Annotated in this window: 52 protein-coding genes and 1 pseudogene (2 of these 53 running past the window's edge); 28 read left to right on the top strand and 25 right to left on the bottom strand. The window is 69.0% G+C overall.

What is annotated here, in order from left to right:
- Window positions 1-73, bottom strand: partial view of a hypothetical protein gene (locus DEU38_RS21070; protein ID WP_114723354.1) — the 5' end (the start) only. Its footprint begins 212 nt before the window's first position; only the first 73 of its 285 coding nucleotides appear in the window; its start codon is at window positions 71-73; its stop codon lies beyond the left edge, outside the window.
- Window positions 74-97: 24 nt separating this feature from the next.
- Complete coding sequence (locus tag DEU38_RS21065; protein ID WP_114723353.1) at window positions 98-511, bottom strand: ankyrin repeat domain-containing protein; 414 nt, start codon at window positions 509-511, stop codon at window positions 98-100.
- Window positions 512-687: 176 nt separating this feature from the next.
- On the opposite strand from DEU38_RS21065, the gene DEU38_RS21060 reads away from it, so the two are divergent.
- From DEU38_RS21060 to DEU38_RS21050, 4 genes are all read left to right on the top strand, one after another.
- Window positions 688-3,084 carry a glycoside hydrolase family 5 protein gene (locus DEU38_RS21060; RefSeq protein WP_147283556.1) on the top strand — a complete coding sequence of 799 codons (2,397 nt, stop codon included), beginning with the start codon at window positions 688-690 and terminating at the stop codon, window positions 3,082-3,084.
- Window positions 3,085-3,391: 307 nt separating this feature from the next.
- Entirely contained in the window at window positions 3,392-3,697 is a 306-nt protein-coding gene (locus DEU38_RS21055; protein ID WP_114723351.1) for a hypothetical protein, read from the top strand.
- A gap of 57 nt (window positions 3,698-3,754) precedes the next feature.
- Window positions 3,755-3,931: a hypothetical protein gene (locus DEU38_RS28625; protein ID WP_174913240.1), complete on the top strand. Its 177-nt coding sequence runs from the start codon at window positions 3,755-3,757 to the stop codon at window positions 3,929-3,931.
- A gap of 305 nt (window positions 3,932-4,236) precedes the next feature.
- A complete protein-coding gene (locus DEU38_RS21050) occupies window positions 4,237-5,643 on the top strand; it encodes a wax ester/triacylglycerol synthase family O-acyltransferase (RefSeq protein ID WP_114723350.1) in 1,407 nt (468 codons plus the stop codon).
- Between the two features lie 19 nt (window positions 5,644-5,662).
- Here DEU38_RS21050 and DEU38_RS21045 read toward each other — a convergent pair whose 3' ends face one another.
- Both DEU38_RS21045 and DEU38_RS21040 read right to left on the bottom strand, forming a co-directional pair.
- Window positions 5,663-5,902, bottom strand: a complete 240-nt coding sequence (locus DEU38_RS21045; protein WP_254622649.1) for a hypothetical protein — start codon at window positions 5,900-5,902, stop codon at window positions 5,663-5,665.
- Between the two features lie 20 nt (window positions 5,903-5,922).
- Window positions 5,923-6,627 (bottom strand): HNH endonuclease family protein, encoded by a 705-nt coding sequence (locus DEU38_RS21040; protein ID WP_114723371.1) that lies wholly within the window; start codon window positions 6,625-6,627, stop codon window positions 5,923-5,925.
- A 314-nt stretch (window positions 6,628-6,941) separates the two neighbouring features.
- Here DEU38_RS21040 and DEU38_RS21035 point away from each other — a divergent pair, with 314 nt between their 5' ends.
- Window positions 6,942-7,886: an aldo/keto reductase gene (locus DEU38_RS21035; protein ID WP_114723349.1), complete on the top strand. Its 945-nt coding sequence runs from the start codon at window positions 6,942-6,944 to the stop codon at window positions 7,884-7,886.
- A gap of 74 nt (window positions 7,887-7,960) precedes the next feature.
- Here DEU38_RS21035 and DEU38_RS21030 read toward each other — a convergent pair whose 3' ends face one another.
- Complete coding sequence (locus DEU38_RS21030) at window positions 7,961-8,977, bottom strand: beta-ketoacyl-ACP synthase III (protein WP_114723348.1); 1,017 nt, start codon at window positions 8,975-8,977, stop codon at window positions 7,961-7,963.
- A 414-nt stretch (window positions 8,978-9,391) separates the two neighbouring features.
- Between DEU38_RS21030 and DEU38_RS21025 the strand changes: the two genes are divergently transcribed.
- The 6 genes from DEU38_RS21025 (at window position 9,392) to DEU38_RS21000 (ending at window position 16,484) form a co-directional block, all read left to right on the top strand.
- Window positions 9,392-10,522 carry a DUF4185 domain-containing protein gene (locus DEU38_RS21025; RefSeq protein ID WP_114723347.1) on the top strand — a complete coding sequence of 377 codons (1,131 nt, stop codon included), beginning with the start codon at window positions 9,392-9,394 and terminating at the stop codon, window positions 10,520-10,522.
- 74 nt (window positions 10,523-10,596) lie between these two features.
- Entirely contained in the window at window positions 10,597-11,031 is a 435-nt protein-coding gene (locus tag DEU38_RS21020; RefSeq protein WP_114723346.1) for a nuclear transport factor 2 family protein, read from the top strand.
- Between the two features lie 133 nt (window positions 11,032-11,164).
- Window positions 11,165-11,770 carry a bifunctional 2-polyprenyl-6-hydroxyphenol methylase/3-demethylubiquinol 3-O-methyltransferase UbiG gene (locus DEU38_RS21015; RefSeq protein ID WP_114723345.1) on the top strand — a complete coding sequence of 202 codons (606 nt, stop codon included), beginning with the start codon at window positions 11,165-11,167 and terminating at the stop codon, window positions 11,768-11,770.
- 107 nt (window positions 11,771-11,877) lie between these two features.
- Window positions 11,878-13,713, top strand: coding sequence for an acyl-CoA dehydrogenase (locus DEU38_RS21010; RefSeq protein WP_114723344.1), 1,836 nt, complete (start codon window positions 11,878-11,880; stop codon window positions 13,711-13,713).
- 159 nt (window positions 13,714-13,872) lie between these two features.
- Window positions 13,873-14,589, top strand: coding sequence for a hypothetical protein (locus DEU38_RS21005; RefSeq protein ID WP_114723343.1), 717 nt, complete (start codon window positions 13,873-13,875; stop codon window positions 14,587-14,589).
- 2 nt (window positions 14,590-14,591) lie between these two features.
- The gene (locus tag DEU38_RS21000; protein ID WP_114723342.1) at window positions 14,592-16,484 is read left to right on the top strand and encodes a YhgE/Pip domain-containing protein; all 1,893 of its coding nucleotides are present in this window, start codon (window positions 14,592-14,594) and stop codon (window positions 16,482-16,484) included.
- Between the two features lie 76 nt (window positions 16,485-16,560).
- On the opposite strand, the gene DEU38_RS20995 is transcribed toward DEU38_RS21000, so the two are convergent.
- The gene (locus tag DEU38_RS20995; protein WP_114723341.1) at window positions 16,561-18,624 is read right to left on the bottom strand and encodes a VanW family protein; all 2,064 of its coding nucleotides are present in this window, start codon (window positions 18,622-18,624) and stop codon (window positions 16,561-16,563) included.
- A gap of 288 nt (window positions 18,625-18,912) precedes the next feature.
- Window positions 18,913-20,250 carry an acetyl-CoA C-acetyltransferase gene (locus DEU38_RS20990; protein ID WP_114723370.1) on the bottom strand — a complete coding sequence of 446 codons (1,338 nt, stop codon included), beginning with the start codon at window positions 20,248-20,250 and terminating at the stop codon, window positions 18,913-18,915.
- Window positions 20,251-20,423: 173 nt separating this feature from the next.
- On the opposite strand from DEU38_RS20990, the gene DEU38_RS20985 reads away from it, so the two are divergent.
- Together DEU38_RS20985 and DEU38_RS20980 are read left to right on the top strand one after the other, a co-directional pair.
- Window positions 20,424-21,770 (top strand): 3-oxoacyl-ACP reductase, encoded by a 1,347-nt coding sequence (locus DEU38_RS20985; protein ID WP_114723340.1) that lies wholly within the window; start codon window positions 20,424-20,426, stop codon window positions 21,768-21,770.
- Window positions 21,770-22,642, top strand: coding sequence for a MaoC/PaaZ C-terminal domain-containing protein (locus tag DEU38_RS20980; RefSeq protein ID WP_114723339.1), 873 nt, complete (start codon window positions 21,770-21,772; stop codon window positions 22,640-22,642). The genes DEU38_RS20985 and DEU38_RS20980 overlap by 1 nt, the downstream gene beginning before the upstream one ends.
- Before the next feature lie 75 nt (window positions 22,643-22,717).
- On the opposite strand, the gene DEU38_RS20975 is transcribed toward DEU38_RS20980, so the two are convergent.
- Window positions 22,718-23,044: a helix-turn-helix transcriptional regulator gene (locus DEU38_RS20975; RefSeq protein ID WP_114723338.1), complete on the bottom strand. Its 327-nt coding sequence runs from the start codon at window positions 23,042-23,044 to the stop codon at window positions 22,718-22,720.
- A gap of 459 nt (window positions 23,045-23,503) precedes the next feature.
- Between DEU38_RS20975 and DEU38_RS28620 the strand changes: the two genes are divergently transcribed.
- The 3 genes from DEU38_RS28620 (at window position 23,504) to DEU38_RS28615 (ending at window position 24,270) form a co-directional block, all read left to right on the top strand.
- A complete protein-coding gene (locus tag DEU38_RS28620) occupies window positions 23,504-23,647 on the top strand; it encodes a hypothetical protein (RefSeq protein WP_174913260.1) in 144 nt (47 codons plus the stop codon).
- 105 nt (window positions 23,648-23,752) lie between these two features.
- Entirely contained in the window at window positions 23,753-24,052 is a 300-nt protein-coding gene (locus tag DEU38_RS20970; protein ID WP_114723337.1) for a WhiB family transcriptional regulator, read from the top strand.
- Window positions 24,053-24,114: 62 nt separating this feature from the next.
- On the top strand, window positions 24,115-24,270 hold the full coding sequence (locus DEU38_RS28615) for a DUF6131 family protein (protein ID WP_174913263.1): 156 nt from the start codon (window positions 24,115-24,117) through the stop codon (window positions 24,268-24,270).
- Between the two features lie 64 nt (window positions 24,271-24,334).
- Here the strand turns inward: DEU38_RS28615 and DEU38_RS20965 are convergent, their stop codons facing one another.
- Both DEU38_RS20965 and DEU38_RS20960 read right to left on the bottom strand, forming a co-directional pair.
- A complete protein-coding gene (locus DEU38_RS20965; protein WP_114723336.1) occupies window positions 24,335-24,928 on the bottom strand; it encodes a TetR/AcrR family transcriptional regulator in 594 nt (197 codons plus the stop codon).
- Window positions 24,929-25,022: 94 nt separating this feature from the next.
- Window positions 25,023-26,210 carry a glycoside hydrolase family 3 N-terminal domain-containing protein gene (locus tag DEU38_RS20960; protein ID WP_114723369.1) on the bottom strand — a complete coding sequence of 396 codons (1,188 nt, stop codon included), beginning with the start codon at window positions 26,208-26,210 and terminating at the stop codon, window positions 25,023-25,025.
- A 131-nt stretch (window positions 26,211-26,341) separates the two neighbouring features.
- Here DEU38_RS20960 and DEU38_RS20955 point away from each other — a divergent pair, with 131 nt between their 5' ends.
- The 4 genes from DEU38_RS20955 (at window position 26,342) to DEU38_RS20940 (ending at window position 32,644) form a co-directional block, all read left to right on the top strand.
- Entirely contained in the window at window positions 26,342-26,809 is a 468-nt protein-coding gene (locus DEU38_RS20955) for a universal stress protein (RefSeq protein WP_114723335.1), read from the top strand.
- A gap of 55 nt (window positions 26,810-26,864) precedes the next feature.
- Entirely contained in the window at window positions 26,865-27,962 is a 1,098-nt protein-coding gene (locus DEU38_RS20950) for an isochorismate synthase MenF (RefSeq protein ID WP_114723334.1), read from the top strand.
- A 142-nt stretch (window positions 27,963-28,104) separates the two neighbouring features.
- The gene (locus tag DEU38_RS20945; protein ID WP_114723333.1) at window positions 28,105-28,278 is read left to right on the top strand and encodes a DUF2613 domain-containing protein; all 174 of its coding nucleotides are present in this window, start codon (window positions 28,105-28,107) and stop codon (window positions 28,276-28,278) included.
- Window positions 28,279-28,411: 133 nt separating this feature from the next.
- On the top strand, window positions 28,412-32,644 hold the full coding sequence (locus DEU38_RS20940) for an alpha-(1->3)-arabinofuranosyltransferase (protein WP_181818876.1): 4,233 nt from the start codon (window positions 28,412-28,414) through the stop codon (window positions 32,642-32,644).
- A gap of 71 nt (window positions 32,645-32,715) precedes the next feature.
- On the opposite strand, the pseudogene DEU38_RS20935 reads toward DEU38_RS20940, so the two are convergent.
- Window positions 32,716-33,642, bottom strand: a pseudogene (locus DEU38_RS20935) (acyltransferase family protein); the annotation flags it as partial.
- A gap of 288 nt (window positions 33,643-33,930) precedes the next feature.
- Here DEU38_RS20935 and DEU38_RS20930 point away from each other — a divergent pair.
- Window positions 33,931-35,079 (top strand): DUF3068 domain-containing protein, encoded by a 1,149-nt coding sequence (locus DEU38_RS20930; protein WP_114723331.1) that lies wholly within the window; start codon window positions 33,931-33,933, stop codon window positions 35,077-35,079.
- Window positions 35,080-35,165: 86 nt separating this feature from the next.
- Here the strand turns inward: DEU38_RS20930 and DEU38_RS20925 are convergent, their stop codons facing one another.
- Complete coding sequence (locus DEU38_RS20925) at window positions 35,166-36,179, bottom strand: alcohol dehydrogenase catalytic domain-containing protein (protein WP_114723368.1); 1,014 nt, start codon at window positions 36,177-36,179, stop codon at window positions 35,166-35,168.
- A gap of 83 nt (window positions 36,180-36,262) precedes the next feature.
- Window positions 36,263-37,465, bottom strand: coding sequence for a polysaccharide biosynthesis protein (locus tag DEU38_RS20920; RefSeq protein ID WP_114723330.1), 1,203 nt, complete (start codon window positions 37,463-37,465; stop codon window positions 36,263-36,265).
- Window positions 37,466-37,497: 32 nt separating this feature from the next.
- On the opposite strand from DEU38_RS20920, the gene DEU38_RS20915 reads away from it, so the two are divergent.
- Window positions 37,498-39,267 (top strand): hypothetical protein, encoded by a 1,770-nt coding sequence (locus tag DEU38_RS20915; protein ID WP_114723329.1) that lies wholly within the window; start codon window positions 37,498-37,500, stop codon window positions 39,265-39,267.
- Here the strand turns inward: DEU38_RS20915 and DEU38_RS20910 are convergent.
- A complete protein-coding gene (locus tag DEU38_RS20910) occupies window positions 39,169-40,422 on the bottom strand; it encodes a glycosyltransferase family 4 protein (protein WP_114723328.1) in 1,254 nt (417 codons plus the stop codon). The genes DEU38_RS20915 and DEU38_RS20910 overlap by 99 nt on opposite strands.
- 180 nt (window positions 40,423-40,602) lie before the next feature.
- Between DEU38_RS20910 and DEU38_RS20905 the strand changes: the two genes are divergently transcribed.
- The 3 genes from DEU38_RS20905 (at window position 40,603) to DEU38_RS20895 (ending at window position 43,870) form a co-directional block, all read left to right on the top strand.
- On the top strand, window positions 40,603-41,358 hold the full coding sequence (locus DEU38_RS20905) for a class I SAM-dependent methyltransferase (RefSeq protein ID WP_114723327.1): 756 nt from the start codon (window positions 40,603-40,605) through the stop codon (window positions 41,356-41,358).
- A gap of 89 nt (window positions 41,359-41,447) precedes the next feature.
- The gene (locus tag DEU38_RS20900; RefSeq protein ID WP_114723326.1) at window positions 41,448-42,335 is read left to right on the top strand and encodes an ROK family protein; all 888 of its coding nucleotides are present in this window, start codon (window positions 41,448-41,450) and stop codon (window positions 42,333-42,335) included.
- A gap of 86 nt (window positions 42,336-42,421) precedes the next feature.
- Window positions 42,422-43,870, top strand: a complete 1,449-nt coding sequence (locus tag DEU38_RS20895) for an aldehyde dehydrogenase (RefSeq protein ID WP_114723325.1) — start codon at window positions 42,422-42,424, stop codon at window positions 43,868-43,870.
- A gap of 73 nt (window positions 43,871-43,943) precedes the next feature.
- Here the strand turns inward: DEU38_RS20895 and DEU38_RS20890 are convergent, their stop codons facing one another.
- The 6 genes from DEU38_RS20890 to DEU38_RS20865 form a co-directional block, all read right to left on the bottom strand.
- Complete coding sequence (locus DEU38_RS20890; protein WP_114723324.1) at window positions 43,944-45,392, bottom strand: aldehyde dehydrogenase; 1,449 nt, start codon at window positions 45,390-45,392, stop codon at window positions 43,944-43,946.
- A 111-nt stretch (window positions 45,393-45,503) separates the two neighbouring features.
- Complete coding sequence (locus DEU38_RS20885) at window positions 45,504-46,025, bottom strand: flavin reductase family protein (protein WP_258558072.1); 522 nt, start codon at window positions 46,023-46,025, stop codon at window positions 45,504-45,506.
- A gap of 13 nt (window positions 46,026-46,038) precedes the next feature.
- Window positions 46,039-46,335 carry an EthD family reductase gene (locus tag DEU38_RS20880; protein ID WP_309473104.1) on the bottom strand — a complete coding sequence of 99 codons (297 nt, stop codon included), beginning with the start codon at window positions 46,333-46,335 and terminating at the stop codon, window positions 46,039-46,041.
- Between the two features lie 26 nt (window positions 46,336-46,361).
- The gene (locus DEU38_RS20875; protein ID WP_114723321.1) at window positions 46,362-47,600 is read right to left on the bottom strand and encodes a styrene monooxygenase/indole monooxygenase family protein; all 1,239 of its coding nucleotides are present in this window, start codon (window positions 47,598-47,600) and stop codon (window positions 46,362-46,364) included.
- 161 nt (window positions 47,601-47,761) lie between these two features.
- A complete protein-coding gene (locus DEU38_RS20870) occupies window positions 47,762-48,676 on the bottom strand; it encodes a helix-turn-helix domain-containing protein (RefSeq protein WP_258558071.1) in 915 nt (304 codons plus the stop codon).
- Window positions 48,677-48,741: 65 nt separating this feature from the next.
- Window positions 48,742-49,986, bottom strand: coding sequence for a styrene monooxygenase/indole monooxygenase family protein (locus DEU38_RS20865; protein WP_114723320.1), 1,245 nt, complete (start codon window positions 49,984-49,986; stop codon window positions 48,742-48,744).
- Between the two features lie 100 nt (window positions 49,987-50,086).
- Between DEU38_RS20865 and DEU38_RS20860 the strand changes: the two genes are divergently transcribed.
- From DEU38_RS20860 to DEU38_RS20850, 3 genes are all read left to right on the top strand, one after another.
- Complete coding sequence (locus DEU38_RS20860) at window positions 50,087-50,779, top strand: IclR family transcriptional regulator (protein WP_114723319.1); 693 nt, start codon at window positions 50,087-50,089, stop codon at window positions 50,777-50,779.
- A 33-nt stretch (window positions 50,780-50,812) separates the two neighbouring features.
- Window positions 50,813-51,772, top strand: coding sequence for a cation diffusion facilitator family transporter (locus tag DEU38_RS20855; RefSeq protein ID WP_114723318.1), 960 nt, complete (start codon window positions 50,813-50,815; stop codon window positions 51,770-51,772).
- A gap of 85 nt (window positions 51,773-51,857) precedes the next feature.
- Window positions 51,858-53,885, top strand: a complete 2,028-nt coding sequence (locus tag DEU38_RS20850) for an APC family permease (RefSeq protein ID WP_114723317.1) — start codon at window positions 51,858-51,860, stop codon at window positions 53,883-53,885.
- A gap of 33 nt (window positions 53,886-53,918) precedes the next feature.
- Here the strand turns inward: DEU38_RS20850 and DEU38_RS20845 are convergent, their stop codons facing one another.
- The 5 genes from DEU38_RS20845 to DEU38_RS20825 all read right to left on the bottom strand — a co-directional run.
- Window positions 53,919-54,536: a hypothetical protein gene (locus DEU38_RS20845; protein WP_254622651.1), complete on the bottom strand. Its 618-nt coding sequence runs from the start codon at window positions 54,534-54,536 to the stop codon at window positions 53,919-53,921.
- A gap of 136 nt (window positions 54,537-54,672) precedes the next feature.
- A complete protein-coding gene (locus DEU38_RS20840) occupies window positions 54,673-55,527 on the bottom strand; it encodes an SDR family oxidoreductase (protein WP_114723315.1) in 855 nt (284 codons plus the stop codon).
- A 171-nt stretch (window positions 55,528-55,698) separates the two neighbouring features.
- On the bottom strand, window positions 55,699-56,277 hold the full coding sequence (epsC, locus tag DEU38_RS20835; protein ID WP_114723314.1) for a serine O-acetyltransferase EpsC: 579 nt from the start codon (window positions 56,275-56,277) through the stop codon (window positions 55,699-55,701).
- 5 nt (window positions 56,278-56,282) lie between these two features.
- Window positions 56,283-57,215: a cysteine synthase A gene (gene cysK / locus DEU38_RS20830; protein WP_114723313.1), complete on the bottom strand. Its 933-nt coding sequence runs from the start codon at window positions 57,213-57,215 to the stop codon at window positions 56,283-56,285.
- A gap of 231 nt (window positions 57,216-57,446) precedes the next feature.
- On the bottom strand, window positions 57,447-57,671 hold the final stretch of the coding sequence (locus tag DEU38_RS20825) for a phosphoenolpyruvate carboxykinase (GTP) (RefSeq protein ID WP_114723312.1). The gene runs 1,605 nt beyond the window's last position; only the last 225 of its 1,830 coding nucleotides appear in the window; its start codon lies beyond the right edge, outside the window — the gene reads right to left on this strand; the stop codon is at window positions 57,447-57,449.

Here is a 57,671-nt window from a genome sequence, read left to right as displayed (position 1 = left end):
GATGCGCGCTGACCGTGCTCCGCGCCGGCATCGTCAGCTCCGCGCCCACCTGCGTGAGGAATGCGTTCGACATGGTGCGCAGCCTACAAACACCCGGTCAGGCGTCCGACTCCCACAGGTCTGCGAACGCGGCCTTCTTCTCTCGATTTCCGATCAGGCGCACGTAACCCGAGGGCGTGGAGCCGTTGCGCTTCGCCGCATGGGCATTCGCACCGCGATCCCGCAGAAGGCGAATCAGGTCGGAAGCGTTCTCGGCGGGAGACGAGGCCGCGACGAACAGAGGGGTCGCTCCGTCGGCCGCCGCGGCCTCGATGTCGGCACCGGCATCCAGGAGAAGCAGCGCAGTCGTCGACCGGCCGTCCTGAACCGCGAAGTGCAGCGGCGTAAAGCCCTGGTAGTCCGGGACGTTCACGTCCTCGCCGGAACCGAGCAGCGATCGCACCGCGTCGTCGTTGCCGTCGAGTGCCGCGTAGTGCAGCGGTACGCGTCCTCCGCGGTCACGCTCTGTCACTGTTCCTCTCCCGTCCCTCGTCAACGCGAATCGATGCCCCAGTCTCGCGCGCAACCGCACCGCTCCACGGCCGGCCGTTCCGCGCCCACGACTTGGACATTTGACCAATTTCGGGAGTGCGCGGGCGCGGCGGCATCTAGGCTTGCCCGTCGTCCCCTCAGCGAACGGAAGTACCGGTGTCCCCTCAGCGCCTTGCCTGGCTTGCCACTCTCACCTTGGGCCTGCTGGTCGTCGTCCAGGCCGCCGCGGATCCGAGCGGGCTGCTGAGCCTGGTCGGCTGGACCGGAGCCGACCTGTGGCCGATCCGTGCCCCGTGGCAGATCGCACCGTTCGTCGTCTATCTGCCGGTGCTGCTCGGTGTCACGTGGTGGGCGGTGCGCTCGACCGCCGGGTCGCGCTGGCTGTTCACTGCCGCCGCGTCGAGTGTCGTGCTCGCGGTGATGTTGGCGAAGTTCGCCATGTCGTCGGTGGCGGTGCACGACATCGGGACCGCCGCGTGGGGCGCGGGATTTGCCGCGGCCAAGGCGCTTCCGGCAGCACTGATCGTCGCCGGCGTCGTCGCGGTGGCCGGACGCAACCGCGCTGTCCCCGAGGTCCCCGCCGACGCGCCCCCTGTCCGGGTCGGGGCGCTCGTCTTCGGGGCCGCGGCACCCGTGCTGGCCGGGCAGTGGTGGGCGGGAGCGCCCTACGACCGGTGGATGCCGGCACCGAATCCGATGAACGGGCTGATCGCAACCGTCGGAGGTGTCGCCGTTCTCGTGCTCGGCACGATTGCCTGCCATCGGGTGCTCGGCCGCCGGATATCCGGCGGCCCCGCCGCAACCTTCCTCGCCGGGTGGTTCGCGGCGATGGGCGCGGGCATCCTGCTGGCACTCACCGCGACGATCGTCGGGCTGTTCTCCGATGACGGATTCGCCGGCGACCTCTGGCCGTTGATGTCCGGATACATCCGGTTCGCCGACGGCGTCTCCTACGGCGCCTGCACCGGTTGGATCGTCGGACTCGCCGCGCTCTGGGCGTACCGCCGTCGGGAGCAGCCGGCACCGGTCCCCCACACCGCAGCGTTGATCGGCGCAGTGGCGCTGCTCGCCGTCGCGATCGCCGTGCCGCTCCTCGCCCGGCCCGACGCCGCACCGACCGCCACTGCCTCGCCCGCGGCGGCCGACGCCGCCGACACCGGGGCCCTTCTCCCCCTGCGTGTCTCGGGCGAGGTTATCGCCGACTCCGCCGGCCGTGAGGTGCTGCTCCGCGGAGTCAACGTCAACCAGCTCGTCGACTTCTACGCGCCCCGGCCCGAGGTCCCGTCGACCCTGCCGCTGACCGACGAAGACTTCGCCGGGATCGCCGACCACGGGTTCAACGTGGTCCGCCTGGCACTGTCCTGGTCGGCGCTCGAGCCCGAGCCCGGACGCTACGACGAGGCCTACCTCGACCGGATCGAGCTGGCCGTCGCCCAGGCCAAGGCGCACGGCCTGTACACCGTGCTCGACATGCACCAGGACGGCTGGTCGAACGCCCCGTCCCCCGACGACGTCGACTGCCGACCCGGCACCTCGCCCATGTGGGGCTACGACGGCGCGCCCGAGTGGGCGACGATCACCGACGGCGCGCCGCGTTGCCAGTTCACCGGCCGCGACATCTCGCCCGCCGGCGGCCGCGCCTTCAACAACTTCTACTACGACACCGACGACGTGCAGGAGCACCTGGTCCAGGCCTGGGCGATGCTCGCGGGCAAGTTCAAGGACGAACCGGCCGTCGCCGGGTACGACCTGCTGAACGAGCCGAACTTCGGCGAGTCCGCGCCGCTGACCTCGTCGCTGCTGCTGGGCCGCTTCTACGACCGGACCATCGACGCCATCCGGGCAGCCGGCGCCGAGCAGATCGTCTACTTCGAGCCGAGCATCCTGTGGTCGGGCCTGGGCTTCGACAGCGGCCCGCCGGCCGGCTTCACCGACGATCGCAACATCGTCTTCTCCCCGCACCTGTACGCGGAGTCGATCACCATGGACGCCTCGCTGGGCCTGCCGACGATCGTCAGCATCGAACGGGGCTTCACCCTCGCCGAGCGGGTGGCAGACAAGTACGGGGTCCCGGTCTGGACCGGCGAGTACGGCTACTGGGGCGACGGCCTCGTCGACAACGCCACCCGCTTCGCGAAGGAACAGGACGCGCACGCCCAGGGCGGTGCGTACTGGGTGTGGAAGCAGTCGTGCGGGGACCCGCAGAACGGCATCCAGGAACTGGGCGACGGACTCATGCCGGTCCTGTGCAGCACCGGGGCCGACGCGCCGCGGAATACCGCGCTGCTGGACCAGCTCACCCGCGCCTACCCGCGATTCGCGCCCGGGCGGATCACCCATCTCGCGGCGGACGGGAATCGGTTGGAGCTGACCGGCCGCGCCGGTGACGGCAGCTGCCGGCTCGAGGTCTGGTTCCCCCACGCGGTCGGCACCGGAGCCTCGGTCGTCGACACATTCGGGATCGACGACATCACGATGACGCCGCTCGGCCGGGGCACGCTGCTGACCGGATGCGCCACCGGCGACTACGAGGTCCATACGGACGGTGCCTGAGGCACTGCCGAACTCGGCTACGGGGCCCGGCGCCCGCCGACCCTCAACGCCGCGGTTCGACGTTCGGCACCTTGACCGATGCAGTGTCGCTGCGCCGCACCGTAGTGCGGTCGGCGCCATATGATGCGAGGGCCCGGCCGCGCGCCTGCGCGGCCGAAGCATGTCGACGCACCCCTGTCCTGGCCCGGATCCACTACCGGACCCGGGGACCACGAGGGCAACGAACCCTCGGATCTGCTGGACAGTCTCCGCCGAGCACCTCACCTGGTGTGCGGCGCCGCGTCGTCTCGAGCCGCAAAGGAGTCACATGAACAACGAACTCGCGGATCCGGCAACCGCCGCGATCGCCAAGGGTGACGTCGTGTTCATCGGAAGTTCGGCCGCGCTCGAGGATGCGCGAACGCTGGCAGGCGCTCTCGGCCACCGCCGCGCCGACACCGTGGACAGCAGCATCGACTGCGCCGTGGTCGACGACGACGTCCTCGACGGCATCTGCACGGCGACGCAGGCGGCACTGCTCGTGCAGGTCCGAGCACTGGACGTGCCGGTCCTCACCGTTCACGATGCGCGCACCCGCTTCCGGATCGCAGCCGGGGTCCTGTCGCCGACGTGAGCTGACTCTCAGCCCAACCTTCGTCTTTTCACAGACTCCGGTGCTACAAAAATAAACATGTTGTGGCTGTGGGTCGTACTGGGCGCGTGGATCGTGCTCGCTTGCGGGGCGGCCGTCCTGATCGGACGGTCGATCCGTCGTGCCGACCGCGAGGAGCTCGGGTCGACCCTCGACTGGAATCCTGCCGACCTCGTGTCCGAGGACATCGAACGTCCTCGCGATTCACGGCACTGACCCTCTCCCCTGTCGCCGGATCACCCGGCATGTTCGGTGTCATCCCCACGCGATCTCGCCCGTGCCGAGAGTCGCGGTCGGGCACAGGAATCCGGCTAGGACGACGTCTACCGACGCGGGATCCGGGATCAATCGGACGATTCGACTCCGACACCGGACAATAGCCCAAAAACACGCATTCACCTGGACATTCGCACAGGTAGCGCAGTCTTCGACGATCCCGTACAACTGACGACAGACTCGTGATCTGCAGCACACCGTGCCCGGGGTTTCGCGGGCAGACCACCTACCGAAGGGTGCCCTGGATGCCGCTCCCCATGCCACCGGCCGACTCCGTCTTCCTGCTCGGTGAATCGCGGGAGCATCCCATGCACGTCGGCGGACTGGTCCTGCTGCAGCCACCCGACGGCGCCGAGTCCCACGACGTCCGGGCGATGCTCGACGCCGCCGTCGCCCGGAACGAGGTCACCCCGCTGCTGAGCCAGCGCGCCAGACGCTCCGTTTCGTCACTGGGACAGTGGAGTTGGGAGACCGACACGCAGTTCGACATCGGGCACCACATCCGGCACGACGCGTTGGCGCGGCCCGGCGGGATGCGCGAACTGTCGGCGCTGGTGGCACGGCTGCACGGAACACTGCTGGACCGCAACCGGCCGCTGTGGGAGATGCACCTGATCGAGGGCCTCGCCGACGGCCGCTACGCCGTCTACACCAAGATCCACCACAGTGTCACAGATGGTGTGGGCGCGATGCGGTTGCTGCGCCGCTCGCTCAGCATCGACGCCGACAAGCGCGGCATGCCCGCCCCGTGGGAGCCCCGCATCCGGAGCGAACGTCCCACCCGCGACACCGGACTCGTCGATGTCCCCCTCGCCGCCGTCCGCGCCGCCGTGGACGTCATCGGGGAGGCCACCGGTCTGGTCCCCGCACTGACCGGGACGGTGCTCCGCGCGCTGCGGCAGCAGGGCGGGCCGGTTTCGTTCGCCGCGCCGCACTCCGCCCTCAACGTGCCGATTACCGGCGCCCGCCAATTCGCTGCGCGCAGTTGGTCACTCGACCGCCTGCGTCTGGTCGCGAAGTACGCCGATGCCACGATCAACGACGTGGTGCTGGCCATGTGCTCCGGCGCCCTCCGCAGCCACCTGACGGAGCGGGGCATGCTCCCCGACGCTTCGCTGGTCGCGATGGTTCCGGTCTCGCTGCGGGACTCGCGGGAAAGGCCGGAGTCGATTGTCGATCCGAACGACAAGAGCGGCAACGAGATCGGCACCCTCATGTGCAACCTGGGCACCGATCTCGCGGATGCCGGCGACCGGTTGGCGCGGGTGCACCGATCCATGACGGAGGGCAAGGCCTCGCTGCGTGGGATGAGCACCGCACAGATCGTCGCGATGAGCGCGCTCGGCTCGGCACCGCTGGCACTGGACATGCTGTTGGGCCACCACGGTCCCGTCCGACCGCCCTACAACATCGTCATCTCCAACGTGCCCGGCCCCAACGCGCCGCTGTACTGGAACGGTGCCCGCCTCGACGCGCTGTACCCGCTGTCGATCCCGCTCGACGGCCAGGCACTCAACATCACCTGCACCAGCACCGAGGAGTCGATCGCCTTCGGCCTCACCGGGTGCCGCCGCGCGGTGCCGCGTCTCGAGCCGATCCTCGAACACCTCGACCACGAGCTGGCCGCCCTCGAGATCGCCGTCGGCATCTGACGCCCGCGGCGCCGGTGCGTCACGCTTCGAACGGAATCACATTGCCGGCGGCGTCGCGCGCCCCGACACCGGCTTCGATCGCGGTCGCGAGATCGGTGACCGACTCCCACCTGGCCGGCGGTTCGCCGTCGAGGTTGCCGATCGTGAACCACGCTTCGGTGTCGCGGTAGCGGACGAGCCCCCGCCCCAGGGCGTCGACCATGACATCGAGGGCACCGGACACCGTCCCTTCCTCCTCGGTCATGACGGCGGCGCTCACGGGGATCTCGACGATGTCGTTTATACGGACCCTCCTTGACGGACACAATCATCAACGGCGGTGCGCAGGGCGGCCTGCTCGGCGGTGTCGACGGCCAGCCCGTACTTTACCTTGATCTGCAGGTATCGATCGACGTACGCGCACCGGAACTTCCCGGGCGGCAAGTAGTTCGCCGCGTCCTGATCACCCTTCGACCTGTTGGCCGACGGATCGGATGCCGCAAGATTGATCGCGTCGTTGGCGATGCGGCGACGGGTGTCTTCGTCCCGCGTCGCGGCGCCCGACCGCCACGCTTCCGCCAACGCGACGATGTGTTCCGCATCGACGGCCGAGGACTCGGTCATCCACTTGTACGGCTTGAGTTCGCCGGTCTTGCGATCGAGAAATCCGTACTCGTCCCGCCACCCGCCGTCGGAACCGACCGACAGCTCACAGGTCTTCGGATCGAGCCGCACCGACCCCTCCGCGTCGCGCAACATCATCACGTCCCGGGTCGTGCACCGGCTGTACTGCGCGTACTCGGGACCGAACCCGTGTTCAGGCTGGTTCACGTCCCAGTGCGGGAACTGCTCGCGGCTGTACCCGGCCATCGGCAACTCGGGTGCGACCGTCACCTGTGCGAGCAGTTCGGCGAGTTCTCCGACGGCGACCGTGTCCTTCGCCGGACCCGACTCCGGGCCGTCGACCTTCAACCACTCGTCGACCAGCACGTAGCCGACCGCCATGATCACGGCGAAACAAACTGACGCAGCGACGGTGAGCGCTCGGCGCACGGAGCGGGAGGCGCGAGACAACTTCACTCGGCCGCCCCCGCGAGTGCGGACATACAGGACTTGTCGATTCTCACTGCACTCACGGGCGACCCGGATCCTCTTCTCTCGTACATATGTTCGCAGGGAAGATCCTAGACGGCCCGAAAAATCGGCTTGTCACCTGTTACCACACACCGGAATTCGCCCTCGCGTGCTTCCGTGAACTGGGCGTATTGTCCGAACCGGGCCGCTCACCGCCCCGCCCGAGTGCCAGTGTCAGGAGTTCGATGTCCACAAACATGCAGTACGTGAACCTCCCCGGAACCGACCTCGCCGTCTCGACGGTGTCGTTGGGCTGCAACAACTTCGGATCGCGTATCGATGCGTCGCAATCCCACGCCGTCGTCGACGCCGCATTCGAGCAGGGCATCACGTTCTTCGACACCGCCGACATCTACTCCACCGGCGAATCCGAGAAGATCCTCGGCGCAGCGCTGGCGGGCCGTCGGGACCGAGCCGTCATCGCTACCAAGTTCGGCGGACCGATGAGCGACGAGGACCGCGGCTCCTCCCCCGCGTACGTCCGACGCGCCTGCGATGCGAGCCTGCGCCGACTCGGGGTCGACCACATCGACCTCTACTACCAGCACATGCCCGACCCGACCGTGCCGATCGAGGACACCCTCGGTGCGCTCGACGAGTTGGTCCGGGCCGGCAAGGTCCGCCACGTCGCGTGCTCCAACAACTCCGCACAGCAGATCGCCGACGCGGTGGGGACCTCCCGCGAACGCGGCCTCACCCGCTTCGTCGCCGCCCAGATCGAGTGGAACCTTCTCGAGCGCAAGGTCGAGAACGACGTCGTGCCGGCCTGCGAGGAACTCGACCTCGCCGTGATCCCGTACTACCCGCTGGCCGCCGGACTGCTCACCGGCAAGTACCGCCGGAACACGGAGTTCCCGGCCGGCTCACGCTTCGACAAGTCGGAGTACTTCGCGGCCACCGCGACCGATACGGCGCTGACACGGGTCGAGGAACTCCTCACGCTGGCGAGCAAGCTCGACCGTCAGCTGTCCGAGCTCGCGGTCGCGTGGCTGGACGCCAAGCCCCAGGTCGCGTCGGTGCTGATCGGCTCCTCCACCCCCGCCCAGGTCGCCCGCAACACCTCGCACCTGCGTCGTCCGCTCGACGAGGACGAACTGGCACTGATCGACGGGTTCCTCGCGCAGCGCTGACTCGGACCGCGCCCGAAAACGCGGTGGGCCCGCTCGATTCGATCGAGCGGGCCCACCGTGACAGTTGTGGAGCGTCAGTCCTGCGCGAGCGGCGGCAGGGTAACGACCTGACCCGCGTACGACAGACCGGCACCGAAGCCGACCAGCAGCGCCAGCTCGCCCGGCTTCGCCTTGCCCGTACGGATCACTTCCTCCATCGCCAGCGGAATCGACGCCGCGGACGTGTTGCCGGTGTCGGCGATGTCGTCGGACACCGGCACCGACTCGGGCAGCTTGATGCTGCGCGCGATGACCTCGTTGATGCGACCGTTCGCCTGGTGCGGGATGAACGCGCCCAGATCCTCCATCGCGACCCCGGCCCGCTCGAGTGCCTGCGTGGCGACCTTGCCCATCTCGAAGGCGGCCCAGCGGAACACCGCGGTGCCCTCCATCTTGATCCACGGACGCTGCGACGGATCGTTGGCGAACGAGAGCCAGTCCGGCTCCTGGCGGATGGCCTGCGACTGCGAGCCGTCGGAGCCCCACACCACGGGACCGATGCCTGCGACGTCGCTCGGACCCACGACGACCGCGCCCGCACCGTCACCGAAGATGAAACGCACCGAACGATCGGTGGGCTCGGTGCTGTCGGACATCCGCTCGACGCCGATGACGAGGACGTACTGTGCGGTGCCGATCCGGACCATGTCGGACGCGATGGACAGCGCGTAGCAGAAGCCCGCGCAGCCGGCGGTGACGTCGAACGCCGCGGCGCCCCCCGTCCCGAGGACGTCGGCGACGATCGCGGCGCACTGCGGCGTCTGAGACGGGTAGGTCGAGGTGGCGACGACGACGGCGCCGATCTGCTCGCCGGTGAGGCCGGCGGCTTCGAGAGCCTTGCGACCGGACGAGATCGCCATCGCGAGCACGCTCTCCTCGTCGTTCGCGAATCGTCGGTTCTTGATCCCGGAACGCGACTGGATCCACTCGTCGGTGGAGTCGATCAGTTCGCAGATCTCTTCGTTGCTCACGACCCGCTGCGGGCGGTAGACACCCAAACCGAGGATGGCGGACTGCCGGACCTCGGTGGAGTTCGAGATCTGCGCACCCATGTTTGGTCTCCTCTACTGCGTATTCTCGCGACGCAGAACGCCACGCGACGACGCCCACGCGGCACCGTCTCCCACGACACGGTACTTCGCCCCACCCGCAGGTTGTGTTACTCGGGTCCCTGTATTCGCGCGTCGGCCGTCGGTCGCCGGCCTGCGGCGTCTTCCGTCCACCGGATCCCAGGGGCGGGCGAGGCCCGGGGAGCCGCACCCGCACACCGCGCCGGACAATCCTGAGATACCCGACGGGATCTCCGATTCGGACAATTTCGATACCGCTATCGAAGCATTTACACCGATGCCGAATTCCCCATTCTTCGAATAGCCTTTCCTGCTACCGTATTACGCGCTCACCGGAGCATCCAGGCAGTCGAGATCGCGGCCATACCGCCTGGCAGGGGTCCATTTCCGCCAAAGATGGGAACATCCGTGAGACGAAGCCGATTCCGATCCGTCATCGTGTGCGCGATCTGCGCGACCGCATCGTTCGTCGCATTCTCCGGCCCCGCCGCGGCCGATCCCAATACGGTGAATCCCATTCCGGTGCTGAACGGAACGACCGGGGTGCCGATACTCCACGGGCGCAGCCAGGCCGTGGCGCAGGCCACCGGGCTGCTCAGCGCCAACCGCACCCAGGACTACAACGTGCTCGGCACGGACCTCGGCATCATGTGGGACAACGGGGACGGCCAGGTGCTGACCGCGTTCGGCGACACGGCCGGGCTCGGTATCCCGAATCTCCTCGCGGGCAGCCTGTGGTCCTGGCGCAGCAACATCCTCGTCCGCAGCTCCGACCGCGATCTCGCCGACGGAATGACCTTCGACAGCTCGCCGCGCGACATCCTCGGCCAGTCCAAGGAGCTGGTGCCGAGCCCGAAGATCCCGTTCGTCGAGATCAGCCGCATCCCGACCGCCGGGGTCGCGGCCGACGGGGTCCAGTACATGAGCCTCATGTCGGTGAAGGAGTGGGACGAGCCGGGCAAGTGGAAGACCAACTACTCCGAACTCGCTTTCTCCACCGACAACGGCGAGAACTGGGTGGAGGCGCCCGAGACCCGCCGACCGCCCGTGGGCGGAAACGCCAACTTCCAGATGGGCGCATTCGTCGAGGACGGCGGCTTCGTCTACCAGTACGGCACGCCCGCCGGCCGCGGCGGTCTGGTCTACCTCGCCCGAGTCCCCGAGAAGCAGATCCGCGACCTAGGCGCCTACGAGTACTGGGACGGCGGCAAGTGGGTGGCGAAGAACCCCGACGTGGCCGCACCCATCGTCTTCGGCGGCGTCGGCGAGATATCGGTGCAGTACAACGCGTTCCTCGGGCAGTACCTGCTGCTCACCACCGACAACCGGAACTCCGTCGTGATGCGCCGCGCACCGGCGCCCACCGGACCGTGGGGGCCCGCCGAGGTCCTCGTGGACGGCAACGAACTGGGATCGATGTACGGGGCGTACATCCACCCGTGGTCGTCCGGGCCGGACCTCTACTTCCTCACCACCGTGCACTCCAACTACAACGTCCTGCTCATGCACACGACACTGCAGAAGTGAGCCGAACGTCCCGTCACTGCTACCGTCCCAAGCAAACACTTGGTATCGACCGTGTCAGTGAGCGAGGAGACGACGTGGAGCAGCAGACGAGCACCGATCCCCGCGGTGAGATCCAGGATCTCCTGGCCCGCATCGCGCAACTCGCCGACGACGGCACCGTCGAGGACTACCTCGACAGCTTCACCGCCGACGCCGTCTGGGAGTCGCAGCCCAACCCGGTGACGGGCATGGTCGCGCAACTCCGCGAGGGCGTCGCGTCGATCGAGGAGGGTGTGCGCGAACGGCGGGCCGGCGGCGTCCAGGGGCCGGGCACGTCGAGTCGGCACGTGATCACGACCGTCTCGGTGTCGCTGGACTCGGACGTCGAGGCGTCGTCGACGGCGTACTGGCTGTTCTTCCGCGACACCACGAGCGAGCCGCGACTCGCGGGTGTCGGGCGATACGACGACACGCACCGGTTCGAGGACGGCCGCTGGAAGCTGGCCCACCGGCGCATCACCGTCGGCTGACGCCCCGCGCTTTGCGCACTTGTCGTTGATTTCGAGGCCCCCGCGAGATCGATAAGTGCGCAAATCGCGAACGGGGGATGAACGATCGCGAGGACACCGAGAGGCCACCCCGCCGGGCGATACCGTCATCCCCATGAATGCACAGGACTGGGACGAACGCTATTCACAGGCCGACATGGTGTGGGGCACGCCGCCGAATCCGGTGGTGGTCGAGTTCGTGACATCGCTGCCCGCCGGTCGGGCCCTGGACCTCGCGTGCGGCGAGGGCCGGCACGCGCTGTGGCTCGCGACGCGGGGCTGGGAGACCACCGGCGTCGACTATTCGAAGGTCGCGATCGAGAAGGCCCGGGAGATCGCGAAGCAGTCACCGCGCTCGGTGCAGCAGCGCCTGCATTACGTCTGCGGCGACATCACGACAGCGGATGTGTCGGACTATGACCTGGTCCTCATGATCTTCGTCCACCTCGAACCGACACAGCGGCGCGCGCTTGTGAGTCGCGTCATCGAATCGCTGAAACCTGACGGAACCCTCATGATTCTCGGCCACGACGCAATCAACCTCACGCAGGGCGTCGGCGGCCCGCCCGATCCCGAAATCCTTTACACCCCTGAAGATCTGAAGCATGATCTGGAAGGACGCCTCGACGTCACGGTGGCCGAACGGCGCTATCGCGACGTCGAGGGCGGGACGGCGATCGACGCGCTCCTCGTCGCCCGCAAGCCCACTCTTGGCAGCTAACTTAATCGCGGGTAACATCGGCTAAGTTACCGACGAGTAGCTACTTGGGCGGTACTCACGGAACGCAAGACCGCACCAACGCAGTGCCACTTCAGGGAGAGCAAAACATGGGCCACTACAAGAGCAACGTCCGCGACCTCGAGTTCAACCTGTTCGAGGTACTTGGTCTGGACAAGCCGCTGAGTGAGGGCGTGTGGGGGGATCTCGACGCCGACACCGTCAAGGAGATGCTGTCCGAGGTCGCGCGCCTCGCGGAGGGCCCGCTCGCCGAGGCCTTCGCCGACACCGACCGCAATCCGCCGGTATTCGACCCCGAGAAGCACGAGGCGACCCTGCCGGAGTCCTTCAAGAAGTCGTTCAAGGCGATGTGGGACGCCGAGTGGTACCGCATGGGCCTGAGCGAGGAGATCGGCGGCGTTCCGGTTCCGCGCACGGTGGTGTGGGCCATCGCCGAGATGCTGCTGGGCGCACAGCCCGCCGCGTTCATGTACCAGGCCGGCCCGTCGTTCGCGGACGTGCTCTTCCACAACGGCACGGACGAGCAGAAGCAGTGGGCGGCAACCTGTGTCGAGCGCGGCTGGGGTGCCACCATGGTGCTGACCGAGCCGGACGCCGGGTCTGATGTGGGCGCCGGACGCACCAAGGCCATCAAGCAGGACGACGGCTCCTGGCACATCGAGGGCGTCAAGCGCTTCATCACGTCCGCCACCTCGGACGACCTGTTCGAGAACATCTTCCACCTGGTGCTCGCGCGCCCCGAGGGCGCCGGACCGGGCACCAAGGGCCTGAGCCTGTTCTTCGTCCCGAAGTTCCACTTCGACTTCGAGAAGAACGAGCTCGGCGACCGCAACGGTGTCTTCGTCACCAACGTCGAGCACAAGATGGGCCTCAAGGCGTCCACGACGTGTGAGCTCACGTTCGGCGGCCACGACGTTCCCGCGCAGGGCTGGCTCGTCGGCGAGGTCCACAACGGCATCGCCCAGATGTTCGACGTCATCGAGCACGCTCGAATGATGGTGGGCACCAAGGCCATCTCCACCCTGTCCACCGGCTACCTCAACGCGCGTGACTACGCCAAGGAGCGCGTCCAGGGCTCCGACCTGACGCAGATGACGGACAAGACCGCCCCCCGCGTCACCATCACGCACCACCCGGACGTGCGCCGCAGCCTCGCGATGCAGAAGGCTTACGCCGAGGGCCTACGCGCGGTGTACCTCTACACCGCCGCGCACCAGGACGACGCGGTCGCCGCGCTGGTCTCCGGCGCCGACAAGGAGACCGCGTTCCGCGTCAACGATCTGCTGCTGCCGATCGTCAAGGGCGTCGGTTCCGAGCGGGCCTACCAGTACCTGACCGAGAGCCTGCAGACCCTCGGCGGCTCCGGCTTCCTGCAGGACTACCCGATCGAGCAGTACATCCGCGACTCGAAGATCGACTCGCTGTACGAGGGCACCACCGCCATCCAGGCGCAGGACTTCTTCTTCCGCAAGATCGCGCGTGACCGCGGCGTCGCCCTGGCCCACATCGCCGGCGAGATCAAGAAGTTCATCGACAGCGAGGCGGGCAACGGCCGGCTCAAGGCCGAGCGGGCGCTGCTCTCGACCGCCCTCGAGGACGTGCAGGGCATGGCCGCGGTCCTCACCGGGCACCTCATGGGCGCCCAGGAGCAGCCCACCGAGCTGTACAAGGTGGGTCTCGGCTCGGTGCGGTTCCTGATGGCGGTCGGCGACCTGCTGGTCGGCTGGCAGTTGCTGCGTCAGTCCGAGATCGCGATCAAGGCACTCGACGAGGGCGCCTCCGACAAGGACAAGCCGTTCTACGAGGGCAAGGTCGCGACCGCGTCGTTCTTCGCGAAGAACGTGCTGCCCGAGCTGACCGCGACGCGAAACATCCTGTCGCACCTCGACAACGACATCATGGAACTGGACGAGGCCGCGTTCTGATTCCCTGATCTGATGTCCTGATCGACGAAGGAACCCCCGCACACCACGTGTGCGGGGGTTCTTTCGTCAGTGCCCAGGCGCGGGCGGCGCAGGTGTGTTTGGCTGTTGATGTTGATGCCCTGCCACCGAACCCGAGGTTGGTGACCAGCAGTGACCAGCATGGACGACCCGTACTCGCCGCCCGCTCCGCCACCGGCAGTGCTCGCCGAGGGACTGACCCGCCACGGCGCCCTGGGGCCCGTCTTCGGTCCCGTGGACCTGAGGATTCCGTTCGGGGGGCTGGCAGTGATCCAGGGTTTCGCGGGGTCGGGCCGCACGTCCCTGCTGCTCACCCTCGGCGGGCGGATGAAACCGTCGGCCGGGCGCCTCACCGTGCTCGGGCGCACCCGGCCGGCCGCGATCCGGGCGGTGTCCGCGATCGCCGGATTCGCCGGCATCGACACCATCTCCGAATCGGTGACCGTGCGCGATCTGATCACCGAGCAGATCCGCTGGGACGCAACGTGGTACCGGCTGATCCGCCGGGCGGGCCGGCGCGAGCTCGAGCAGGTGTGCGCACCGGTGTTCGGGGATCGGCCGCTGCCGCGGCTCACCGACTACGTCAGTGATCTCGACGAACTGGACGCGATGCTGTTGCGGATCGCCGTCGCCGACACCCAGGTTCCCCCGGTGCTGCTGATCGACGATCTCGAACAGGTGCGGGACGAGACCGAACGCGCCGTGCTGGTCGACCGGCTCGCGGCCCTGGGCGCCCGGCAGACGGTGATCGCGTCCGCGGTCAATCCCCTGCCACCCGGCTCGCCCGCCCACGAGTTCCACCCGCTGGCCGACACGGCCGCGACCGGGAACGGCTCGATCCCCGGAAGCGAGGAATAGCCATGCTGGCAGGGATGTCGCTCGGTACCGAACTCAAGCGGTTCTCGCGCGGGCTGATGCCGCGGGTCGCCCTCGTGACGATCGTGCTGATGCCGCTGCTGTACGGCGCGCTGTACCTGTGGGCGTTCTGGGATCCGTTCAGCGAGACGGGCAAGATTCCGGTGGCGCTGGTCAACAGCGATCACGGCACCGTCGTGGACGGCAAACCCCTCAACGCCGGAGACCAGGTGGCGCAGGGGCTGATGGACTCCGGCGACCTCGACTTCCACGAGGTGAGCGCGTACGAGGCATCCACCGGCGTCGAGGACGGGCGCTACTACTTCTCGGTGACGCTGCCCGGCGACTTCAGCCGATCCGTGGCGTCCCCCACCGGACCCGATCCGCAGAAGGCCCGGCTGATCTTCACCTACAACGACGCCAACAACTACCTCGGCACGGTCATCGGGCAGAACGCCGCCCAACAGATCCTGAACGTCGTGGGCGCGCAGATCGGTGAACAGTCCGTGGATCAGGCACTCGTCGGCCTCGGCGCGGCGGGCGACGGACTCCGCCAGGCCGCGGACGGTGCCGGGCAGTTGGCGGCCGGTGCGCAGGCGGCTGACGGTGGCGCGCAGCAACTCGCGGTCGGCTCCCGCACGCTGGCCGACGGTCTCACCACCGCTCACTCCGGGGCGACGGCCCTCGCCGACGGCACGGCGCAGCTCTCGGCGGGCATCGACACCGCGTCCGGCGGCGCGACCGCACTGTCCGGGGGACTGGACCAGTTGTCGGGCGCCACAGCCCAACTCGGGAACGGCGCCGGACAGCTCAGCGCCGGTGTGACGCAACTGGTCGCCCAGGTGACCGGCACTCTCGGACCTGCGCTGGACCCGGCCCTGCGCGGGCAGCTCGCGCAGCTCGAGGACGGGGCACAGCAGCTCGCGTTCCAGCTCGGCGACCCGTCGAGCCCCTACCGGTCGGGGATGTCCCAGGCCGTCGGCGGCGCCGGCCAGCTGCGGGACGGCCTGACGCAGCTGCAGTCCGGCGGGCAACAGGCGGCGTCGGGCGCCCGCACCCTCGACGACGGTCTTGCCCAGTTGTCCGGCGGCGGCGAGACTCTCGCGCAGGGTGCCGGGCAGCTCGCCGCCGGTACGACTCAGCTGAAGGACGGATCGGGCGAACTCGCGTCCCAGCTGAAACAGGGCAGCGAGCAGGTCCCCGCCTGGGATCCACAGCAGCGCAGCGCCGTCGCGCAGACCCTGTCGGCCCCGGTGGCGCTGGACCAGCACCACGAGAACCGGGCCAAGACCTTCGGCACCGGGTTCGCGCCGTTCTTCCTGCCGCTGGCGTTGTTCGTGGGCGGCATCATCACGTGGATGCTGTTGCGGCCGGTACAGACTCGCCCGATCTCGACCGGGCTCGGCGCGATGCGGGTGGTGCTGGCGTCGTACTGGCCGGCCGCGCTGATCGCGATCGCACAGGTGCTGGTGATGTACGTCGTGGTGCACTTCGGTGTAGGACTGGTGCCGGTCTACGTGTTCGGCACCATCGCGTTCCTGGGACTGGTCGGCCTCACCTACATGGCGCTGATCCAGGCGTTCAACGCGATCTTCGGCCCCGCCGTCGGACGCGTCGTCACCCTGGCGTTCCTGATGCTGCAACTGGTGTCGTCGGGCGGCATCTACCCCGTGGAAACCACCGCGAAACCGTTCCAGGTCCTGCACCCGTTCGACCCGATGACATACGCCGTCAACGGGTTACGACAGCTCACCGTCGGCGGCATCGACTCCCGGCTGTGGGTGTCGATCGCGGTGCTCCTCGGGCTGCTGTTGGCATCGCTGGTCGCCAGTGCGCTGTCGGTGCGGCGCGACCGTGCCTGGACGCTGATGCGGCTGCACCCGCCGATCGAGGTGTGAGACACCCTCATGAGCTGAAGGGACCGTTCACACGCCGACAGCGTACGAACGGTCCCTTCAGCTACGGACTCGGGGGCTACCCGCCGGGGGTGGGCGCCGGCGGCGCGCCTTCCTCCGAGGGCTTCGGCGCCGGCTCGTTCGACACGCACTTCACGATCGGGACCGGGTCGTACTTGACCGTCCGGGTGCTGCGCGAGATCTCCGCACCGGTCTTGGCATCGGTGATGATCCGGGTGTCGCTCGTGGTGAATCCCGGGGCGCCGCCGGACGGCACGCAGTGCGGGCCGGCTGGGAGGCTGATCGTGTTCGGCGACGTCTGATTCGTCCGTCCGCCGGTCACGGATTCGACGTCGACCGTCTTGGTGCCCCAGATGCGCACCGTGATGTTCGAGTTGGTCCCGATGGTCTGGATCATCACGCCCGTCTTGTACGGGTTGCGGAACTTGAGGTCGATCGCGCCCTCGAACACCGTCGCCTCGCGCGCCGCCGGGTAGCGGGAGATGTAGTAGCTGTGCTCGGTGTGTTCGACGTCCTCCATGCCCGCGAAGTACGTGGCGTTGTAGAGGGTGGTCGCGAGCTGACTGATGCCGCCACCGACCGCTTTGTCCGGGCGGCCGTTGTTGATGATGCCCGAGTCGACATAGCCCTGCGCCGCACCGCGGGGACCGGTCTGGGCGTCGAACGAGAAGGTTTCTCCCGGCTTGACGAGCGCGCCGTTGATCTGGCTGGCCGCGAGCCGGATGTTGACACCGGACGCGTATTCGAACCCGCCGGTGGTGTACTCGCCGATCACCTCGCGGATGCCGAGCGCATTCGCGCCCTCGGTGGTCAGAGCCGGCTCGACGGGCTCGTAGATCGCGGGAGTGGTTCGCTCACCGGGTGCGGTGAGCAGCGCCGGCAGCGGTTCGAGGGTCTTGGGCCACTGCACCATGTCGCCGGTCACCGACGGGATCACCTGCGGCGAGCCGCTCGCGAGACTGATCTGCGCGTCCTTGGGCTTGACGTCGGTGCTCGCGAGCTGCGGCGCGAGGATTCCGGTGGCCGCCTCGACGTTGTACTGCGGGGACAGACCACCACCGCCGTCCGGAACGAAAGTGAGAACCTTGCCGACCTGGTCCCGTGGCAGCGTCGCGACCGCGCCGTCACGCCCGGTGACCACGACGTTCGCCGCGGCCGCGGGCGCCGCGACGTCGCGCAGCGCGGCGTCGACGCCGGCCTGCGTCACCGTCACGTCCACGACGTCGACCGGCAGGTCGACGGTGGTGCCGAAGGCCCAGTCCTCGACGAACGTGTCGGCGGCGTCGTCCGTCCGCAGGCTCTGCCCCGGCAACGGTGCGACCGGGACCGGGGTCGCGCCCTCGAACACGACGTTGCCCTCTCGGGGCGCCCGATCCGCTTCCTTCTGCACGCCGGCGATCGCGCCGTCGAGCGCGTTCTCGTCGACCGTCGAGACGAGCCCGACCTCACGGTTGGTGAACAGGGACGCGACGCGGGTGAACGGGTTGACCGGCTGGTCCCCGACACGGTCGAGGGTGGCGGCCCAGTCCACGCCGATACCGGCCTGCGCCGGCACGATCGTGCTCTCCGTGGTCCCGGCGAGCACCGGCACCGGGCTGTCCACTCGCGGGCCGAGTTCGGCGCGCAGCGTCGCCTCGGCCGACGACATGCTCTCGCCGCCGATCTCCACGCCGGCGACGGTGACGCCGCGCGGCACCCGGTCGGCGGAGACCACAAAGTCCACGGCATACGCGATGGCCGCCACTGCCACGACGCCGCCGGCGACCGCGGCATACTTCACCCAGCGCGGCCGCCCCTGCGACTCCGACTCGGGCGTGGTCTCCGACTCCGAAGTAGGCTCGGGAGCGGGCGCGGGCGCGGGCTCCGGCGTCGGCTCGGGATCGGCAGGGGTGACGGCGAAGACCTCGGTGGGGGCCTCGGACGAGACATCCGGTGCGGGCTCGAGAGAGGCGTCCGGTGTCGACTCGGACGGCACATCCGGCGTGGGTTCCGACGAGTCGTCCGGTGTCGGATCATCGGATTCCGACGGCACCGCCGGCATGATCTCGGTGGGATTCTCGTCCGGCTCCGGACCGTCCATGTGGTTTTCGGAACCGTTGTTGCCGTCGCGCTCGTCACTCATCAATGGGCCCTCCTGCCGAATCGACACCGTGCCGGGCCGTCGCGTTGCGTGTTTCTACCCGTGCAGCCTAGTCCTCGGGACTCCGGGCAACCGCTCGGGAATCCCGGTCAGCAGCCGCTGCTCGCATCATTCCATCCGCCCGAAGGGGCGGAGAGCGTAGAGCGGCCCCGTGTGATTGCCAGGTCGGGGGTCAGGCAATAACACGGGGCCGATTGGATTATCGCTCCCCTGCGGACCGCGTTACATCCTCGGTTCGGGTCAGTCGGATTTTCTGCCCCGACCGGTCGATCAGACCTCGACGATGGCGGTGACGCCCTGACCGCCGGCCGCGCAGATGGAGATCAGGCCGCGGCCCGACCCCTTCTCCGCCAGCATCTTCGCGAGCGACGCCACGATCCGACCGCCAGTGGCCGCGAACGGGTGACCCGCCGCAAGCGACGATCCGTTGACGTTGAGCTTGGACCGGTCGATGCTGCCCAGGGCTCCGTCCAAGCCCAGGCGCTCCTTGCAGTACTCGTCGGATTCGAACGCCTGCAGCGTCGCCAGCACGACCGACGCGAACGCCTCGTGGATCTCGTAGAAGTCGAAATCCTGCAGCGTGAGACCGTTTCGGGCCAGCAGGCGCGGGATCGCATAGGTCGGCGCCATCAGCAACCCGTCGGCGCCGTGGATGTAGTCGACGGCGGCGGTCTCGGAGTCCACCAGATGCGCCAGCACCGGCAGGTTCCGCTCGGCGGCCCACTCGTCGGTGGACAACAACACCGCGGAGGCGCCGTCGGTGAGCGGGGTGGAGTTGCCCGCCGTCATGGTGGCGTCGCCCAGGTTGGTACCGAACACCGGCTTGAGCGTCGCGAGCTTGTCGACATTGGAGTCGGGACGCAGGTTGTCGTCGCGGGTCAGGCCCAGGAACGGGGTGACGAGGTCGTCGAAGAATCCGCGGTCGTAGGCGGCGGCCATGTTCTTGTGGCTCGCGGCCGCCAACTCGTCCTGGTCCTCGCGGCGGACACCGAACTCCTTCGCGGTGATCGCGGCGTGGTCGCCCATCGACAGCCCCGTGCGCGGCTCGCCGTTGCGCGGGATCTCGATGCCCAGCATCGACGGGCGCACCTGGCCGAGCAGCTTGACCCGGTCCGCGGTGGAGCGCGCGCGGTTCATCGAGAGCAGGAACTCGCGCAGTTCGTTGTTGACACCGATCGGCGCATCGGACGTGGTGTCCACACCGCCGCCGACACCGGCCTCGATCCGGCCGGCCGCAATGGCGTCACCGACCGCGATGATCGACTGCAGCCCGGTGCCGCACGCCTGCTGCAGGTCGTACGCCGGGGTGTAGGGGCTCAGCGCGCTGCCGAGCACGCACTCGCGCATGAGGTTGAAGTCACGGCTGTGCTTGAGGACCGCGCCACCGACGACCATGCCCAGCTGCTCGCCCTGCAGCCCGAAGCGGCTGACCAGCCCGTCCAGCGTCGCGGTGAACATGTCCTGGTTGGACGCATGCGCGTACGCCCGATCCGAGCGCGCGAAGGGAATGCGGTTGCCGCCGACGATGGCGACGGGGCGAAGCTGCCGACCACCGGACTGCGGTGCGGACGCCGGCTTGGCGCTGCGATTACGGGCTCTGCTGGTCACGTCGGTCTCCATGTAGGTGGGGGGATCCCGCTGGAAATCTGCTCGAGATCCGCATGGTCGATCCGCCTCGGCGGTGGGTTCTGCACTCGACATTGAACTTACTCCAGAGTAAGTTCAATGTCGACACCGCACCCGGATGCACGGGTGCCCGATTGCGACAAAGAAGGTGGACCGTGGCAGCCAGCAAGGGCGCTCCCGACCTCTACTCACAGTTCCTCTCGTCCGCGCCGGGCGCGTTCATCGCCAAGCAGGCCGGGTTGCCGCAGCCGGAGAAGCTGCGTCGCTACAAGGCCGGCGAGCCGCCCCTGGCGGGCCCGGTCCTGATCGGCGGCGAGGGGCGTCTGATGGAGCCGATCCGCGCGCTGCTGTCGGACTACCCGGCCGCGCAGCCGCACGACGACCGCTACGGCGCGCTCGTGTTCGACGCGACCGGCATCGGCCAGGTAACCGAGCTGGTGCAGCTGTTCGAGTTCTTCCAGCCCGTCATCCGCAACCTCGCGCCGTCGGCCCGCGTCGTCGTGCTCGGTACGACGCCGGAGCTTGCATCGGGCGTCGACGAGCAGATCGCCCAGCGTGCGCTCGAGGGCTTCACCCGCAGCGTCGGCAAGGAGATCAAGCGCGGCGCCACCGCCCAGTTGGTCTACGTCTCCCCCGACGCCACCACCGGCCTGTCCGGCCTCGAGTCCACCCTCCGCTTCCTACTCTCGGCCAAGTCGGCGTTCGTCGACGGCCAGGTGATCCGGGTCGGCGCCGAGGACGCGGTCGCCCCCGCGAGCTGGGACCGCCCGCTCGAGGGCAAGGTCGCCGTCGTGACCGGCGCCGCGCGTGGCATCGGCGCCACCATCGCCGAGGTCCTCGCCCGCGACGGCGCGCAGGTCGTGTGCGCCGACATCCCGGCCGCCGGCCAGGCACTGTCCGAGACGGCCAACAAGGTGGGCGGCACGTCCCTCGCACTCGACGTCACGGCCGCCGACGCAGCCGACAAGCTCGCCGAGCACCTGATGGAACGTCACGGCGGCGCGGACATCATCGTCCACAACGCCGGCATCACCCGAGACAAGACGCTCGCGAACATGGACGAGTCCCGCTGGAACAGCGTGATCGGCGTCAACCTCCTTGCCCCGCAGAAGATCACCGACACCCTGGTCGCCAAGGGTGTGCTCCGCGAGGGCGGCCGCGTGGTGGACGTGTCCTCGATCGCCGGCATCGCCGGCAACCGCGGCCAGACCAACTACGGCACCTCGAAGGCCGGCGTCATCGGCCTGGTCCAGGCCACCGCGCCGGTGCTGGCCGAGAAGAAGATCACCATCAACGCCGTCGCCCCCGGCTTCATCGAGACCGCGATGACCGCCGCGATCCCGTTCGCGACCCGCGAGGCCGGACGCCGGATGAGCTCGCTGCTGCAGGGCGGCCAGACCGTGGACGTGGCGGAACTGGTGTCGTACTTCGCCAGCCCCGCGTCGGGCGCCGTGACCGGCCAGGTCGTGCGCGTGTGCGGCCAGTCGCTGCTGGGCGCGTGATGACCGGCCGCAAGGGAACACTCGTGCAGCTGCGCGAACAGCCCGGCACCCTCGACAACTACGCACGAGCGGCACTGGGCGCGCTGCCCTTCACCAAGCCCTCCGGCAAGCGCAGCCTGCCGAAGGAGACCCTCGCCCTGCAGGGTCTGCGGGTGGACAGCGCGAACCTTGCCGCATACGCCAAGGTGTGTGGGCTGCGGTTCGGCGACACGCTACCGATCACGTACCCGTTCACACTCGTCTTCCCGAGCGTCATGCGGCTGCTCACCTCGCGCGATTTCCCCTTCCCTGCAATCGGTTCCGTCCACACCGACAACGTGATCGAGCAACTGCGCCCGATCTCGATGAGCGAGCCGCTGGACCTGAAGGTGCGTGCCGAGAATTTGCGGGCGCACCCCAAGGGCACACAGGTGGATTTCGTCAGCGAGGTCTCGGTGGGCCGGGAACTGGTGTGGCGCCAGGTCAGTACGTTCCTGAAGATGCACCCCACCGGCGCACCCAAGGAGCCGAAGCCCGAACACCCGAGCGAGGTGCCGCCCCCGCCCACCCGCACGTTGCGGGTGGACCAGCGGATCATCAGCCGGTACGCGGCGGTGTCCGGTGACCGGAACCCGATCCATGTATCCGCACTGGGCGCCAAGGCATTCGGCTTCCCGGGCACCATCGCGCACGGCATGTGGAGCGCCGCGGCCGCGCTGCAGCTGCTCGAGGGCCGCCTCCCCGAACGGGTGACGTACAGCGTGCGCTTCGGCAAGCCGATCGTGCTGCCGGCCACGGTGAACCTGTACGCCGACCGGACGCCCGACGGCTGGGAACTGGCACTGAAGAATCCGAAGAAGGGCTACCCGCACCTCAGCGCGACCCTGCGGTAGGACCGGTACGCCCACCCACGCCCGGGCGTAGTCGAGATGCCTCGCCTACACCCGGGCGTCCGCGTCTCTCGGGGGTCAGGCCTGCCGACCGTCCAATTCGCCTCGCAGACGCGCATTCTCGGCGACGAGTTCGGCGTTGGAGGCCTCCAGTTCGAGGATCTGCCGGATCCCCGTCAGATTGACGCCGGCGTCGACCAGTTCGGACACCCGCGATAGCCGGTAGATGTCCTCTTCGCTGTAGCGACGCGTGCCACCGCCGGTACGTGACGGCGTGATGAGCCCGCGACGCTCGTACAACCGCAGAGTCTGCGGACCGATTCCGGTCAACTCCGAAGTCACCGAAATTCCGTAGACTCCGCGGGTCGAGCGGGGCGGAGACTGTTGCGTCATCGTGGCCTTCATATCGCGTCGAGGTTGGTCGCGTGGGATTCACGCCCACAGGTGCCCCGTACGGACTCTCGAACGGCCTCTGCGAGCGGTTGCTCAGGCCCCACGGTATCACCGGGACCATACCGAATGTGCGGCAGCAGAGTCAGATTCCTTCACACCCTCCACACGGGTCGTCGGCGCGCCCGATCCTCGACTTCTTACATCTCGAGAATCTCCCCTCTCACCTGCACGGGAGATCCGATCCTTCGGCAGATTCAACATATCTGATTTGGCAGACATAGATTTTGTTGTACGGTTAGGGAGTCAAAGCTTCCAGATGCAAGCGAAGAAGAGTGAGACGGAGAAGTCAGCCCACGCCGAACGAGGCAGGCAGGCGCACTCCACCCCACCGGTCTTCCGAGCCCGAGCGGCGAACCGAGAGGTTTCGTCGACTACGGGTGGGCCGTATCAGAGAAGAAAGGATGACCACACGTGAGTGCGCATCGCCCGACCTTTGCAGGCCGAAAGTCCGCGACATGGTCGCTCAGCACCGAAGAAATCAAGCGCCGCTTGGAGCAGATGTACGGCGGCGACCCGGTCACACCGTCCGCCGACAACAGGCTCAGCGCCGCCTGACAGGCCGCACACCCGCGCAGCGCCCGACCGGCGCACGCCTTCACGAGGCCCCGAGCCGCGCACAGACGCGATCGGCAGCCGACGAACATTCTCGAGGAGCATTCGATGACCGGAATCCGACCGAACCTCGCACCCCTGGCCGACACCTGGGAATGGCAGCAGCACGGCAACTGCCAGGGCATGAACGAAGCGGTCTTCTTCCCGCCGACCGGCGAACGCGGCAACGCCCGCATGATGCGTGAGCGCCGCGCCAAGGCGATCTGCGCGGCGTGCCCGGTCGTGGCCAAGTGCTTCGAGCACTCCCTCGCGGTGCCGGAACCCTTCGGAGTGTGGGGCGGCGTCGGCGAATCCGAGCGCGCGATGCTTCTCCGGGAACGACGCGCACCGCAACGTGGGGCCGCCTGACCACTCGCCACACCGCCGCCCATCGCGAACGGAATGTCTATCGAAAACGAAAGGGGCGAAACATGATCACCCTCGGCATCATCCTGCTCGTCCTCGGCCTGCTGATCAAGATCCCGATCCTGTGGACCCTCGGTGTCATCGCACTGATCGTCGGCGCCGTGCTGCTCATCCTCGGCGCGGCAGGTCGCGCCGTCGGCGGACGCAAACACTGGTACTGACACCTGACAGAGCGACGGGCCCCGGGCGGAAACTCCGCCCGGGGCCCGTTCGCAAGGTCTGTGACTACTTCTTCTTGCCGGCCAGACCGCGCCACGCGAGGTTCTCGAGCAACTCGACGGCCGCGGCGACCTTGATCTCGCCACCGGCGACGCGGTCCGCGACCGCCTCGCCCGCGCCGACCAGCGCGACCGCCATGATCGAGAAGTCGGTTCCCGGCTCCGGATCCTTGGTGCTGGACTCGAGCAGCTTGGCGGTCAACTCGATCAACCGGTCGCGGCTGCTGCCGACCTGCGACGCGAACGCCTGCTGACCGATCGCCTGCCGATACAGCACCATCCAGGAACTGCGGTTGTCGTCGACGAAGCCGAGGAAGCCCGTCAGCGCGGCGCGCAGTTGTTCGCGCGGCGGCAGATTGGGATCGCCCGCCGGTGAGATGGCCTCGACGAAACGCAGCCCCTCACGGTGAATACACGCCGCGAACAGTTCGTCCTTGGACCCGTAGTACAGGTACAGCATCGGCTTGGAGATGCTCGCCTTGGCCGCGATCGAGTCCATCGACGCGTCGTGGAACCCGTTGTCGGAGAAGACCTCGACGGCAGCGTCGAGCATCTGCTGCTCACGGACGGCCCTGGGCAGCCGCTTGGTGCCACCAGCCATAATTCCTCCAACCACGGGTAAGAAGTGCCATCTTACTCGATGGTAAGAAGATCAACGGTCACGACAGGAGGCTCCATTGTGACCCAGATCCGGCTCAGCAGGTCACGGCACCCTTGGCGCGCGCCAACGTGAGCACCGAGGAATCGACCTGAGCTGCGGGCAGACGCCCGGACGACACCGCCTGTTCCAGATGATCCAGGACCCGCGGGACGTCGTCGGTCGTGAGCCACAGCGCGACCGTCACGCCGGACTTCAACGCCTGCTCCACGGCCTGAGCGATGTCGTAGCGGTCGGTGATGGCCTTCATTCCGCTCAGATCGTCGGTGAAGATGGGCCCGGTGAACGGGGGTGCGTCGTAGCCGGTGCCCTCGCGCAGCAGCGAGACCGCCTCCGGGCTCAGGCTCGCCGGAAGTCCGTTGGTCGTCAAACCCGGAACGCTCAGGTGTCCGAGCATGACGCCGACCTCGGTATCCACCAGGTTGCGGTACGGCACCAGGTCGGAAGTCTGCAACTGGTCCAGCGGCGGCGTGGTGACGGCACCGGTGTGCGAATCGCCCGATGCCGAACCGTGTCCGGGGAAGTGCTTGAGCACCGGCAGAATTCCGGCCTCACGCATGCCCCGCGCGTACGCCTCCGCGTATCGCGTCACCACCTCCGGATCGTCCGAGAACGACCGGTCCCCGATCACCGAGTCGGCCGGCTGACTGCTGACGTCGACGTCCGGCGCGAAGTTCACGGTGATACCGAGGCTCTTCAGCTCGCGTCCCCGCTCGAGCGCCATCTGGTACGTCTGGTCCGTCGTCATCGTCTGCGCGACCTCGCGCGCCGACGGGTCCGGCCCGAACAGTTCGTCCACGCGGGACACCCGGCCACCTTCCTCGTCGATCGTCACCATCAGTGGGATCGCGCTGGCGTCCTCGACCTGCGGGACCTCGCCGTTCGCGAGCATCGACTCGTCCGTCCAGCTGCCGATGAAGATGCCGCCGATCCCCTCCGACTTGACGATGTCGAGCGCGTCCGCGGTGCCGGTGACCCCGACAGTGAGCAACTGCGCGAGCTTCTGCCGCTGCGTGAGCGAATCCAGGAAGGCGGGACCGCAGACCGCGGACCCTCCGAACCCCGGCAGCGACGGACCGGACGGCTTGGTCTGCGACGTGGGCTGACTGGACGCGGACTGCGAGGACTGCGCCGTGGTGGTGGAGGTGTCGCCACCGTCGCCGGACGAACAGCCGACGGCCAGTCCGGCGCACAGAGCGAGGGCCAGGGCATGTCGGATTCGCATGGATCCGACGGTAGTCCACATCCATTCCGACCGTTTTTCGAGCCGAGCGGCGGGGGTAATGGCAAGGTAATCTCGAAGAACGGAAGCCGAAGGCCGCCAACGGCGGTCGACCCCGATTTCAGGAGGTCACAGTGCCTGCAGATCTCATGCTCATTGCTTACGACGGCTCCGACAACGCCAAGCGGGCGATCGAGTACGCCGGCCGCTTCCTTGCCGCGAACCGCGCCGTGGTCGCCACCGCCTGGGAGCCGATGGTCCGTCAGGCCGCCCGCATGTCCGGGCTGTCCGGCGTGATGCAACCCGAGTGGGTCCCGGACGAGGCATCCGAGGATGTCGCGCTCACCGACGCGAAGGCCACCAACGAGGAGGGCGTCGACCTGGCGCTCGCCGTCGGCCTCAACGCCGAGGGCCGGTGCTGCGAGTCGGCAACCGCGATCTGGGCCACCATCGTCGAGTGCGCCGACGAACTGAACGCCGACATCATCGTCACCGGCACCCGGGGCACCACCGGACTGCGCTCGCTGCTGCAGAGCAGCGTCGCCGACCACGTGCTGCGGCACAGCCACCGGCCCGTGCTGATCGTGCCGCCCGGAAAGTGAGGCCGCGAACCTAGACGGCGTCGGGCCCGGCGGCCCGACTATCGTCGGCTTCACCATGGACGGCTTTCTCCTCTCGCGCCCCGACCGCACTCTTCGCACCACCGGGACACGGGAACGATTCGACAACACCGACGCGGCGGCGGACGCACTCGCGTCCGCCCGCACCGATGTGGTCGTCGGCGCGCTGCCGTTCGATCCGGCCGCACGCGCCGCCCTCACGGCCCCCGAGACCGTGTCGTGGACGCCCGGCCCGTGGCACCCGGAGACCACCCCGCCTCTGCCCCGGGTTCGGATCGAACGCGAGATACCCAGTGCTGCAGTACATGTCGAGCGGGTTCGCGGGCTGATCGAGCGGCTGCGCCGCGGCGAGCTCGACAAGGTGGTCGCCGCCCGGGCCGTGCAGCTGGCGGCCGACGAGCCGATCTCACCGGAGACGCTGGCCGCGCGCATGGTCACCCGGCACGCGGCGGCCAACGGCTTCGCCCTCGATCTCACTGCCGCCGGCCCCGGCTATGTCGGGCACACGCTCGTCGGCGCGAGCCCCGAGATCCTGCTGAGCCGACGCGGCCGCACCGTCACGTGCCGACCGCTGGCCGGGTCGGCACCGCGCCGCGCCGACCCGGACGCCGACCGTGCCGAGGGGGCGGAACTGCTGGCGTCGTCGAAGAATCTGGCCGAGCACGCGTTCGTCGTCGAATGGATCCGCGACATCCTCGGTCCGCTGTGCGTGGACCTGGACGTGCCGGTCGCGCCCGAGCTCACCCGGACCGGCGAACTGTGGCACCTGGCCAGCCCCATCCGCGGTGAACTGCGGGACCCGTCCGTCGGCTCGCTCGAGCTCGCCACCCTCCTGCACCCGACCCCCGCGGTGTGCGGCACACCCACCGCCCGCGCACTCGACGCGATCCGCGAACTCGAAGGAGACCGCCGCTTCTACGGCGGCGCGGTCGGCTGGTGCGACGGGGTCGGCGACGGCGACTGGATAGTGGCGATCCGGTGCGCCGAGATCGACGCCGACGGGACCACGGCACTCGCGTGGGCGGGGGGCGGGATCGTCGCGGCCTCGGACCCCGAGACCGAGCTCGACGAGACCACCACCAAGCTCGGCACGCTGCTCGGCGCCCTGGGTGTCGATGCTCGCGAACCGGCGTGAGCTGGCCCGACACCGAGCCGACCGCCGCCACGGGCCGGGAATGGAGCCGTCCACGACGTCACGGGTGATACCTTGACCCGGACATCACGTACGCACGAGTAGGACCCCGCGTACCCGGCGGCTTGATCATGGGAGATCAGAGATGGCGAAGTTCCTTGTCCCCGGCATTGCCAGCGCTGTGATCGGTGCTGTCGTCGGCGCCGGCGCCATCCTCGGCATCACCGCAGCCGTCGAGGACAACACGCTCCCCGACATCGACCGTTCCGGTAACGCCAACTCGTCTCTGCTGAACCAGGTTGAGTACGGCAGCCGCTGAACCCGCTGGTATCGCGCGTTCCCGCACCTCCCCCTCGTCCGGCGGTTCCGCCGACGGGGGGCTTTCCGTCGAACCCTCGACTGAACCCCTGACCCGGCGCTGGCTGATCGGCGCCGGGTTCGTCGCGTTGATCATGTGCCTGCTGCAGTCGCCGGGCCTGACCGTCGCCGACACCAAGTACGACCTCACCGAGAACCCCATCGGGTTCCTCGCCCGCGCCGCCCACCAGTGGAACAGCCAGGCGCCGCTGGGGCAGGTGCAGAACCAGGCCTACGGCTACTTCTTCCCGCACGGCGCCTTCTTCGCGTTCGGGGAACTGCTGCACATTCCACCGTGGATCACCCAGCGGTTCTGGTGGGCGCTGCTGATCGTCGCCGGCTTCTGGGGTGTCATCCGGGTCGCCGAGGCCCTCGGCATCGGCAGCCGCAGTTCCCGCATCATCGCGGCCGTGGCCTTCGCGCTGTCGCCGCGCGTGCTGACGACGATCGGGTCGATCTCGTCGGAGTCGCTACCGATGATGCTGGCCCCGTGGGTGCTGCTGCCGGTGATACTCGCGACCAGGCCGGCCGGGCCGGGATCGCGCAGCCTGGGCCGGCTCGCCGCGCAGTCGGCGCTCGCGGTCGCGCTGATGGGCGCCGTCAACGCCGTCGCCACCGCGGCCGCGTGCCTGATCGCCGGGCTGTGGTGGATCGCGCACCGCCCCAACCGCCGCTGGTGGGTGTTCACCGCATGGTGGATTCCGTGCCTGCTGCTGGCGACACTGTGGTGGATCGTCCCGCTGCTGCTGCTCGGCCGGGTGAGCCCGCCGTTCCTCGACTACATCGAGTCGTCGGGCGTCACGACCCAATGGACGTCGCTCACCGAGGTGCTGCGCGGCACCGACAGCTGGACCCCGTTCGTCTCCCCCGAACGCGTCGCCGGCACCGTCCTGGTCACCCAGCCCGTCGCCGTCGTCGCGACCGGCCTGATCGCGGCCGCCGGGCTGGCCGGGCTGTGCATGCGGTCCATGCCCGCGAAGGGCCGGCTGACGCTGATCCTGCTCGTCGGCATCGCCGGACTCGGCGCCGGCTACGTCGGCGAACTCGGCTCCCCGATCGCCGAGCAGGTCCGCGCCTTCCTCGACGGCACCGGCGCCCCGCTGCGCAACGTCCACAAGCTCGAGCCGCTGGTCCGGCTGCCGCTCGTCCTCGGCCTCGCGCATCTGCTGGCCAAGGTCCCGCTGCCCGGGTCGGTGCCGCTACGACGCTGGCGCAGCGCGTTCGCGCACCCCGAACGCGAACCGATCGTGGCCCTGACCAGCCTGCTGCTGGTCGCACTCACCCTCACGACGTCGCTGGCGTGGTCCGGCCGGCTGGCCCCGCGCGGCGCATACGACGAGGTGCCGTCGTACTGGCACGACGCCGCGCAGTGGCTCGAGGACAACGCCGCGGGCAGCGGCGGCGACGGTTCCGGCGCGGACGCCGAACGCGCGCTCGTGGTGCCCGGCGCCCCGTTCGGCTCCCAGGTGTGGGGACTGACCCGCGACGAACCACTGCAGCCCCTCGCGTCGACGCCGTGGGCGGTCCGTGACGCCGTCCCGCTGGTCCCGCCCGGCGCGATCCGCGCCCTCGACTCGGTGCAGCGCCTCATCTCCGACGGCCGCCCGTCCGACGGACTCGCCGACACCCTGCTCGCCCAGGGCATCCGGTACGTCGTGGTCCGCAACGACCTCGATCCCGAGACGTCGCGCTCCGCCCGGCCGCTGCTGGTGCACCAGACGGTCGACGGCTCGCCCGGCTTCGAGAAGGTCGCGCAGTTCGGCGACGACATCGCCCCCGAGACCGCCGAGGACGTGGTCGTCGACGGCGACCTGCGTCCCGGGTACCCGGCGATCGAGATCTACCGGGTCACCGCGCCTGGCGCCCCGACACCGCCCGCCGGCCCGTACACCGTCGACCTGGACCGGGTACCCGTCGTGCAGGGCGGCCCCGAGTCACTGCTGCGGCTCGCCGAGAACGGCACCGTCACCGGGCCGGCGCTGCTCGCCACCGACGCCGCGCGCGCCGGGATCGACGACGGATCGGTCACCGTCACCGACACCCCCACCGACCGCGAGACGGACTTCGGGCAGGTCGACAACCACAACTCCGCGCTGCGCGGCCCCGACGACCCGCGTCGCACCTACAACGCCGTCCCGGACTATCCCGTCCCGGACGCGCCGCTGGTGCACGGCGAGTGGTCCGGCGCGACGATCACCGTGTCGAGCGCGGCGTCCGACGCCACCCAGCTGGGCGGCACCGCGCCGGGCAGCGGTCCGGCCGCCACCGTCGACGGCGACCCGGCCACCGCGTGGCTCAGCAACGGACTCGAGACCGCGCGCGGCCAGTGGCTGCGACTGGACTTCGACACCCCGATCACCCGCGGCATGCTGCACCTGACGACCAGTCCGGCGGCGTTCGGACCACCCGTCAAGTGGCTGCGGATCGAGACGCCGAACGGCTCGACGTCGGTGAAGGTCGACAAGCCCGGCAAGCCGGTCGACGTGTCGCTGCCGTCCGGCACCACGCCGTGGCTGCGGATCCTGGCCACCCACACCGAGGACGGCTCGCCCGGCTTCCAGTTCGGCATCAGCGATCTCACCGTCGACGACTATTCGAGCGGCACCCCGGTGCCCGTCCCGATCGTGCACCGCACGGTGCTGCCCCCGACGCCCGACGGCGCCGCGGTGCGCGGCTGGGATCTGGGCCAGGAACTTCCCGGACGGTCGGGCTGCGCCGAGGGCCCGGACCGGGTGCACTGCAGCGGATCCCTGGTCCTGCCCCCGGAGGAACCGGGCACGTTCACCCGGACCCTGTCGGTGCCCGAGGCCGCCGCCGTCACGCCCGAACTGACGCTGCGGCCGCGTCCCGGCGCCGCACTCGAGGCGCTCGTCGCCGACCCCGGTGCGGTGTCCGCGCACGGACCGTCCGACGGTGTCGAGTTGCGCGGCACGGCCGGCGCCGCGGTGGACGGCGACGTCGAGACGTCGTGGACGGCCCCCTCGGAGACCGCTGCCAGGGCCAAGGGCAAGGGCGGATTGCCGACCCTGACGATCCGGCTGCCGCAGCCGACCCTCGTCACCGGGCTGACGGTGACGCCCAGCCCCGGCAACCTGCCGGCGTCCCCCAGCCGGGTCGCGGTCAACCTCGGGGACGGACCGCAGACCCGCGACCTCGACAACGACGAGGACCCGTCCGCGCCGCAGACGATCTCCCTCGAACCGCACGTCACCGACACGATCGTGCTGACCCTCGTGCGCTGGCACGAGGTGCTCGACCGGACCGCGCTCGGCTTCCTGCAACTGCAGCCGGCCGGGCTGTCCGAGGTGGTCGCGCTCGGCGAGGACGGCCGCCCGGTCCCGGGGACCGCGACCGCGGCGGCCGACCGCACCGTCACGGTGGGTTGCGATGTCGGGCCGACCATCTCGATCGGCGGCACCCTGGTGCGGACCTCGGTCACCGCGACCACCGAACAGTTGGCGGCGGGGCTGCCGGTGACCGCGACCCCGTGCGCCCCGGCCGTCCCCGCCGCGCTGCCCGCCGGCCGTCAGGACGTGGTGGTCGCGCCCGGACCGGCGTTCACCGTCGACAGCCTGCGCCTCAACGCGGCCCCGGCCGCGCCCGCCGCCGCGCCCTCCTCGCCGACCGTGGGCCGGTGGACCGAGAACCTGCGCGAACTCGACTTCGCCGCCGCCGACACCGACCAACTGCTGGTGGTGCCCGAGAGCACCAACATCGGCTGGATCGCCACCGCACCCGACGGCACCGAACTGCAACCGGTGATCGTGAGCGGGTGGCAGCAGGGCTGGATCGTGCCCGCCGGCACGGACGGCGTCGTGACGCTCGAGTTCCCGACCGATCGCTGGTACCGCGCCGGGATCGCGTTCGGCCTCGCGCTGCTGATCCCGCTGCTGCTCCTGGCCCTGGTCCCGCGGCGGCGCACCCGGGACCTCGGACCCGCGCCGCGACCGTGGCGGAGCGTCGTCGCCGCTTCCCTCGGGGTGGTGGCCGTCGCGACCGTCGTCGCCGGGCCGGTGGGAACCCTGGTCACCGTCCTCGTCGCGGCCGCCGCGCTGGGACTGTCACGGTGGCGTGGACCGTCGTTCGCGGCGCGGGTACTCGTCGGCGTCGCGGGTGTCTCCTCGGTGCTCGCCGCCGTCCTGCTCTCGACCGGGCCGTGGCGGGCCGCCGACGGCTACGTCGGGCACTCCTTCCTGATTCAGCTGTTCGCGCTGATCGGGGTGGTCTGTGTGGGCGTCTCCGCGTTGCCGCTGTCGCGCTCGCCGATGTGGCGCCGCCTCTCCCAGCGGTGGACCGCCCGGCGGGACGGCTCCTCCACCAACGCGTAACTGGCCGACGCGACCGCGATGCTCAAAACCGTCGTGACGACGAGGACGAACACGAAGTTGCCGTTGAACGGTGCGATGCCGAACATCGGGAACACGATCGACAGCACCGCGAGATGCCAGATGAACAGGCCGTAGGACCAGCGTCCCACCGCCAGTGCCGCCGGACTCGCCAGGATCCGGTGGCGGTGCCCGCCCAGGACGAGCGGCGCGAGCAGCGCGAAACTCATCACCGCACCCAGCGCGATCTTGGTGGCGTACTGCCAGGGTTCCGGCCGCACCAGGCCCTCGGGTCCGGCCAGCCACGTCGTCGACACCCCGAACGCGACCGCTGCGATCGCCGCCATCGCGACCCGGTGCTGCGACAGGCGGTGCACCCACGTCCCGCTCACCATCGCGAGCTCGGCCAGCAGCATCCCGGCGGCGAACCACGGGATGTAGCCGGGCAGCCAGTTGTCGTGGTGGATACCGTCCGGGGCAGGGATCGGCAGGAACGCCCACACCAGGCTCACCGTCGCGGTCGCGAGCAGGACCGGCACCCGGAAGCGGGCCGCCGGGCCGCGCAGCCGCACCAGGGCCAGCGCGACGATCGGCAGGATCAGGTAGAACGCCACCTCCACCGACAGGCTCCACAGCTGCGTCATGCCCTCGGTGAGCGTGAGCGGCACGAACACCTGGATCAGCGCGAGATTCGCGACCCACACCTTCCAGCCGCCGCCGGCCGCCGGCAGGAACAGCAGGACCAGACACACCAGCACCCAGTACGCGGGCAGGATGCGTGTCGCGCGGGAGATCCAGTACTTGACGATGGTCGGCGGGGTCCCGAGTCCGCGGGCCGCGGCGGCGTGCGGACGCCACAGCAGAAAACCCGACAGCGCGAAGAACACCGCGACCGCCAGATCGAACCGCCCCCAGATCCGGCCGACGACGGGATCGCCGACCGCGCCGGTCTGGAACGCCACGTGCGTCACCAGCACGCCGAGCGCCGCGGCTCCGCGCATGCCCTCGAGCGCGGGAAGGAAAGCCCGCGGATTGCCGACTGGGGCCGGGATGTCGAGGTGGGAGCTGTTCATCGTCGTTCAGTGTGCCCGGACCGCCCACGAATCCGAAAGAGCACACCAGGAGCGACGGGAACGCGACCGAAATCGGTGCGCTGACGCAAATGGGACAACGGGACTGTTAGTGTCTGAGCTCACGTGGTGTCAGGTTCGAAGGCACCGTGCGACCCGTGCAGCGGGCACGCTGCCGGTGGGGGTATCTCAATTCCGAACATTGAGTTAGGAGACAGCATGGCCGAGCGTTCAGGCCCGAGCCGGATACTTGCGTGCATTCTGGTAGGCCTCGGGACCTTCCTGCTGGCCGTGGCAGTCCTCATTCCCGCGTACACCGTCGACAAGCTCAAGAAGACGCCGCTCGACCTCGAGGTCACCACCGTCGCCACCGGCAACGGTGACGTGCTCGACTCCAAGGCCCTGCTCGCGGGCAAGGCCGAGGTCAACACGAACGTGCCGATCGTCGCGCAGCGCTACGTCATCACCGAGCAGCCGTCCGACGCGGACGTCATCTCGCTGCAGGCCGGCCAGTCGGTGATCCGCACCGACAAGCAGGGCGACAGCGGTCTGCTGACCGCGACCGTCGACCGCGTCACCGCGGACCGCGTCAGCTCGATGCCGGTCGAGCCGCCCGTCGGCACCATCCAGACCGCGTCGAACGAGCCGGCCGAAGAGGTGTCGCACACGGGTCTGCAGTACAAGTGGCCGTTCGATGCGGAGAAGAAGAGCTACCCGTACTTCGACCTGAACTCGCGGAGCACGCAGGACATCAATTTCGTTGAGGAAACCGAGATCAACGGAATGAAGGTGTACCACTACAACCAGAAGATCGAGCCCGTCGATCTGTCCAAGGTGGTGCCGGCGCCCACCAACAAGTTGACGCTGCCCGCCGCCACCTGGGGCGTCCCCGGCGACCAGCAGCCGGTCACGATGGTCCGCTGGTACCAGAACGAGCGCGATATCTGGGTCGATCCGGTCACCGGCGTCGTCATCAAGGGCCAGGAGAAGCTGTACCAGTACTACGCCCGCGACAAGGCCAAGCCCGAGGTCACCGTGCTCAAGGTGACGCTGCCGTTCGACGAGAACACCATCGAGTACCAGATCGGCCAGGCCAAGGACGGGCAGGACAAGCTGTCGCTGTTCGGCCGCACCCTGCCGATCGTCGCCGGCATCCTCGGCGCCATCGCGCTGATCGCCGGCATCGTGCTCGGCCTGCGCGGCGGACGCGGCAACAAGGGCGCCACCGCCGGTGGTCCTGCGAACCCGCCCACCGGATCCGGCCAGGCGCCCAACGGCGACCACGACTGGACGTCGGACAAGACCGAGGAATTCCCCACGGTCAACATGGACAAGGGCGGTTTCACCGAGCCGCCGCGCCAGCAGTGACCGGCGCTTCCTGACGAAGTAGCGAACCCCCGCGCGGATCACCGCGCGGGGGTTCGTTCGTCCCAGGGTTCCCCTCTCGCAGGCGGTCACATGGTGAGGACCATGCGATAGCGCGCGCGTCCTGCGACCGTGGCGGAATAGGCGTCGGCGGCATCCGCCAGGGGGCGTTCCTCGATTCGGGCACGCACCCCCGACAGGACCGCGAACCGCATCGTCTCCTCGACGTCGCGGGCGGTACCGGACGCGTGACCGTTGACGCTGATGCCGGGCAGGACCAGCTGTACCGGGCTGATCGGCAGCGGCTCCGACGGGACGCCGATCACGACCAGTTCGCCCTGCGGACGCAGCCCGCCGACCGTGTCGGCCATCGCCTGCGAGTTCGCCGCGGTCGCGAGCACCACCGTCATGCCGCCGAGTGCCCGCAGGGCCTCGCTGACGTCGCCGGCGGTGGAGTCCACGTAATGGTGGGCGCCGAGCGCTCGGGCGTCGTCGCCTTTACCGGCGCCACGGGCGATTGCGATCGTTTCGAAGCCCATCGCCCGGGCGAACTGCACACCGAGGTGGCCGAGGCCGCCGACCCCCAGGACGGCGACCCGGTCGCCGGGCATCGCCTTGGACTTCCGCAGCGCGTCGTACGTGGTGACACCCGCACAACTCATCGGTGCCGCTTCCGCGAAGGACAGTTCGTCCGGAATCCGGGCGAGCGCATTCGCCGGCGCTGTCACGGACTCGGCGTAGCCGCCGGGATACTGCCAGCTCGGCACCTGCAGGTTCTCGCAATAGACCAGGTGCCCCTGCCGGCACGGGACGCACCGGTTGCAGCAACCGCCGAACCAGCCGACCGCGACCCGGTCCCCGACGCTGTAGTTGTCGACGCCGGCACCGAGTTCGGCGATCGTCCCGGCGATCTCGTGGCCGGGCGTGAGCGGCCAGGACATCCCGGGGAATCCGCCCTCGACGAATCCGTGGTCGGTACCGCAGATTCCGCAGGCGGCGACCGCGATGCGTACATGATCGCGTTCGGGAGACTTGGTCTCGACGTCGACGAGTGTCAACGGTTCACCGGCGGACTGGACGTGCACTGCTCGATGAGTAGGCATCTGCATCCTCACGATGTGTGGTTGTCCCGGACTATCGGGGCCACCGTCCAGTCAAACTCTCCGGTACGGCCCGAGGCAAGGGGTCATTGCGCCGGGACGTCGTCGCTGCGGGCGCTCCGCAACGCGAGCACGGCCGCCGTGCAGGCCGTCAGCGTCGCCACGGAGGCCGCGACGACGACGAACTGACGGACGGTGTCGGCGACGGTGAACATCAGCACCGCCTCGACCGCCAGGCCCACCCACGCGACGATCGCGAGATGCGTGCGCTCCCCCGCGATCGCGGACAGCAACGCGCCCTGCAGCACCGCCAGCGCCGCACCGTTCAGCGCGAACATCCACAGGATTCCCTGGACCGGCGCGTAGTCGTCGCCGAACAGCATCGTCGCGATCGGCGCGACCACGGCGGCGCCGATCACCAGGAGCGCCCCGAGCCCGGTGAGCACGGCCAGCGCGGACCGCACCGCGCTGGCCGAGTGCACCGGATTCGCCATCCGCGGGTACAGCACCACCCCGATTGCCTGCGGCAGCCAGAACGCGGCCTTGGTCGCGACCGCGCCCGCCGCGTAGATGCCGGCGTCGGCCTCGGGAAGCACGACGCGTGCGATCAGCAGGTCCACCGACGACAGCGCGATCATCGCGAGCTGCACCTGCGACGCGCGGAGCACCGTGCCGACCCCGACGCCGGCGCCGCCGACCACGCGCTCGCCCCGTCGCCGCTCGAGCAGTCGCGCGACGACGACCATCACGGCGGTCCCGACCGCCCCGGCGAGCAGCATCGGCCCCGGTCCCCCGCCGATCGCCAGCACCGCGACCGCGGGCACCACCTTCGCGACACCGGCGCCGGCCAGCACGACGCTGAGGTCGGCGAAGCGTCCGGCGCCCTGCAGTAGACCCTGTTCGGTCGCCAGCAGCACCAGCAGCGGGGCCGCGACGAGAGCCCACAGCGTGGCGGTCAGGCTCGTGTCGAGCGCCCACGAGATGCCGGGTACGAGGAGCAGAGCGATCGCCGCGACGATGGCCGCGCAGCGGTATCCGAGGGCCCGCAGCTCGGTGTGGCCCTTGCCGTGCACCAGCTCCCGGGCCACGACGCTCTGCAACGCCAGGGCGGGCACCGCCAGCACCAGCTGGGCGGCGAGCAGACTCGCGAATTCTCCGTACGCGGACGGCCCCAGCCAGCGCAGGGCCAGCAGCTGCAGCACGTAGGCGGCAAGGTTCGCCGTCATCGAACCGGCCGTCACCATCGTCATCCCGGCGACAGTGGAGCCGGTGAGGGATTGGCGTGGCATCCGCTCATGATGCACCACGTAAGGTGCCGCTCATGACGGCACGGCGGACGACGCTCACACGCGCCGCGCCGAGCCTCTACAGCCTGGCGCTGACCGGGCTGATCCTCGGACCGCTGCTCGGCCCCGGCTACCTGCTGCTCCGCGACGCAGTGAGCACACCGCGGTCGTACCTCACCGATTCGGCGCTGGGCCTGACCGACGCCGCGGCGCGCGCCGTCCCGCAGGACTGGCTGATCGCGGTGCTCAGTTCCGTCGTCGACGGCGGTGTCGTGGTCAAGGCGATCCTGTGCGCGGCGCTGTGGCTCGCCGGCTGGGGTGCGGCCCGGATGGTGGCGGTGCTGCTTCCGGGGTCAGGCCTGGGCCCGCAGCTGGTGGCGTCGACGGTGACGCTGTGGAACCCGTACGTGGCCGAGCGGCTGCTGCAAGGACATTGGAGCCTGCTCACCGGATACGCCGCGTTGCCGTGGGTCGTGTGCGCCGCCGTCGCGATCCGGCACGGACGCCCGGGCGGCTGGTGGTCGCTGACGCTGTGCCTCGGCGCGGCGGGCCTGACGCCGACCGGCGCGCTGCTCGCGGTGGTCGTGGCGCTCGCCGCCCTCGCGGCGCCCGGCGGCAGCGGACGCGCGCCACTGCGGCTGCTGCGGACGGGGGGCCTGTTCGTCGCGGTGTCGGCGCCGTGGCTGATCGCGACGGCCGGTTCCGGCAGCGGCGGGACGTCCGACCCGGCTGGGGTGGCGGCGTTCGCGTCCCGCGCCGAGCCGGGCCTCGGCACCCTCGGCAGTGTCGCGGGGCTGGGCGGAATCTGGAACTCCACCGCCGTCCCGGGCTCGCGCACGTCCCTGTGGGCGCTGGTCGGGACGCTACTGCTGCTCGCGGTCGTGGGCTGCGGGCTGCCCGCGCTGTGGCGGCGTCGGCGCTATCCGGTGATCGTCGCGCTCGCGGTCCTCGCCGCCGCCGCGGTGCTGCTGCCCGCGCTCGGCGCGACGGGCTGGGGGCTGGCCGTCGGCGAGTGGGCGGTGGTGCACGTGCCGGGGACGGGGCTGCTGCGCGACACCCAGAAGTGGGTGGCGCTCGCCGCGCCGCTGTACGCACTGGCCGCGGCGGCCGGGGTGCGGACGCTGAACACCCGGGCGCCGCTGCCCGGTGCGGTCCCGGTCGCCGCGATCGCCGCGGTCGTGCTCGCGCTGCCCGACCTGGTGTGGGGTGTCGGAGGCGCGCTGCAGCCGGTGCAGTATCCGGCGTCGTGGCAGCGGGTGGTCGAGACCCTCGAGGCGTCACCGGCGCCGGGCGATGTCGCGGTGCTGCCGGCCGGGATGTTCCGGAAGTTCCCCTACAGCGGCGACGCGCCGGTGCTCGATCCCGCGCCACGGATGCTGCCGGCGGACGTGCTGCAGACCGGACAGCTGGTGGTGGGGCAGGCGTCGGCGGTCGGCGGTGAGGGCGCGCGGGCCTCGCGCGTCGAACAGTTGCTGCTGACGGGGGCGTCGCCGAAGGAACTCGTCGAGGAGCAGGTGCGTTGGGTGCTGGTCGAACGCACCACCCCGGGCCCCCTCGGCGACTCGCAGCACACCCTCGACGATCTCGAAAAGACTTGGGAGGACGACGAACTCGCGTTGTACCGGGTTCCCGGCGAGATCACGGTCGGTGCGACCGGGTCCGCGCGGGCGGTGTCCACGGGCGCGCACCTGCTGTGGGCGGCGCTGCTAGTGGGCGGCGGTCTCGGCTTCCTGGAGTCGCGGCGGCGCAACCGTGCCGGTTTCGGAGCCGGCGATGAGCCCCGACACGTGCCGCCCGGCGGCTGACGCGGCCAGTACCGCGTACACCCCGGACGCGGTCTGTGCCCACGAGAACTCGGACGCCCGCAGCCGGGCCTTGTCGCCCAGCTCGGCGCGCAGTTCGGCGTCGAGCAGCAGCGATTCGACGGCGGTCGCCAGCGCGGGCACCGCGGCCGCCCGATCCGACGCAGCGTCGTCGGAGTCGCCGCCCACGAGCAGACCGGTGACGCCGTCGATGATCGAGTCGGTAAGTCCCTTGGAGCTGCGGTAGCCGACCGTGGGGACACCGTGCTGGGCGGCCTCGATCACTGCGAGTCCCCAGCCCTCCTTGCGGGACGGCATCACGTGCACCCACGAGCGCGCGAGCAGTGCGTGCTTGCGGTCCTCGGGCACGTGTCCGTGGAACGTGACGGCGTCGGCGATACCCAGCTCGTGGGCCCGTTCGCGCAGGTTCTGCTCCCACCAGCCGCCGCCGACGACGTCGAGGTGCAGCGCGGGAATGGTCCGGCGCAGCGTCGCGACGGCGGCGAGCGCGTCCTCGATCTGCTTGTGCGGCACGAGCCGCGACAGCACGCACACACTCGGATGCGCGGTGCGGGTGTGTCCGCTCCCCGGCTCGACGCCGGCCGGGATCGCGTCGGCGCCGTTGCGGACCACCGCGATCCGCTCGCGCTCGACGCCGAGGTCGGTGAGCTCGTCGGCCGACGGCAACGACACCGTCAGGTACTGGCTCTCCCGGTGCACGCGCGGCGACAGCCGTGACTCGATCCACCAGCCGACGCGCCCCATGAGTCGACCGGCGACCGGCCACTGCTCGCGGTGGCAGTGGTGCACCAGCACGGTCACCGGCGCGCCGGACACGGCCTTCGAGAAGAAGGGGATGCCGTTCTGGGTGTCGAGCACCGCGTCGGGGCGCAGTCCGGCGAGCGGTCCGAGACCGAGACGGCCGGCGACGATCGCGCCGAGCGCCCGGGGGTACACCGTCAGCCGTCCGCCGCCACGACTGATCCGGACGCCGTCGACGATCTCCTCGCGCGGGGCACCCGGGTAGCCCGCGGTCCGCAACGTGACCTTGATGCCGCGTCGAGCGAGGCCCGCGCCGACCTCCTCGAGGTACCGCTCGCTGCCACCGCCCTGGGGATGCCCGGTGTCGCGCCAGCACAGCAGGAGAACCTCTCGCACGTGCGTGCCCCCTCACTGGCTCGGACCGTTGCCTGCGACACACCTTATCGGCTGGACGCGGCCCGCCCTACCGTCAAGCAGTGGAATCCGGCGAACGGGAGCGCGGTATGTCCGATCGATAAGGTTCCTCCCGTGACTCCCGCCCGCGCACGCCGTCTCGTCCCCACCCGCGCACCTCGAGTGACCCGGCATTTCGCCCGCCGCGCAACCCTGAAGCGGTCGGTCGGGCTGCTCAGCGACTTCCGGTACGAGCAGACCGACCCGGACCTGTTCTACGGCGCCCTCGCCCGCGACTCCGTCGAACTGATCGGCGATCTCTATCGCGGCCTCACCGACGCGGACCTGACCGGCACGACGGTGCTCGACGTGGGCGGCGGCCCCGGCTACTTCGCGGACGCGTTCGGGCAGGCCGGTGCCCGCTACATTCCGGTGGAGCCCGATCCGTCGGAGATGCACGCGGCGGGCCTGACGGTCGGCGACTCGATCCGCGGCTCGGGGCTGGCGCTGCCGATCCGCACCGGATCGGTGGACGTGTGCTTCTCGTCGAACGTCGCCGAACACGTGTCGCAGCCGTGGGTGATGGCCGAGGAGATGCTGCGGGTGACACGCCCCGGCGGGCTGATGGTGCTGTCGTACACGCTGTGGTGGGGCCCGTTCGGCGGGCACGAGACCGGCCCGTGGCACTATCTCGGCGGCGAATACGCGGCCCGGCGCTACAAGCGCAAACAGGGCAAGGAACCCAAGAACCGTTACGGCATCTCGCTGTTCGACATCGGTGCCGCGGACGGGTTGAGGTGGGCGAAGGACCAGACCGGCGGCGACGTCCTGGCCGCGTTCCCCCGCTACCACCCGCGCTGGGCGTGGTGGATGGTGAAGATCCCGGCGCTGCGCGAACTGCTGGTGAGCAACCTGGTTCTCGTGGTCCGCAAGCGCTGACCCTCCGGTCGCCGTACGAGGTGCGGGCGCTCCGACGGGGAGAACCGGAATCGGCAGGACGAGCCGCACAGGGAACTACGCTCGGGATCATGACCGCACTCGCGCTCGATGTCGGCGGCACCAAGATGGCGGCGGCGCGGGTGCTGCCCGACGGCTCGCCCGATCATCGGGTGACCGTCCCGACGCCGCAGTCCGGGGTGTGGGACGCGTGCGGCGCGCTGCTCGAGCGAGCGGCCGGCGGCGAACCGATCACGTCGGTCGGCATTGCGTCAGCGGGGCCGGTCGACACCACCGCGGGCACGGTCGCGCCGGTCAACATCGCCGAGTGGCGGGACGGCTTTCCGATCGTCGACGCCGTCCGGACCCTGTTCCGGTCCGCAACCGTGCGTCTCGCGCTGGACGGGGCCGCCGCCGCTCTGGCCGAGCACCGACTGGGCGCGGGCCGAGGCACTCCCGATCTGCTGGGCGTCGTCGTCTCGACCGGGGTGGGCGGCGGCGTGATCCGCGGCGGCCGGATCGTGGGCGGACGCACCGGCAACGCGGGCCACGTCGGACACATGGTGGTGCCGGGCGGCGCCGAACAGTGCGGATGCGGGGCATTCGGCTGCCTCGAGACCGTCGCGAGCGCTCCGGCCGCGCTGCGGTGGGCACGGACCAACGGGTGGGACGGCGCCACGGCTGCCGATCTGGCCGTCGACGCAGCGCTGGGAGAACCCACCGCGGCCGACGCCCTCGAACGGGCCGGCACCGCGCTGGGACAGGTGTTGGCGTCGGCGGCAGCGTTGCTCGACATCGGCCTCGTCGTCGTCGGCGGCGGTTTCGCGCAGGCGGGCCCCGCGTTGTGGGATCCCATGATCGCGGCGGCGGCGCGGCACGCACGGTTGTCCTTCCTGCGCGACCTTCGGCTGGCGCCCGCCGATCTCGGTGTACTCGGCACCCTCACCGGCGCCGGGCTGCTTGCAACGGACGGCGTCTGACCTGCGATCGGACCTCGCCTATTCCAGTTGGCTGTAACGTGTTCTAGTGTGACCCAGGGCACTCCACAAGAGCGAGGAATGGACTGATGACCGACTACGACAAACTCTTCATCGGCGGACGATGGGTCGCGCCGGCCACCGACCAGCGGTTGGAGGTGTTTTCCCCCGCTACCGAAGCGCGCGTGGGCAGTGTCCCCGTCGCCGCTCCGGCAGACATCGACGCCGCCGTCGGCGCAGCACGCGCGGCCCTCGAAGCGGGCCCGTGGGCCGAGACCACACCGGCCCAGCGTGGCGAGATCCTCGCCAAGGTCGCCAAGCTCATCGAGGAGCGCAGCGCGGAGCTGATCTCCACCATCTCCGACGAGATGGGCGCGCCGGCATCGGGCGTCGAGGTGATGCAGAAGACCATGTCGCTCGCGACCCTCAACTACTACGCCGGGCTCGCCACCGAGTTCCCCTGGGAAGAGGTCCGCACCGGGCCGTTCGGCCAGAGCAAGATCTACCGCGAGCCGGTCGGCGTCGTCGGCGCGGTCATCGCATGGAACGTGCCGCTGTTCCTCGCGATCAACAAGCTGGCTCCGGCCCTGCTCGCGGGTTGCACCGTGGTGCTCAAGCCGGCGCCGGAGACTCCGCTCAACGCCAACATGGTCGCCGACATCTTCACCGAGGCCGGCCTGCCCGAAGGCGTGCTGTCGATCGTGCCGGGCGGCGCGGAGACCGGCGAGTACCTGGTCTCGCACCCCGACGTCGACAAGGTCACCTTCACCGGCAGCACCGCCGTCGGCCGCAAGATCGGCGCGATCGCCGCCGAGCAGCTCAAGCGTTGTTCGCTCGAGCTGGGTGGCAAGTCGGCCGCGATCCTGCTCGAGGACATGGACGTCGCGGCGACCGTCCCGATGCTGGTGATGTCCGGCCTCATGAACTCCGGCCAGGCGTGCGTCGGCCAGACGCGCATCCTCGCGCCGCGCTCGCGCTACGACGAGATCATCGAGGCCATGGTCCAGACCGCCGGGTTCATGCCGGTCGGTCGTCCGGCCGACGAGGGCGCGACGCTGGGCCCGCTCATCACCGAGAAGCAGCGCGACAAGGTCCTCGGCTACATCGAGAAGGGCAAGGCCGAGGGTGCGCGCGTCGTGCTCGGCGGCGGCGCCCCGGCCCACCTGGACACGGGCTGGTTCGTGGAGCCGACGATCTTCGCCGACGTCGACAACTCGATGACGATCGCCCGCGAGGAGATCTTCGGACCCGTTCTGTCGGTGATCCCCTACGACACGGTCGACGAGGCCGTCAAGATCGCCAACGACTCGGAGTACGGCCTGGCCGGTTCGGTGTACACCACCGACATCGAGAAGGGCATCGAGATCGCCAAGCAGATCCGCACCGGCACGTACGCCATCAACTGGTACGCGTTCGATCCCGGATGCCCGTTCGGCGGCTTCAAGAACTCCGGCATCGGCCGCGAGAACGGACCGGAGGGCCTCGAGGCCTACTGCGAGCTCAAGTCCGTCCTGATGCCCCCCGGCTACACCGGATAGGCATAGAGGCACGATCGACATCCGTCAGGCGCGGTCCGAGAACATCTCGGGCCGCGCCTGACGCGTGTGGGCGCTACGCCAGGTTGATCCACACGCCCTTCGTCTCGGTGAACTCGTCGATTGCGTTGGAGCTCATCTCACGGCCCCAACCGCTGGCACCGAATCCTCCCCACGGGGCGGCCGGATCGAGGAACGGCAGCATGTTGACGAACACGCTTCCCGCGTGGATCGACGCGGCCAGGTTGTGGGCGGTCGTCAGGTCCTTCGTCCAGATGCAGGCCGCGAGCCCGTAGTCGGTGTCGTTCGCGCGTGCGGCGAGCTCGTCCTGATCGTCGTACGGCAGGATCGACAGGACAGGTCCGAAGATTTCTTCGCGCGCGATCGTCATCTCGTCCGTGACGCCGGTGAACACGGTGGGGCTGTAGAAGTTTCCGGCGGAGAGATCACCCTGCAGTCGCGTCCCACCGGTGACGAGCTGTGCCCCCTCGGCGATACCCGACCGGACCAGCCGATCGACATGAGCAGTGTGCTCGGGAGACGTCAGTGGCCCGATGACGGTCTCGGGTGACATGCCGGGGCCGACGGGCAGCGCCGCGGCGGCTGCCCCGATCTTCTCCGCGAACTCGTCGACCCGCTTGGAGTCGACGAAGAAGCGGGTGTAGGCGGCGCAGACCTGTCCGCTGTTGAGCAGCGCCCCTTGCAGATTGCCGGCGACCGCCGCGTCGATGTCTGCATCCCGGGCGATCACGCTCGGCGCCTTGCCGCCCAGCTCGAGGGTCACGCGCTTGAAGTTCGACGACGCCGCCACGACGATCTTGCGACCGACCTCCGTCGACCCTGTGAAGGAGACCTTGTCGACCCCGGAATGCGCACTGAGGGCTGCACCGACCTCGGGACCACCCGTCAGGCAGTTCACGACGCCGGGTGGGACACCGGCCTCGACGCAGATGCGGGCCAGCGCCACGGTGGTCATCGGAGTCTGCTCGGCCGGCTTGAGAATTACGGTGTTCCCGCATGCGAGGGCCGGCGCGAGCTTCCACGCGGCGATCATGAGCGGGAAGTTCCACGGGGTGATCAGCGCACACACGCCAATCGGTTCACGGCGGGTGTAGTGCATGGTGCCCGGAATCGACACCGCGGACGTGTGGCCCTCGATCTTGGTGCACCAGCCCGCGTAGTACCGGAACACGTCGGCCGCCATGGTCAGGCTGACGGTCTTCGCGACACCGAGTGGCTGCCCCTGATCGCGAGTCTCGAGCTCCGCGAGCGCGTCGGCGTCGCGCTCGATCAGATCCGCGATCCGCCACAGCAGCCGCCCTCGTTCGGCCGGAGTCATGTTCCGCCAGGCCGGATCGGCGAACGCCTCGCGGGCCGCGCTCACCGCCGAATCCACATCGCTCGTCCCTGCGTCGGCGACGACGCCCAGTACCTCGCCGGTTGCCGGATCGCGCGTTTCGAACTCGCGGCCGGAATCGGCGTCGACCCATCGGCCGCCGATCAGCAGCCGTTCACGTGTAGTCATGAATCTCCTTGATAGCAATGGGAATCGATCAACGGCTCGCTCCGGGAGCTCGGTCGCGCGCGGGCGGGGTGCCTCCGCCCCGGCATGAGCACCCCGCTGCGTCGAGCAATGTCAGCAGAAGAACAGGTCGTCGCTGAGGCCGACGTTCAGCCCCCGGTAGCCGCCCGTATAGAACAGCAGTGGTGCACCGTCGCGGTACTCGAGGTGTTCCACTTCCCCGATGAAGAGGGTGTGGTCACCCGCACGGTGCCGATCGACGATGCGGCAGCCGATCTCGGCGAGCCCACCAGGAACGAAGACATGTGCTCCGTACTCGGCGAACTCGATTTCGAGGCCCGACTGATTGCGGCCACCGAAATGTCGTGACGTCGCTTCCTGATTCGCGGCGAGCAGTGTCACCCCGTAACGGTCCCCCGCCTCGAGATGCCTTGCCATCGAGCAATCTCCGAGCGAGACCAGGACGAGCGCGGGCGTCAGGGACACCGACATGAAGCCGTTGGCCGTCATGCCGTGGACGCCGCCCTCCGTCCTGGCGGTGATGACGGTGACTCCGGTAGCGAAGCGCCCCATGGCGTCTCGGAATGCACGCGGGTTCGGGGTGGTGCCCGGTCCGAGGTTCGCGGAGGATCTCACGATGTGCTCCGAGTCACCGGGTCGCCTCGACCGCGAAATGGAGCAGGTGCGCCCCACCGGTGGCATAATTGCCCGTGTCCTCGGCTACGCGACGGCCCACCGGCGAACCGAGCGCCCGCTCCATCGCTTCGCGTGAGTCGAACTCTCCCTCCCACACCGCGAAATACGGGCTGGGATCCCCGACTCCGGCGACGTCCAGGCTGTAACGCATGCCGCGCAGGCCCGGTAGTTCCGCGGCAAGGGGAAGATGGTTGTCGACATAGTACGCGCGGAAGTGGTGCGGATCCTGCGGCTGCGGATACAGAACCATTAGTCGATGCATGCTTCGTGGCCTCTCTACGCTGTTCTCGTGGAAGCGATTCCGTGCCGTGCCAGGAATCGGTCCGTGCGGTCGGCGGTGGCGAGGATCTGCCACTGGCGATCGGGGTGGTCGAAGTTGTGCGTGAATTCGTCTGCGATGGCCTTGTCGGCGCTCATCGCCGCGAACAACCGCTGGATATGGTCGGCCGGCGGCGCCAGCATCATGTTCGTCCACTGCGCGGCACCGAGGACGACGTCCGCCCGGCGCGATGCGACGCGCCGGCAGAAAATCTCGTCGAATCCGAGATCCTCGATGATCTCCTCGCCGGCGATCCAGGAGGAGTGGGACGCCGAGTTGGCACCTTGCCCCAGCAGCGGGTCGACGACGCTGTGGACATCGCCGATCGCGAGCGCGAACTTGCCGCCGGGGAGTCGCGCGTAGTCGGCGCGGACCGTCGGCACCAGCGCGCCCTGGAGCAGGTCGATCGATCGGTTCACTCCGAACTGTGCCGGGTCGACGCGCTCGAACGTCGTCGGGTGATGCTTTGCGAGCGCTTCGAGGACGGTCTTGTCGAACGTCGTCGGATCGTCCTCGTACGACATCTTCGACAGGACTTCGAGGTCGCCACCGGGGACGTTCTCGAACAGCAGCGCGGTGAGGAAGCCCTCCTCGGTGAACATCGGGATCTCGAGCAGGTCGCCATGGCCGGGCGAGGAGCTGATCGTCACACCACGCGGCTCCGACTGCGCGATGCCTCGATACAGTCCAACGCTGAGTAGTCGCTGCGGGGTGTCGTACGGGCTGTATTCCAGCCTCCGCGGGAACATCGACGCGAATGCTCCACGACCCGCCGCGACGACGATCAGGTCGTGCCGGTCGGCGATGGGTTCGACGTCCTCGGCCTGCAGCATGCGGACCTCGATCTTGCCGCCACGGTTCTCGAATTCCTCGGTGAGTCGGGGAATGTAGAGCCGGTAGTCGATCGCACTCGACCAATTGGTGAAGTCGCCGCTGAACGACAGGGGCTGATCACCGCCGATGTAGTGGTGGTGGCACGAGTACCCGTACATCTCGACGGGCCAGTAGTGAACGCCGAGCATACGTTCACGCTCGAGCGTCGGTCCGTGGTGCGCCACACTGTTGAGCAGGCGTCCGGACGCAATCTGCTTGGCGGTCTTGTCGGTGTAGATCGTTACCGGGATGTCGTGCTGGCGCAGCTGGAGTCCCAATTGGAGGCCTCCGATACCCGCGCCGATGATTCCGATGTTCGGCATACGTGAGTGCTCCTCTGCGAGCTGGTGTCCTGCAGGAGAATTCGAACTCCTACTGTTCATACGATCGCAGTGAGAGCGGGGAGTCGTCATGGCTTGCAGGGAACAGTCTTTGACGATTCGCGCACACCGTCAGAGCGGCATTCGGACCACCGCCGGGTCGGCTATCGCCCGGAGGACCGGTACAGTTCGCTGGGGCTGACACCGAAGTGTCCCTTGAAGACTCGGCTGAAGTGCGCACCGTCAGGAAGTCCCCAGCGGGCGCCGACGGCACTGACCGAGAAAACGTCCCTGTCCGAGATCAGGTCGCGTCGACACTCTTCGAGTCGACGTTCTCGAATCCACTTCGCGACCGACTGACCGTCTGCGGAGAAGATCTTCTGGAGGTAGCGGGTGGACACGTGAACTGCCGCCGCGACGGCATCGGTACAGAGATCCGGATCCGAGAGGTTCTGGTCGATGAAGCACTTGGCCTCCATCAGCAGCGCGTCGGCTCCGCGGCATTCGCGTTCACCGAACTGGTCGTTCAGTAACGCCGACAGAAGATCCACCACCGCGTCGGCCATCGGAAGCGCAGAGGGGGCGCTGTCGTCGCGGAACGTCTGGCGGATCAGCCGGGACAGCAGCGGACCGACGAGTGCTCCGAGGTCGTCGTCACGTCGGACTCCGCGGGCCAGGATCGCATCCATCGCCGCACGCGACACCCTCAGGCGCTCGCGCGGGAACATGAAGACCGCCATATCGGTCGACGTGGTGAAGGCCATCGAGTAGGGCTTGTCAGTGTCGTACAGGGCGAAGTCGCCGGGACGCAGGACCACCTGCCGATCACCCTGGGAGAGGACGGCGTCCCCCTCGAGCTGCAGGCCGAGCTTGTAGTACCCCCGCTCGCTCGCGGCGATCATCGCCTTGCTGCGGTGCACGGTGTGCGGTCCGGCAGTGACGCGCGAGACCACGGTCGCGCCGAGCGTGCTCATCCGCACGTTGCCGCCGAAGTCGGGCGACGTCGTGTCGGCGCTGAGAGGAACATAGAGCTGGGAAACCAGCTCCCGCCAACAATCGACCCGCAGTTCGGGTGCCACTCCGTCGGTTCCGAGGGTGCATCCTGCATTGGAAGCGGATAAGCCGGACAATGCGGTTCGTCCCTTCAGGTGGCGGGCGGTGCGGGCTCGGGCTCGGGCCCGGCGGCGATGAAGCGTTCCGCGCGGCGGTCCGTTGCCAGGATCCTCCACTGACGCTCCGGATGGTCGAAGTTGTCGGTGAAGACGTTGGCCAACATCGGCTTTCGAGCTGCAGCCCGCATCACATCCGAGACACGCGGGTGCTGCTGCAACATAAGATTGGTCCACTGCGAAGCGCCGATCAGCACCTCTGCACGCGCACGGGCCACCTGGTCACAGAACAGCTCGTCGAAGATGCCGCCGCTGTCGATGATGCAGTCGGCGACGACGCCGGCGCTGTAGGCGGCAATGTTCGCCCCCAGCCCCATGATCGGATCGACGACGACGTGCGCATCACCCAACGCCAAGGCGAAGACGCCGTCTTCGATTTCGAAGTAGTCCTCGCGAAATGCCGGAATGACCCCGCCCTGCAGGAGGTCCCGGGGATCGGTCAATCCGAAGTCTGATTCGTCGACACGCTCGAACGTCATCGGGTGCTGGTCGCGGAGCAGATCCAGTACCGCGCGGGCGAATCGACAACCGCCATCCTCTGTCGGACGGATATCCGAGAGCGCGGCGGCCTCGGCGCCTGGGAGGTTCTCGAACAACAGCGCGGTGACGCGACCGTGTCGGGTGATTATCGGGATCTCGAGCAACTCACCGACGTCGGGCGCGAGGCTGATCCCGACTCCGTCCTCGATACGTCGATCGATGCCGGTGTACAGGCCCGCGCAGATGCGGCGCTGCGGCGCATGAATTGGAGACAGGGATGCTCGACGATCGAACAGCCCGCTCAGTGGCCCCCTCCCCGACGCGATAACCACCAGTTCGTGCTGCGAGGCGAGACGGGAGAGATCTCGTGCGCCGACGGCGGCGGTGCGGATCTGCCCTCCTCGATCAAGGAAAGTCTCGGCCAGGGCCGGAAGGTACAGGCGGTGGTCGACGGCCGACGAGGGCCGCCTGAAGACCCCCGTGAACTCGACCGGGGCGCTTCCTCCGATGCGATGGAAGTGCCGGCGGTAGCCATAGCGATCGGCAGGCCAGCGATCCGTTCCCAGGAACTCGTCCCTGGCGATGGTCGGATTGTGATGGACAACCGTGTTGAGCAGGGGCCCGTCGGGCAGATCGCCGTGGCCCCGAGCGGTGTAGACGACGGCATCGATCTGCTCCTTCTGCAGCGCCAACGCCAGATGAAGCGCGGCGATACCGCCACCCACGATGCCGATGCCCATCAATCACCTCATGCTCTAATATCGAGTCACCAACCCGAATATCGAGTGCGATCGTACGCTCCCTGTGACGCGACGCACAACATCGCCCGGAGGGGGCCGAGTGGGAAAGACCGACAAGTCGGGTGTCACGTCTCAGACGCTCGAGCGCGGCCTCGCGGTCCTGGAGTGGGTCGCAGACAATGCGCCGTGTACCGCGGGTGATGTGGCGTCCTCGCTGGGGCTGCATCGCTCGATCGCGTACCGGCTGCTGACGACGCTCGAGGCCAGGGGCTATCTGCAGCGCGACGACAGCGGCCGGTACGAGCTCGGGTTGACCCCGCTCGTCATCGGTGCCGCGTCGAATCGGGGCCTGACCGCGTTGGCGGAGAGGGCGCTGAGACAGATCACCCGCGCCGTCCCAGCGAGTGCCTATCTCGCGGTCAGGCGCGACACCGACGCCCTCGTGCTGATGTCGGCAGCATCAGACCGCCCGGCCACGGTGAGCCTGCGCGACGGTATGCGTCATCCGTTGGATCAGGGTGCGGCCGGACTGGCCATCCTCGCGGCCCTCCCGCCGACACCGGATGAACGGCCCGAAGTGGGCCTCGCCCGGGAGACCGGCTACACCAGGACCGTCGGAGAAGTGCTGCCCGGGGTGGGCATGCTCGCGGTCCCGGTCGAATTCGAGCAGGGCGGTGTGGGAAGCCTGTGCGTCGTCTTCGTCCCGGGAACGGTGGACCGGGGATCCGCGCTGACCGCTCTGATCGCGGCCGCCGATCAACTCGGGCAACTAGGAATCAAGGGCGACCGATAAGCGCAGGCCGTGGCTCGCGCCTAGCCTGAGGCGATGGCGACCTCACCGACCTCGCATGCGGACTCGGGCGGGGAGAGCACCCTCACCGTCGTCATTGCATTCGTCGCGAATGCGTTGATCGCAGTGGCGAAGTCGGTGGCAGCGGTGCTCACCGGATCGGCGTCGATGGTCGCCGAGGCGACGCACTCGTGGGCCGACACCGGTAACGAGATCCTGCTGCTGGTCGCCGACCGCCGCGCCCGCAAGGACCCCGACCGCGCACACCCCCTGGGCTTCGGCCGGGAGGCATACATCTGGTCGCTGTTCGCCGCGCTCGGCCTGTTCGCGGTCGGCGCGGGAGTCTCGATCACCCACGGCATCCAGGAACTGGTGAATCCGGCGCCGGCGTCGGACTTCGGCGTCGCGTACGCGGTGCTGGGGATCGCGTTCGTGCTCGAGGCCATCTCGTTCCGGCAGGCGTTCAAGCAGTTGCGGGGCGAGGCGCACGACGCCCACCGCGACATCCTCGAGCACGCGCTGCTGACGTCGGATCCGACGGTCCGGGCGGTGTTCGCGGAGGACGCGGCCGCGCTGATCGGCCTGGTCATCGCGTTCGCGGGCGTCCTCGCGCACCAGTTGACCGGATCGCCGATCCCGGACGCGATCGGGTCCATCGCGGTCGGCGTGCTGCTCGGCGTCATCGCGCTGGTCCTGCTCGACCGCAACCGCCGGTTCCTCGTCGGCGAGCCTGGCACCCCGGAACTGCGCGGCCAGGCGGTCGCGAAGCTGCTGAGCTACTCCGAGGTGGAGCGCGTGACGTACCTGCGGATGGAGTTCCTCGGACCGCACCAGGTGTACCTGGTGGCCAGCGTCGACCTCATCGGCGACTACGCCGAGTCCCGCGTCGCGCACACCCTGCGCGACCTCGAGAACCGGATCACGACCGAGACCGCCGCTGTCCGGAAGGCCGTGCTCACACTCTCGACGTCGGAGGAGCCGAGCCTGTCGGTGTGATCGTCTGCGGCCCCATCCGCGATCCCAGGCGAGTAGAACTGAAGGAGCGTCGGCCGATACGGACCTGGAGCACTCTGGAGAACCCATGGACCCGCCCGCCAGTTCGGCCCCTCGGGACGCCGGGGCGAGCGGAACGTTCGAGCCCGTCTTGCCCGAGAGGCTCGGTTACCGGATCAAGTGTCGCCTCCTCGGTCCGCCGCTGACCACCGCCCGACTGCATCAGGAGCGGCTGTCCAAGACCACCGCGCTGGGTGTGTTGTCGCCGGACTGCATCTCGTCGTCCGCGTACGGCCCGGAGCAGGTACTCATCGAGTTGCTGCCGTACGCAGCGCTGGCCGCGTTCACGCTCCTGCTGCCGATCACCGGCGTCATCCTCGTCATCCTGATCCTGCTGACGCTGTCGTACCGGCAGGTGGTCATGCTCTACACCCGCGCCGGCGGCTCGTACGTCGTCGCGCGGGACAATTTCGGCCCCAAGACGGCCCAGATCGCGGCGGTCGCGCTGCTCATCGACTACGTCGTGACCGTCGCGGTGCAGTCCGCCGCGGGCACAGTGGCGGTGGTGTCGGCGGTCCCGGCGCTGGGCCCGTACAGCCTCGAGATCACCGTCGGCGCGGTGCTGCTGCTCGCGTACGGCAACCTACGCGGCCTCAAGGAGGCGGGGCGTGCGTTCGCGTTCCCGATGTACTTCTTCGCGATGTCGATCGGGATCGTCATCGTGGTCGGGGTAATCCAGGCCCTGACCGGCAACCTCGACCGGATCGACCCCACCACCCTGGACGGTGCCGTCGAGGTGCACCACGCCGACGGCCTGGTCATGGGGGCCACGGTCCTGGTGATCCTGCGCGCGTTCGCGAACGGCGGCACGTCGCTGACCGGATTGGAGGCGATCAGCAACGGCGTCAGCGCCTTCCAGAAACCGGAGGGCCCCAACGCCCGGCGCGCGCTGGTGATCATGGCGTGCATCCTGGCGTTCCTCGTCTCGGGTGTCTCGCTGCTCGCCTATCTCACCCACGCCACGCCGTACGCAGCCGGATATCCGTCGGTGATCAGCCAGGAGGCACGGATCGTCTTCGGCTCGGGCATGCTCGGCGACGTCCTGTTCGTGGTGGTGCAGATCGCGACCGCGCTGATCCTGTTCACCGGTGCGAACACCAGCTTCAACGGCTTCCCGTTCCTCGCCAGCTTCGTCGCCGACGACGCCTTCCTGCCGCGGCAGTTGCGGCGCCGCGGCCACCGCCTGGTGTTCTCCAACGCGATCATCGTGCTCACCGCGGTCGCGATCGTCCTCCTGATCGCGACCGACGCCAAGGTCAACGCGCTCGTCCCGTTCTACGCGATCGGGGTGTTCACCGGATTCACCATGGCCGGTCTCGGCATGGCCCGGCACCACCAGAAGACCCGCGCTCCGGGCTGGCGCCGCGGCCTGGCGATCAACCTGGCCGCCGGCGTCACGTCCCTGATCGTGGTCGCGATCTTCGCGATCGCGAAGTTCACCGAGGGTGCGTGGGTGGTCGTGATCGTGTTCCCGATCATGGTGCTGCTGCTGATCCGGCTCAACCGCGAGTACCGCAACGAGGCCGCCGAACTGCGCGAACTCGGCGACGCCGAGACCGACACCGAGGCCGTGTACTCGCATCACATCGTCATCGTGCTGGTCGACGCCCTCGACCTCGCCACCATCGAAGCGCTGCGATATGGACGCAGCCTGCGGCCCAGCGAACTGCGGGCCGTGCACTTCGTCCTCGACAGCGCCCGCGCCGCGAACCTCAAACGGCAGTGGGAGCACAGCGATCTCGTGGTGCCACTCGAGCTCATCGAATGTCCGGACCGGCGTCTCTACCACGGGGTCCTCGAGATGATCGCCCGCGCCACCGCGCCCCGCACCGAGATCAGCGTGCTCCTGCCACGCCGCATCTACGGCTCGATCCTCGGCCGAGTGCTCCACGACCGCACCGCGGAACACATCGCCAAGGCCATCAGCGACGTCCCCCACGCCGTCGCGATCATCGTCCCGTTCGACGCCTCCAACCGCACCGGTGTCCTCCGGGCACCGCCCCCGCCACCTACCCGCACAAGCGGAAGAGGCCCGTCACCCGCTGTCGGCGAATGACGGGCACCTTCAGGATTCGTCGGACGACCAGCCCTAGCTAGCCGCGCCGGCAGCTCCGCCGATCGAGCCGATCAGCGGCAGCAGGCTCGCGATGTCGATGCCGGCCTCGAGCGCCGTGCTACCGAAGGACAGCGCCGGCGACAGGCTGCCGATGCCGTCCGGAACGATCACCGGCACCATGGAGACACCGACGTTGGTCGGGTTCAGGACCGAACCCCACCCGCCGCAGGTGCCGAGGTAAATGTAGACACCGTTGTCGACCTGCAAGGTCTTGGTATTCGCATTCGGTCCGGGGTTGAGGAGGTTGTTGCTCGCCGCGGGGCCGAGACGCAGCCCGGGCGACGCCATGATCTGGACGAGCTTGCCGAAGTCCTTGTTGTTGTACGCGACGAAGGCCTCGAGACCCTGCTGGCCGTCGAGCAACGCCGAGGTGCAGCTGGACTCGTTGAACGCGCCCTCCGCCTTCTTCGGGTTGGTCAGCGTGAGTTCGAGGTTCTTGCCCCCGAAGTCACCCTGCTCGACCTTCAGCTCCGGCCCGTCGTAGCGGTCGGCCGCGGCGGCCGTACCCGTCCCGGTCAGCGCCAGACCGGCGACCATCGCCGTCGATGCAGCCAGCCCCACCGCAACCTTCTTCATCCTGCGAAGCTTCACGTGTTTCCTCCGTTTCCGATGCGACACCCCGGTCGTCGCCGCAGCTGAGCCGGGGCGAGATCGGCCCCCTATCGTGCCACGCCGCAGTCACCGACGAGCTTTGCGCCGCACCTGAACCGAAAGAGCCTTCAGTTGGTCATCGGGAGCCGGGATACCTCAGGAACCGCGTCAGGTAAGGCACTATGCGGGTCACCGGGACCGGCCGGGGCCAGGAGTCGGCACGGAAGTAGGCGTCCGATCCGCCGTCGACGAAAACAACACTCCCGCAGAGGAAGTCCGCCGCGTCCGACAGCATGAACACGACCCAGTCGCCGAGTTGGCCGGCGTCGCCGAAGCCGCCGACCGGCACCGGGAATCGTCGGACCGTCTTCGCCTCCGAAGGTGTCGCAAGTTGCTCCTCGAGCAGCGGCGTCATGATCGCACCCGGAGCGAGGACGTTGAGCCGGATCCCGGCACCAGCCCACTGCTCGGCCGTCGCGTGCCGACGGGCCCATCGGGTGACAGCGATTTTCGATCCGGCGTAGAGGATCGGTGCCGCGCCCTTGCCGAACCAGCGCACCGACCGCACCGCCCTGTCCACATCAGCGGACAGGAAGGCGTTGATGGTGCGCCGCGGCACCGCGGGTGTCACCGTCGTCGAATTACTACCGAACACAACCACTTTGGCCCTGCCGGATGCCGCCAGCGCTGGGCGCCACCCGTCGAGCAATTCCACGACACCCAGATAGTTCACCGCGCCGATCAGGGGAAGCCGGTCGGCACCGGGCGCCGGGCCCACTCCGGCGGCGAGCACCGCACCGTCGAGCCTGCCTCCCGCCCGCGACAACACTTCCCGCACAGCGTGACTGCGCCCAGCGACAGTGGACAGATCGGCGACCACCTCGGCTGCGGAGAGGTCGACACCGATGACGGTGTGTCCCGCCGCTGTCAGCTTGTCCACGACCGCGCGCCCCATACCCGACGCCGAACCCGTGACGGCATAGACACCCATCCAGCACACTCCCCCGGAACGGCCGATCGGCGCCGGGGACCGTCCCCGACGAGGCCGTCGATGAATTTGACACCCTACGCCGCCACCTCGTCGACCATGCCCGAAAAGAGCTGAAGGGTCCCTTCACGCGCTGCCAGCGCACGGAGGGACCCTTCAGCTAGGGAGCCGGGCTCAGATGTACATGGCCGGATCGATGTACGACGTCGGATCGACCAGTTGCTCGTGGCTCTTGCGCTGCCGCACCGACGCCGGGATACCCGTCGCGATGGCGTCGGCGGGGACGTCACGGGTGACGACGGCGTTGGCGCCGATCGCGCTGTCGTCGCCGATCACCACCGGCCCCAGCACCTTCGCGCCGGCGCCGATGGTGACGCGGTTGCCGATCGTGGGGTGCCGCTTGGTCTTCGCGAGCGACCGCCCGCCGAGCGTGACGCCGTGGTAGATCATCACGTCGTCGCCGATCTCGGTAGTCTCGCCGATCACGACGCCCATGCCGTGGTCGATGAAGAACCGCCGCCCGATCGTGGCACCGGGATGGATCTCGATGCCGGTGAGGAACCGCGTGAACTGGGCCAGCATGCGAGCCGGGCCGCGCAGCGCGGGCTTGGCCCACATGCGGTGCGCCACCCGGTGCGACCAGATGGCGTGCAGACCCGAGTACACGACGGCGTTCTCGACGTCGCTGCGCGCGGCCGGATCCTGGCCTCGTGCGGCCCGGAGATCCTCCCGGATGGTGCGCAGGACACTCACAGTGCTCAGCCCCGGATGTGCTCGAACAGCGGGGTGGAGATGTACCGTTCGCCGAAGTCGGGCACCACCACGACGATCATCTTTCCGGCGTTCTCGGGACGCTTCGCCAACTCGAGGGCCGCCCACACGTTCGCGCCCGCCGAGATGCCGCCGAGGATGCCCTCGTCGGTGCCGAGGCTGCGCGCGACGCGGATGGCGTCGTCGAACTCGACGTCGATGATCTCGTCGTAGATCTCGCGATCGAGGACCTCGGGCACGAAGTTGGCGCCGATGCCCTGGATCTTGTGCGGTCCGGGCTGGCCGCCGTTGAGGATCGGCGAGTCGGCCGGCTCGACGCCGACGATCTGCACGTCCGGCTTGTGTGCCCGGAGGGTGCGGCCGACGCCGGTCAGGGTGCCACCGGTGCCGATGCCCGCGACGAAGATGTCGACCTCGCCGGCGGTGTCGGCCCAGATCTCCTCGCCGGTGGTGCGCTCGTGGATCGCCGGGTTGGCCGCGTTCGCGAACTGGCGAGCCAGGACGGCGTTGTCGTTCTGCGCGACCAGTTCCTCGGCCTTCTTCACTGCACCGGCCATGCCCTCGGCGCCGGGGGTGAGCACGATCTCGGCGCCGAACGCGCGCAGCATGACGCGACGCTCGGTCGACATCGTCTCCGGCATCGTCAGGATGACCTTGTAGCCGCGGGCCGCGCCGACCATCGCGAGCGCGATGCCGGTGTTGCCAGACGTGCCCTCGACGATGGTGCCGCCGGGCTTCAGCTCACCGGACTGCTCGGCGGCGTCGATGATCGCGACACCGATCCGGTCCTTGACGCTGTTGGCGGGGTTGTAGAACTCGAGCTTCGCAACCACCTGGGCGCCGAGACCCTCGGTGAGGCGGTTCAGCCGCACCAGCGGGGTGCGCCCGACCAGCTCGGTGACGTTGTCGTAGATCCCCATGCCGAATCCTCCTCGCGGCCACTCGGGCAGCCGGGTCGTTGTCTGGTTGGAGTTATTGCACCATCCCGTCGCGACGGGCATCCCATCGGGTCCGCTCATGTACGAACGTATACACACGACGACATCTCGGGGCGCCGACGTGGAGCCCACACCCGACAACCGCTGAAACGCCGAATGTCACATCGGTTCAGTTGGACTGAACCAATGTGACATTCGGCTACGAAACGGGGATCAGCTCAGGCGCTGCTTCAGGGCCTCGAACTCGTCGCGGACGCCCGAGGGCACCTTCTCGCCGAGGAACTCGAGCCACTCCTCGATGAGCGGGATCTCGGCCTTCCACTCCTCGACGTTCACGGCCAGGGCCTCGTCGACATCCGCGGCCTCGACGTCCAGGCCGTCGAGCGTGAGGTCGGCGGCGGTCGGGACGAAACCGATCGGGGTGCTGACGGCGTCGGC

The sequence above is a fragment of the Rhodococcus sp. AG1013 genome (genome assembly GCF_003350365.1).
Lineage (GTDB): Bacteria > Actinomycetota > Actinomycetes > Mycobacteriales > Mycobacteriaceae > Prescottella.
The sequence above is the reverse complement of the archived record's forward strand: the minus strand, read 5'-3'. Positions and strand labels throughout refer to the sequence as shown.

Bases quoted from the DNA above. Each gene is read 5' to 3' on its own strand.
- DEU38_RS21055 (WP_114723351.1), top strand. From the start codon at position 3,392: ATGAACAACGAACTCGCGGATCCGGCAACCGCCGCGATCGCCAAGGGT.
- DEU38_RS28625 (WP_174913240.1), top strand. From the start codon at position 3,755: ATGTTGTGGCTGTGGGTCGTACTGGGCGCGTGGATCGTGCTCGCTTGC.
- DEU38_RS21050 (WP_114723350.1), top strand. From the start codon at position 4,237: ATGCCGCTCCCCATGCCACCGGCCGACTCCGTCTTCCTGCTCGGTGAA.
- DEU38_RS21040 (WP_114723371.1), bottom strand. From the start codon at position 6,627: ATGGCGGTCGGCTACGTGCTGGTCGACGAGTGGTTGAAGGTCGACGGC.
- DEU38_RS21035 (WP_114723349.1), top strand. From the start codon at position 6,942: ATGTCCACAAACATGCAGTACGTGAACCTCCCCGGAACCGACCTCGCC.
- DEU38_RS21030 (WP_114723348.1), bottom strand. From the start codon at position 8,977: ATGGGTGCGCAGATCTCGAACTCCACCGAGGTCCGGCAGTCCGCCATC.
- DEU38_RS21025 (WP_114723347.1), top strand. From the start codon at position 9,392: ATGGGAACATCCGTGAGACGAAGCCGATTCCGATCCGTCATCGTGTGC.
- DEU38_RS21015 (WP_114723345.1), top strand. From the start codon at position 11,165: ATGAATGCACAGGACTGGGACGAACGCTATTCACAGGCCGACATGGTG.
- DEU38_RS21010 (WP_114723344.1), top strand. From the start codon at position 11,878: ATGGGCCACTACAAGAGCAACGTCCGCGACCTCGAGTTCAACCTGTTC.
- DEU38_RS21005 (WP_114723343.1), top strand. From the start codon at position 13,873: ATGGACGACCCGTACTCGCCGCCCGCTCCGCCACCGGCAGTGCTCGCC.
- DEU38_RS21000 (WP_114723342.1), top strand. From the start codon at position 14,592: ATGCTGGCAGGGATGTCGCTCGGTACCGAACTCAAGCGGTTCTCGCGC.
- DEU38_RS20995 (WP_114723341.1), bottom strand. From the start codon at position 18,624: ATGAGTGACGAGCGCGACGGCAACAACGGTTCCGAAAACCACATGGAC.
- DEU38_RS20980 (WP_114723339.1), top strand. From the start codon at position 21,770: ATGACCGGCCGCAAGGGAACACTCGTGCAGCTGCGCGAACAGCCCGGC.
- DEU38_RS20975 (WP_114723338.1), bottom strand. From the start codon at position 23,044: ATGAAGGCCACGATGACGCAACAGTCTCCGCCCCGCTCGACCCGCGGA.
- DEU38_RS20970 (WP_114723337.1), top strand. From the start codon at position 23,753: ATGACCGGAATCCGACCGAACCTCGCACCCCTGGCCGACACCTGGGAA.
- DEU38_RS28615 (WP_174913263.1), top strand. From the start codon at position 24,115: ATGATCACCCTCGGCATCATCCTGCTCGTCCTCGGCCTGCTGATCAAG.
- DEU38_RS20965 (WP_114723336.1), bottom strand. From the start codon at position 24,928: ATGGCTGGTGGCACCAAGCGGCTGCCCAGGGCCGTCCGTGAGCAGCAG.
- DEU38_RS20960 (WP_114723369.1), bottom strand. From the start codon at position 26,210: ATGCGAATCCGACATGCCCTGGCCCTCGCTCTGTGCGCCGGACTGGCC.
- DEU38_RS20950 (WP_114723334.1), top strand. From the start codon at position 26,865: ATGGACGGCTTTCTCCTCTCGCGCCCCGACCGCACTCTTCGCACCACC.
- DEU38_RS20945 (WP_114723333.1), top strand. From the start codon at position 28,105: ATGGCGAAGTTCCTTGTCCCCGGCATTGCCAGCGCTGTGATCGGTGCT.
- DEU38_RS20940 (WP_181818876.1), top strand. From the start codon at position 28,412: ATGTGCCTGCTGCAGTCGCCGGGCCTGACCGTCGCCGACACCAAGTAC.
- DEU38_RS20930 (WP_114723331.1), top strand. From the start codon at position 33,931: ATGGCCGAGCGTTCAGGCCCGAGCCGGATACTTGCGTGCATTCTGGTA.
- DEU38_RS20925 (WP_114723368.1), bottom strand. From the start codon at position 36,179: ATGCCTACTCATCGAGCAGTGCACGTCCAGTCCGCCGGTGAACCGTTG.
- DEU38_RS20920 (WP_114723330.1), bottom strand. From the start codon at position 37,465: ATGCCACGCCAATCCCTCACCGGCTCCACTGTCGCCGGGATGACGATG.
- DEU38_RS20915 (WP_114723329.1), top strand. From the start codon at position 37,498: ATGACGGCACGGCGGACGACGCTCACACGCGCCGCGCCGAGCCTCTAC.
- DEU38_RS20900 (WP_114723326.1), top strand. From the start codon at position 41,448: ATGACCGCACTCGCGCTCGATGTCGGCGGCACCAAGATGGCGGCGGCG.
- DEU38_RS20895 (WP_114723325.1), top strand. From the start codon at position 42,422: ATGACCGACTACGACAAACTCTTCATCGGCGGACGATGGGTCGCGCCG.
- DEU38_RS20890 (WP_114723324.1), bottom strand. From the start codon at position 45,392: ATGACTACACGTGAACGGCTGCTGATCGGCGGCCGATGGGTCGACGCC.
- DEU38_RS20880 (WP_309473104.1), bottom strand. From the start codon at position 46,335: ATGGTTCTGTATCCGCAGCCGCAGGATCCGCACCACTTCCGCGCGTAC.
- DEU38_RS20875 (WP_114723321.1), bottom strand. From the start codon at position 47,600: ATGCCGAACATCGGAATCATCGGCGCGGGTATCGGAGGCCTCCAATTG.
- DEU38_RS20865 (WP_114723320.1), bottom strand. From the start codon at position 49,986: ATGGGCATCGGCATCGTGGGTGGCGGTATCGCCGCGCTTCATCTGGCG.
- DEU38_RS20855 (WP_114723318.1), top strand. From the start codon at position 50,813: ATGGCGACCTCACCGACCTCGCATGCGGACTCGGGCGGGGAGAGCACC.
- DEU38_RS20850 (WP_114723317.1), top strand. From the start codon at position 51,858: ATGGACCCGCCCGCCAGTTCGGCCCCTCGGGACGCCGGGGCGAGCGGA.
- DEU38_RS20840 (WP_114723315.1), bottom strand. From the start codon at position 55,527: ATGGGTGTCTATGCCGTCACGGGTTCGGCGTCGGGTATGGGGCGCGCG.
- cysK (WP_114723313.1), bottom strand. From the start codon at position 57,215: ATGGGGATCTACGACAACGTCACCGAGCTGGTCGGGCGCACCCCGCTG.